Here is a 56,667-nt window from a genome sequence, read left to right as displayed (position 1 = left end):
GTGCTCCTCGACGAGCTGGAGGCCCGGGACCTCTCTCTCGAGGTCGCGGGGATCGTCGAGGCACCAGTCGAGCCGGGCACCGGTCGCGCGGATCATCCGGTTCTGACTGAAGTGCCAGACGCCGAGCCGGCTGAACGCGTCGAACGCGATCTCGCCTCCGCGGAGATGCCCCGTCAGCCGGCCGAGAAGCCGCGGGACCTCGTCCTCTCCGAGATAGGGAAAGAGCCCTTCGGCGACGACGAAGGTCGGTCGGTCCGGCGGAAGGGCGCGAATCCAGTCGGGCTCAGTCACGGAAGCCGGGACGGGCAGGCACCCCTTGCGTCTCGGGAAGAGCTTGCGCCGCAGGGCGATGACCTCGGGCAGGTCGACCTCGCGCCACGCGACGCCTGGGGGAGGATCGACGCGGAAGACGCGGGTGTCGAGGCCGCAGCCGAGATGGACGACCGTCGCGTGCGGCTCCGCCTCGATAAAGGCACGGGTCCAGTCGTCGAGCGTCCGGGCGCGGCCCGCCAACGCGATCGCATCGTCCCGTTCGACGCCGAGCCGCGCGAAATCGTAGTCGAGACGGCCGACGATGCGGGCCGCGAGATCGTCGCGCAGCACCGTGTCAGGCATCGCGCTTTCCAGGGCCTTCGCGTAGAGCGTGATGAGCAGGGTCTCGCTGACGCCGGTGAGGTCGACCTTCAGCGTCTGCCGGGTCCGCCCGGCTGCACGGTGGCGTCGCTGTGACCTTTCATTCGCCATCGGTCCGCCCCGTCGGCTGATCGACCCTCGCGCGTCAGCGCTGGAAGACGTAGGTGCCCGGCGCCTCCCCGAGCGCCGGATAGCCTCTTTCGCCACTGCCGAACGACGGCGGCGGGACGGGTCCCGGCGCCGAGCGCTCCTTCAGCCAGTCGGACCAGGCGCCCCACCAGGAGCCCTCCTGCACCTCCGCCATGGCCGTCCATTCCTCGGGCCCGACGCACGGGTCCTCCGCCCGCTTCAGCGCGAGCCGGAAGTGCCGTCGTGCGTGTCCCGGCTCGCTCACGATGCCGGCATTGTGCCCGCCGCTGGTCAGGACGAACGTGACCTCCGTGTCGCTGAGGTAGTGGATCTTGTAGACGGAGCGCCAGGGCGCCACGTGGTCGCTCTCGGTGCCGAGCGCGAAGATCGGCGCGCGGATGTTCTGGACCGCCGCGGGATGTCCATCGACCATCAGCCGGCCGCCGGCGAGCTCGTTGCCGAGGTAGAGCCGCTCCAGATACTCCGAGTGCATGCGATAGGGCATGCGCGTCGCATCCGCGTTCCACGCGAGGAGGTCGATCATCGGCGCGCGCTCGCCCATCAGGTATTCGCGCACCCGGCGCGACCAGACGAGGTCGGCGGAGCGCAGGAGCTGGAACGCCCCCGCCATCTGGTCGGCGGAGAGATAGCCGCGGTTCCACATCATGCTCTGAAGGAAGTGGACCTGGCTGTGGTCGATGAAGAGCGCGAGCTCGCCCGGCTCCGTGAAGTCGGTCTGGGCGGCCAGCAGCGTCACCGAGGCGAGCCGGTCGTCGTCCGCGCGCGCCATCGCGGCGGCGGCGATCGCCAGCAGCGTGCCGCCGAGGCAGTAGCCCGTGGCGTGCACCCGCCGTCCCGGCACGATCGCCGTCACCGCGTCGACCGCCGCCATGATCCCCATCCGGCGATAGTCGTCGAGGGTCAGGTTCCGGTCGCCTTCGTCGGGATTGCGCCAGGAGATGCAGAAGACCGTGTGGCCCCGGCCGACGAGGTGGCGGATCAGCGAGTTCTGCGGCGACAGGTCGAGGATGTAGTACTTCATGATCCACGCCGGCACGATCAGGACCGGCTCGGCGACGACCGTCTCCGTCGCGGGGGCGTACTGGATCAGCTCGATCAGGTGGTTGCGGTAAACGACCTGCCCCGGCGTCACCGCCACGTCGCGGCCCGGGACGAAGTCCTCCGTCCCCCGCGGCGGCTGCCCCGTCGCCGTCCGCCCCACATCCTCGAGCCAGTTCTGGAAGCCCCGCACGAGGTTCGCGCCGCCCGTCCCGAGCGTACGCTCGACCACTTCGGGGTTCGTGGCCGGCAGGTTCGTCGGGGAGATCACGTCGAGCATCTGCCGCGCCGCGAATGCGACGACCTCCTCGTGGTGGGGCTTCACGCCGGGCACGCCGCGGGTCACGTTGTGCCACCATTGCTGCTGCAGAAGGAACGCCTGCGCGAAGAGGCTGTAGGGCGGCTTCCGCCAGGCCGGCGCGGCGAAGCGGTGGTCGTCGGGCAGCGGCTCGATGCAGGGCGGGGTCGCAGGATCGAGGCTCGAGGCGAAGCAGTGGGCGGCGAAGCGCGTCGTCTTCCGCATGGCCTTCGCGGCGAGCTCGGCGCGTTTGCCGGGCGCGCTCGCAAGATGGATCGACCAGTCGAAGACCGCGAGGGCGAGCGAGGCGGGCGACAGGCCGCCCGTCGCCTGGCCGAGGAGCGCCTCGCTCATGCGGTCGATCGCCGCGAAGGCATGGTCGCCCGCGTCGGCGCGCTCCGAGCGTGGATGCGGGATGGGGGTCTCGGGCGTGACGGGCCTCCGCCCCGCGGCGGCCTCAGCTGCGATGGCCGCTATGTCCATTCCCGTTCCTCCTCGCTCGCGATCCGGACCGGCAGTCTACCCGGGCCGGGCCCGAGGACGCGTTGATCTCCGTCAGTCGGGCCCGCCCATCACGCCGCGCCGTGGCCCGCGCGCGCACCCCAGCGCCCATCGTCGTCGCCGCCCATGAGGCGCGCGTGTCCGCCAGCGGGTCCATCGTCGGTGGGATGAACCCCTGCTAACGCGATAGGATTTGAAATGTGCGATCGTGCAGGAGGCGCACGTCGTGGTTCAGGCGGCTCCGGCCGCATCCTCCACCACGCCGCGCAGCCGGTCCGGGCGTGCAACGGCGTCGGCGATCGTCGTCTGGTCGAGCACCGCTCTCGCCGAGTTCGCCACCTGCGCGAACACCTTGCGCACGCGGCAGGTCGCCTCGTCCTGGCAGTCCTCGCAGCGCCGGTAGGCGATCCGGCTGAGGCAGGGGAGCGGGGCGATCGGCCCGTCGATCAGCCGCAGCACGTGCCCGAAGGTGATCGTGTCGGCGGGCTTCAGGAGCGAATATCCGCCCGCCGCGCCGCGCCGGCTCTGCAGGATCCCGTCGCGCTTGAGGTCGGCCAGGATCTGCTCGAGGAACTTGCGGGGAATCCGCTCGCGCTCCGCGAGCTCGGCCGACGAGATCGAATCCGCCTCGAGCTCCGCCAGCGCGAGCAGCGCCCGGAGCGCGTATTTGGCCTTCTGGGAGATCATGGGCTCGGTCGTTCGAAGAAGATCATATCCTACAATGAAAGTAGGATATAGCATGGTCTTGCGCGAAACCCAACTCGGGCGCCGGCATCCGCAGCACCGTCATGCGCATCGGACGCTCTGCCGCCGCCACGATCCGCCCGTCACATGGACCTGCAGCTCGCCTTCATCCTCGCCCTCACCTTCGTCATCCATCTGATCGGCACGCTCGCCTACGCGTTCCGGATCGCCGGCGTGCGCACCGGCAAGATCGCGACGGCGCTCTCGCTCTTCAACATCCTCGTCCTGATCTCGCGGACGTCGAACTCGTTCCAGGGCCCGTTCATCGCGAAGCGGGTCGAGACCGACATACTGGGCGTCGCCAGTCACCACCTCATGTCAGACTTCAGCCTGATCCTCGCCTCCGCCTCCCTGGCCACCATCGTCGGCGGGCTCCTCATCCCGACGGTGCAGCGCGCCGCCTCGGCGGCCGTCGACAGCTTCAGCGGCGACCGCTCGGTGCCGCGCCTCCTGCGCCGCGCGATGACGCCGCGGGGCATGCACGCGATGGTCCACGCCTTTGCCCTGCCGCACCGCGCGAGCCTGACCGCGCTGCGGTTCGGCAAGGACCTGCCCGTCGGCGTCATCCTGCTCAACGTCTTCGCGAACGCCCTCTGGACCGTCGGCGTGCTCGCGGCGATCTATGCGGGCTCGCTCGACCCGCAGTTCCGCGTCACGGCCTCGACCCTCTCCTCGATCGTCAACGGCGTCGCGACGATCCTCCTCTTCGTCATCGTCGATCCGTATCTGGCCGGCCTGACGGACGATGTCGTTCGCGGCAAGGAAACCGATCAGCGCTTCCGGCGCGTCGTCGTCTGGATGATCGGCAGCCGGCTCGCCGGCACGATCCTCGCCCAACTCCTACTCGTGCCGAGCGCCTACGTCATCGTCTGGGTGGCGCGGGTGATCTGAGGCGCCGGCGGCGGCGTCACGGGCGTCCCGCGGGTGCCCTCGAGGCCCCCCGCTCGCCACATGGGCCGCCGAAGCTATAGCGGGGCACAGCAATCCGATTGGATCGCACGCGGCTTCCCCCGCTAGCTCAAGCCCAGGCCGGCCGGTTTCCGCGACCCTCGGCCGCGCAGACGAGGCGGAGGGAGGACCGGCATGCATCGGATCGTGGACATTCACCCGCACGTGATCTCTCCCGACACGGAGCGCTACAGGCCGGCGCCGCTCGGCGGCAAGCAGTCGAGCTGGTCGCAGAAGCACCCGCTGACCCACGAGGACCTGGTCGCCGAGATGGACAGGGCGGGCGTCGAAAAGGCGGTCGTCGTCCAGGCGTCGACCGTCTACGGCCACGACAACAGCTACGTCGCCGACGCCGTCGCGGCCCATCCCGACAGGCTGACGGGCGTCTTCTCCGTCGACGTCCTCGCCGACGACGCGGTGGAGAAGATCGAGCACTGGCGGTCGCGGGGCCTCACGGGACTGAGGCTCTTCACGGCCGGCAGCACGATGGAGGGGCAGGCCGACTGGCTGAACGATCCCCGCTCGCACGCCGCCTGGGACCACGCGACGAGGACGCGGCTGCCGATCTGCGTGCAGATGCGGCCGCCCGGCATCCCGCTCCTGCGCGACCTGATGGAGCGCTTCCCCAACGCCATCGTCGTGATCGACCACCTCGCCCGGGCCGTCCTCGATGACGGGCCGCGCTTCGAGGCATCGGCGCCGCTCTGGGACCTCGCGCGCTTCCCGGGCGTCCACCTCAAGCTGACCGTCCGCAACATCGACGCGGCCGGCCAGGGCACCTCCACCGTCCCGGATCTCATGGACCACCTGATGAAGACCTACGGCGCGGACCGGGTTGCGTGGGGGTCGAACTTCCCGGCCGCCGAGCGCCCGCTGCCCGAGCTCGTCGCCCGCGCGCGGGAGGCGGTGTCGACGCTGCCGGAGGCCGACCAGGCGGCGATCCTCTCCGGAACCGCCCTGAAGCTCTACCCGGCGCTCGCGACCTCGCCGGCCGGAGCCGAGGCATGAGCCGCGCCTCGATCGTCCTCGGGCAGACGGCCATCGCGAAGGCCTTCCTCGAGCGCTCCGCCGGCCCGCTCGACCTCGACGTCCGCGAGGTGAAGCCCGTGCACCGGGCGTTTCGTCCGATGGTGGAGGAGGCCGCCTACGACGTCTCCGAGGTCGCGATCGTGACGGCGATCCAGGCGGCCGACCACGGCCGGCCGGTGATCGCGCTGCCGATCGCCATCGCCGCCCGCCTCCAGCACCGCTCGCTCGTCCAGAACAGCCTGTTCTCAGCCCTCGGTCCGGCGGACCTGCGGGGCCGGCGGGTCGGCGTGCGGGCCTACAGCCAGACGACCGGTACCTGGGTCCGCACGATCCTCGAGACCGAGTACGGCGTGATGAGCCGCGACATCGAGTGGGTCACGCAGGAGGCGCCCCACGTCTCCGGCGCACCGGAGCCGGCGAACGTCGTCCGAGATCCCGCAGGGGCCTCGCCGCTCGACCTCCTGAGGGAAGGCAAGGTCGACGCGGCGATCTTCGGCAACGACATGCCGAAGGACGACTGGGTCCGCCCGGTCATACCCGACCCCGAGGCGACCGCACGGGCGAGCCTCGAGCGCACGGGGGTGGTGCAGATCAACCACGTCGTCTCCGTCTCCCGCGACCTCGCCGAACGCGATCCCGATCTCGTGCGTGAGCTGTGGCATGGCTTTGCCGAAGCGAAGGCCGCGCTTCCGGGCGACGGGCCCGATCTCCTGCCGCGCGGCGAGGATATGCGGCATTCCGTCGAGACGCTCCTCGGCTCCGTCCACAACCAGGGGCTGACGACGCGGCGGCTGAGCTTCGACGACGTCTTCGGCGAGGGCTGCCGGCTCGTCGGCTGACGGAACGCGGGCGGCTTCAGCTTCCGGCGGCGGCGGTCTCGAGCGAGATCGCGGCCGTCCGCTCGAGCTCGCTCAGGAAGGCACGCTGCAGCGGCGTCGGCTGCCAGCTCGCATGCACGGTGTAGCCGATGTCGCGCGGCGACTGGCCGAGGTCGACGGGCACCACCGCGAGCTGCCCATGCGCCTCCTCGTAGCGGATCTGGTGCCGCGAGATGAGGGCGAGGCAGTCGCTCTCGAGCAGGATCGACCTCACGGCGATGTGGGAGGCGGCTTCGAGCAGGACCGTCGGGTGAGAGGGGGAGGTGGCGACGAGGCTGTCGAACTCGCGGCGTGCCGGCGACCCCGAGCGTGGCGCGATCCACGGATAGGCGAGGAGGTCGTGAAGCCCGCTCACCTCGCGGCGGAGGCATGGATGGTCGCTGCGCGCGACCACGCAGAGCTCCTCGCTGAACAGGACGTGCTGCCGCACGTCCTCCGCCTCGACCGGCTGGCGCAGGGCCCCGACGAGCACGTCGATGTCGCCGTCCCGCACCCCCGCGACGAGCGCCGGGTAGGGCGCCTCCACGAGCTGCAGCCGCACATGCGGGAAGCGCTGGGCGATCTCGACCATCGCCTTCGGCACGATGAACGAGCGGGCGAGCGGCAGGGCCCCGACCACGAGTCGGCCCTCGGACACGCCCCGCTCCGCCGCCATCTCCTCCCGCGCCAGCTCGAGCTCGCGGAAGAAGAGCTTCGCGGCGCGGGAGATGATTTCGCCGAGCTGCGTGAGCCTGAGCACGCTGCCGTCGCGCGCGACGAGCGGACGCCCCACGCGCTCCTCGAGGTTGCGCAGGTTCCGGCCGACCGACTTCTCGGTGATGCCGAGCGTCCTGGCGCAGGCCTCGAGGCTCCCCGACCTGCCGATCTCGATGAGCACGCAGAGCTGGCTCGCGCGGAAGAGAAGCGAGGGGTCCCGCGCCTGGGCGCCGGGCGGGTCGCCGGCGGAGGCGGCGTCGCCGAGCCTCCGGAAGCCGCGTTCGACGCGGGTGCGGAGGATGCCGCCCATCCGCGTCGGCGTCATGCCCGTCGCGCTCCGGGTGAAGAGGTTGGCGCCGAACTCCTCCTCGAGCCGGACGATCGCCTGCGAGATGGCCGGCTGCGACAGATGGATCTCGTCGGCCGCGCGGTTGATGCTGCGCAGCTCCGCGACGCGGCAGAACGCCCGGAGATGGCGCAGGTTCGGCCCCGCCGCCTCGCCGCGCTCGGCGGTGGTCGGCCGCGTGTCCCGAAGCGATGCCGCGTCCGCCGGTCTCATCGGCTCACGCTAGATGAGGCCCCGGACGATGAGAAGCACCGCCGCCATGATCATGAAGACCTGGTAGGCCCTGAAATAGACGGAGTTCGAGAGCGTCTGCGCCAGTCTCGTCCCCACCAGCAAGAACACGGCCGCGAGCGGCAGCATGATCGCCGCCTGCAGGACGAGCGACCAGCCGATCAACCCCGCGCCGACGAACAGGATCGTCCGCCACGTCAGGATGGCCGTCACGATGAGGATGACGGTGCCCCGGAAGCTCATCCGCTCCGAGGCGCGCGTGCGCAGGTAGATCGAGAGGAAGACCATGGCGCCGGCACCCACGACGCCGGCCATGAGGCCGGCGATGATCGCCGAGATGCTGCCGAACAGGCGGTGGCGGCGCGCGAAGACCGGCTCGAGGCGCCGCCAGGCCGGGGAGCCCTCCATCAGGAGGATCGCCAGGAGGACGATGCCCACCACGAGCTGCAGACCGTCCGACGGCAGGTACTTGAAGACGAAGACGCCGAGCACGAGGGCCGGCATGATGTAGATCACCATCCGCCCGGCCAGCGCCCGGTCGCCGTGGCGGATGCCGTCGGGGATGATGAAGGTCTGGGAGGCGAGGTTGACGAGGCCGCCGAGGAGCACCGCCTCGTGCGGCGGCATGAGCAGCGAGCCCATGAGGATCATCGGCGGGACGGCGCCGTATCCGAAGACGCCCTTGATGAGGAAGGCCAGCGCATAGGCGGCGGCGAGGGCGGCGAACTGCCAGAGGGCGAGGCCCTCGAAGACGGGGATACCGGCGACTGTCATGCACCCACTGCAAATGCGACGGCAGGGCGTGGTGCCCTGCCGCCTGGATGTCGGGGGAGTGCCGGCGGGGTCAGTTGCCGGCGATCACGTCCTTATAGCGGGTGAGAAGCTCCGTTTGCGACTCGATCAGCGCCGAAAGCTCGTCTCCCGACATCGCTTCGAAGGCCGAGCCGGTGTCTTCCGCCCATGTCTTCACGGATTCTGCCTCGAGCGCCTTGTCGAACGCGGCCTGCACCGCCGCCCGCGTCTCGGCCGGCACGCCCGGCGGCAGGCCGAAGGCGCGGATGAGGCCGAGATTGGCGAGGTTCGCATATCCCGCGTCCGCCGCCTTCTCGGTGTCCGGGAATTCCGGCGTCTCGCGCTCCGTCATGAGCAGGATCGCCTTGAGGTCGCCCTTCGCGTTGAAGGCGGTCGCCGTCGAGATCGGCGGCACGGAGGCGATCGCGTCGCCGCGCACCACGCCCAGCAGCGCCTCGCTGTTGCTCGGATAGCCTGTGATGATCTCGCATTCGAGCCCCACCTCGGCGCACAGGATCCGGTTCGCCGCGACGCCCGACGAGCCGTAGGCCGTGAAGGTGATCGGCTCGCCGGCGGCCTTCATGTCCTCGATCGTGTCGTAGGGCGAATCCTTGCCGACGACGACGACGTACTGGTTGAAGGCCATCGCGCCGAGCCAGTCGATCTCCGAGACGTCGTAGGCGACGCTCTCGCCGTTGATCACCGGCTCGATGATGCCCGGCACGTTGAAGACCGCGAAGGTCTGCCCGTCGGGCTTCGCCTGGTAGGCGACCGTCGCGCCGCGCAGGCCGCCGCCGCCGGTCACGTTCTGCGGCACGACCTTGACGTCGAGATCCTCCTCCATCGCCCGGGCGAGCACCCGCGCGTAGGTGTCGAACCCGCCGCCGGGACCGGACGGGATGATGAGCTGCACGTCGCCCTTCGGCCAGTCCTGCGCGGCGGCCTGTCCCGCCGCGAGCGCCATCGCCGCGGCCGCGGCGAGGCCCAATGCCCGTTTCATCATCTTCTTCCTCCTGTTGTCGTTGTCGTTCTTCGTGCCCTTAGGGGTGGTGGGTCACATGTAGTCGCCCATGATCAGGCCCTCGAAGACGCTGTAGCCGAGCAGGAGCTCGAACATCGCGTAGAGGAGGCCCGTCACGACGGCCGCCGTCGCCACGGCGGCGACGAGCGGCTTCTTCGCGTAGAACCGGAGATAGGCCACCATGTAGATGGGAATGGCGGGATAGAAGCCGACGAGGATGACGAGCGCGAGGAAGCCGCCGATCCAGGCGAAGGCGCCGAGCTCGCGCAGGGCCGGGTGGCGCTGCCCGGCCTGCCCGTCGAGGCCCGGAACCGGGGCCTTCGCCCCGCTGCCCTGCAGCACGCGCCGCAGGTTGCGTGCGAGCGCCCCTTCGCCGCGGGAGACGAGGTCGAGCACCACGAGAAGGATCGCGATCAGCGCGACGCCGAGCGGCATCGCCCTCGTCTGCGGGTCGTAGGCGGTGGCGGTGTAGGCGTAGAAGGCCGCCACGACGAGGAGCACGATCGAGGGGACGGCGTCCTTCAGTCTCTCGCGCGCCGTCATGTCAGGGCCTCCCGGCTCGCCCGGCGCCGCCGCAGGAGATAGCGGATGAACGGCACGCTCAGGCTCAGGATCACGAGAAGGAACAAGACGAGCGACAGCGGCCGCGTCAGGAAGACGGTCCAGTCGCCGCGGGCGATCATCATCGACTGGCGGAAGTTCACCTCCGCCACCTCGCCGAGGAACATCGCGATGACGAGGGGCAGGCGCGGATAGTCGAAGCGGATCATCAGGTAGCCGATCGCCCCGAAGATCACCGCGACGATCACGTCGTGCATGCTCGACTCGAGCGCGTAGGCGCCGACGAGCGACACCGACAGGATGACCGGCACGAGGTAGTTCACGTCGACGAGCGTGATCAGGGCGAGCTGTCGGGCGACGGCGAGGCACACGATCGAGGCGAGCACGGAGGCGATCGCGATCGACAGCATCAGCGACGTGATGACGTCGAGATGGTTGATGAGGAGCGACGGCCCCGGCTGCAGCCCGTGCAGCACGAGGAGGCCGAGGAACACCGCCATCTCCGCGCTGCCGGGAATCCCGAAGGCGAGGGTGGGGATGAGGGAGCCGCCCTCGCGGGCGTTGTTCGAGGCTTCGGGCGCGATCACCCCCTCGATGTTGCCCTTGCCGAAACTGTCGGGGTCCCGCGACGTCTGGACGGTGACGGAATAGGAGAGGAACGCCGCCACCGTGCCGCCGACGCCCGGAACGGCGCCGATCACCGCGCCGATGACGGAGCCGCGCAGGAGCGTCTTCCAGTAGCGGAACACGGCGAAGATGCCGTCGCTCACCCGGCTCACGCGGACGGCGCTCGGATTGTCGGCGATCGAGCCGCCGGCGAGGTAGAGCGACACGATCTGGGCGATCGCGAAGAGGCCGATCAGGGCGGGGATGAGCGAGATCCCGTCCCAGAGATAGTCGATGCCGTAGTCGAACCTGACCGCGCCACTGACATTGTCGTAGCCGACGAAGGCGATCATCAGCCCGAAGCAGGCGGCGATCAGCCCCTTCAGCATCTTGCCGTCGGTCGAAACCGCGATGGCGCACAGGCCGAGCACGGCGAGCATGAAGAACTCCGGCGGCGAGAACATCAGGATGATCTCGCGGGCCACCGGCAGCACCATGAACAGGATCAGGATGCCGAAAAGGCCACCGAGCGATGAGGCCGCCGCGGCGGCGCCGAGCGCGGCGCCCGCCTGCCCCTTCTTCGTCATGGGATAGCCGTCATAGACGGTCGCGGCGTTCGGGGCGGTGCCGGGCGTGTTCAGGAGGATCGCCGTCACCGACCCGCCGAAGGGAATGGCGCCCATGATGCCGCCGGCGAGGAACATCGCCGCCGTCGTGTCGATCCCGAAGGTGAGCGGTATCAGAAGCGCGAGGGCCGTCGGTCCGCCGAGGCCGGGAATGATCCCGAAGACGAGCCCCACGAGCGTCCCGACGAAGAGGTAGATCGCGCCGCCGGACGCGGTCAGCGCGCCGACCGAGGTGGCGACCGCCTCAAGCATGGCCGTGCACCGGCGTCTTGCCGTCGGGGCCTTTCGCCGCCTGCCGGCACCCCTGGCCGAAACTGGCCATCACGCTTCCTCCCGGCGTGCGCCTCCATTGGTGGCCGCACGTCATTCGTTGTTTGTCCGGATCATAGGCGCGTGGCGGCGGCAAGCGGGAATAGCATCTCGGTCCGGGCTATTCGTTTTGTGTGCCGGCACCTGCTCCACGGGGGCAGAGTCCCGCGGCCCCCGGCGCCTCTTCGGCGGGCGAGGATCGCGCGCTTCCCGGTCAGTCCTTCGGCTCGTCGGCGTCCCATTCGCCCCCATGATGCGCCTTGAAGGGATTGAGAGCGACGAGCGTCACGACCGTGACGAGGGAAACGATGGCGGCGACATCGATCGCGCCGAGGCCGACGGCCGTGCCGATCGCACCGGTCGACCACAGGCTCGCGGCGGTCGCCGTGCCGCGCACGGAATCCTTCAGCCGCAGCACGGCGCCGCCGCCGATGAAGCCCATGCCGGTGATCAGCCCCTCGACCACCCGCGCGGTCGCCTCGGGGTTCTGCCCGATGACCGACTCCGCCGCCTGGATGAAGCCGCAGCTGGCGACGGCCACGAGGGGAAATGTCCGGAGGCCGGCACTGCGCTCCTTCCTCTCGCGGTTCCAGCCGATCGGGATGGCGAGCGCATAGGCGATGGCGAGCGCCACGAGATGGGGAACGATGTTGAACTGATCGGTGCTGATGATGTCGTCGAGCATTGGCCGGCGCTCCGGAAGATCGGGGATCCAACCGAACGCGGCGCTTGCCCCGGCGGATCCTCCGCGAGCGATCGCCATGGTCGCGTCGGCCTCGCCGGGGGAGCGCGCCTCGAGCGGCGGCGTTCATAAGCGATGCTGATGAACAGGATCACGAAGTTTCGTTGGATCGTCGGTGCGCATCCTGACATTGTCCGCGCCTCGGAAGACGGCCGAGGCCCGAAGAGAACGGAGAGCGAGATGAGGAGAGGAGCGACGACGGCGTTCGATGCGGCGCACCTTCCTGCTGCCGCCCTCGCCATGCTGCCGCGCCCCCGCCTCCCGCGGGCCTGACGCGACGGCAACCCCACGCGCCGCGCGGGCCTCTCTCCGCCGGCGCCCGGCAAGATCTCCTTTCGTCGAGGCTCCAGTTGGCTGGAGGATTTCCCGCGATGTCACGTTTCTTCGATTCCGCCTCGCGCGGAGGCGCCGCCGTGGGCGCTGCGCCCGTCCCGCGCCGGCCCGACCCGCTTGACGATGCGCTCGCCGCTCCCGTCGCGTCCGGTGACGTGCCGGGGCTCGCCTGGACGGTCTGGCGCGAGGGCGCCACGCGGTCCGGTGCGGCCGGCGTCCAGGACCTCGCCTCTTGTGCCCCGATGCGGCGGGACACGCTCTTCCGCGTCGCCTCCCTGACGAAGCCCGTCACCGCTGTGGCGGCGATGATCCTCGTCGAGGAGGGCTTCCTCGAATTGGACGCGCCGATCGACCCGTGGCTGCCGGAGCTCCGCGACCGGAGGGTCGTCCGCCGCCTCGACGGGCCGCTCGACGACACGGTGCCGGCCGCGCGGCCGATCACGCCGCGCGACCTCCTGACGATGCGAATTGGGCTCGGCGCGGTGTTCGCCGACCCGGCGGCCTCGCCGCTCCTGACACGAATGGGCGAGCTGGGCCTCGCGCCCGGCCCCGGGCTCTTCGACGGCGATGCGGACGATTATCTCGAACGGCTCGCCTCGCTCCCGCTCGCCTGCCAGCCGGGGCGGCGGTGGCTCTATCACACCGGCATGGACGTTCTGGGCCTGCTCGTCTCGCGGGTGACGGGCATGCGTCTTGGCGACTTCATGCACGAGCGCGTCTTCGAGCCGCTCGGCATGCGCGACACGGGCTTCCACGTGCCGAAGGAGAATCTCGGCCGGCTCGCGACCTGCTACGAGCGCGACGGGAACGGGGCGCTCGTCCCGTGTCCGGAGCTCCTCGGACCCGATCCCTCGGTGCCGCCGCGACTGGAGTTGGGCGGCTCGGGCCTCGTTTCGACGGTCGACGACTTCGCCGCGTTCGGCCGGATGCTGCTCGCCGGCGGCGCCGTCGACGGGCGGCGCATAATCTCGCCCGAGAGCGTGTCGATGATGACCACGGATCAGGTGCCGGCGGAGGTGAAGGCCGTGTCGCCCTTCTATCCGGGCTTCTGGGACACGTATGGCTGGGGCCTCGGGATGGCCGTCGTCACCGCGCCCGACGGCATTCCGCCGGCGCCCGGCCGCTTCGGTTGGTGGGGCGGCACCGGCACGACCTTCTTCTGCGACCCCGCGACCGGCACGGTGGCGGTGCTGATGTTCCAGCGCATGATGACGCGCCCGGACGACACCGAAACCGGCGAAGCCTTCCTGAAGCTCGCCCTGGCCGGACCGGGCGGCCACGCGGCAACGGGGCGCGGCAGGGATTGGAAAGACCGATGAACGAACGTCCATCTCCAGCGGCCTCCCGCCTGGCGGCAGGCGCGACCCCGGCCGTCTCCGCGCGGGGCCTGACGAAGCGCTTCGGCGAGCTCGTCGCCGTCGACGGAATCGACCTCGAGGTGCCGCGCGGCATGATCTTCGCGATCCTCGGTCCGAACGGCGCCGGGAAGACGACGCTCATGCGCATGCTCGCGACCCTCGCCGAGCCCGACACCGGCGAGGCCTCGATCATGGGACACGATCTCGTCGGGGAGCCGGACGAGGTGCGGGGCGCGATCGCCATGACGGGGCAGTTCGCCTCGCTCGACGAGGACCTCACCGGCCGCGAGAACCTCGTGCTGCTCGCAAGGCTCTGGGGATTCCGGGGGAGGGCTGCGAGAGAGCGCGCGGACGCGCTTCTCCACGAGTTCGACCTCGCGGAGGCGGCGACCCGCCAGGTGAAGGCCTATTCCGGCGGCATGCGCAGGCGGCTCGACATCGCGGCCTCGCTCGTCGTCACCCCCTCGGTGCTCTTCCTCGACGAGCCGACGACCGGCCTCGACCCGAAGGCGCGGCAGGGCGTGTGGCGGATGATCCGCGGCCTCGCGGAGGCCGGCGTCACGATCCTCCTGACGACGCAGTATCTCGAGGAGGCCGACCAACTCGCCTCCCGCATCGCCGTCATCGACCACGGGCGCAAAATCGCGGAGGGCACGAGCCGCGAGCTGAAGGCCGCCACCGGCTCGGGCTTCCTGCACGTGACGCTCGGCGATCCAGGGCAGATGCACGAGGTCACCCGGCGGCTCGAGCGCATGCTGCGCTCCCAGGTGCAGCAGAGCCCGGAGGGTGGGATCGTGTCGACGCCCGTCGCGTCGGCCGTCGAGGCGAGCGAGGTCGTCGCCGCGCTCGTCGCCGCAGGTGTCGACGTGTCGGGCTTCTCGATGGGCTCGCCATCCCTCGAGGAGGTGTTCTTCGCGCTGACGGGCGAGATGGGCGAGGCGGACGACACCCAAGGGGGAGACCGGACATGAGCAGAGCCACGAACGGAAGCGGTGTCGCGATCACGCGGGTCGAGCGGCCGGCGCGGCCGTCGGCCGTCTCGAACGCGCTCGTCTTCGGCTGGCGCGCCGTCCTCAAGTTCAAGCACGTGCCCGAGCAGCTCTTCGACCTCGTCATGACGCCGATCATGTTCACGCTGCTCTTCACCTTCGTGTTCGGCGGCGCCCTGGCGGGCTCGGCGACCGACTATCTGCAGTATTTCCTGCCGGGCATCCTCGTGCAGACCGTCGCCTTCAACTCCGTCTATTCCGGGATGGGCCTGTCGACCGACCTCGGCAAGGGCCTGTTCGACCGCTTCCGCTCGCTGCCGATCTGGCCGCTCGCGCCCTTCGCGGGCCTCATGGTCGGCGACGTGCTGCGCCACCTGATCGCCGGCGCGATCATCCTCACGATCGGGCTCCTGCTCGGCTACCGGCCGGAGAACGGCGTCCTCGGCATCGTCGCGGGCTTCGGCCTTCTCGTCGCGATCGGCTTCGGCATGGGCTGGGTGTTCATCGTGCTGGGGCTCCTGATCCGCACCCCGACGACGGTGATGACGGTCGGCTTCACCTTCCTGTTCCCGCTCGTCTTCGCCTCGAACGTCATGGTCGAGCCGGAAACAATGCCGGGCTGGCTGCAGGCCTTCGTGGCGGTGAACCCGATCTCGCTGATGGCGACCGCCATGCGCGGGCTCCTCGGCGGCGGCGCGACCGCGGCGGAGGTGGGCCTCGCTCTCCTGGCCCCCCTCGTGTCGACGGTCGTGCTCGCGCCGACGACGCTCTGGCTCTATCTCAGGCGGTGAGGCGGCGGGCGCTCGTCGCCCGGGCACGTCCCGCCACTCCGGCCGGGCGGCGCTTCAGCCCGCCGCCCAGCCGACGAGCCGGCCGATGAACCGGTCGCAGGCATCGAGCTCGCTTCTCGCGATGAACTCGTCGGGCTTGTGGGCCTGGGCGATCGAGCCCGGCCCGCAGATCACGGTCTCCACGCCGAGCCGCGTCTGGAATAGGCCGCCCTCCGTGCCGTAGGCGACCTTGCCCCAGCCCTCGGCCTCCGCGAAGCCCTGGGCGAGCCGGGTGATCTCCTCGTCCGGTCTCGTCTCGACGCCGGGGAAGGCCGCGAAGACGTCGATCTCGATCCCCGCCTCCGGCGCGATCGCCTTCATTTCCGGCTCGAGCTCGTCCTTGGCGTAGCGGCGTAGCTCCTCCACGAGCGCGTCGGCGTCGTCCGAAGGCAGCGCGCGGAACTCGCAGTCGAAGGTGCAGAAATCGGGCACGATGTTGAGCGCGGTTCCCCCCGCCATGATGCCCGTATGCGCGGTCGTGTAGGGAACGTCGTAGCCCTCGTCGCGCGCGCCCGACTGCGCGAAGCGCCGGCCGATCTCCCGGATCTTCAGGACGAGCATCGCCGCGTAGTCGACCGCGTTCACCCCCTGTGGCGCGAGCGAGGAGTGGCACGCCCTGCCGTGCACGCTCACCCGCATCGAGCGCTTGCCCTTGTGGCCGATCATCACCCGCATCGAGGTCGGCTCGCCGACCACGCAGAAGCGCGGCTTGACCGCCCTCTCCGCAAGCCGGTCGAGGAGCGTGCGCACGCCGACGCAGCCGACCTCCTCGTCGCAGGAGAAGGCGAGGTGGACCGGCCGGGCGAGCCTGCGCTCGCGCATCGCCGGCACGGCGGAGAGGCAGCAGGCGAGAAAGCCCTTCATGTCCGTCGACCCGCGCCCGTAGAGGCGGCCGTTGCGCTCCGTCAGCGTGAAGGGGTCGCTCGTCCAGTCCTGCCCGTCCACCGGAACGACGTCGGTGTGGCCGGAGAGGATGATGCCCGGCACGTCGTCGGGGCCGATCGTCGCCCACAGATTGGCCTTCTCTCCCGTCTCGTCGGGCACGCGCTCGCTCGGTATGCCGAGGTCCTGGAGATAGGCCTCGACGTAGGAGATCAGCTCGAGGTTCGGGTTGCGGCTCGTGGTGTCGAAGGCCACGAGATCGGCGAGGAGCTCGGCGCTCGTACGGGGGGGCATGGTCGGGTTTCTTTCGTCTTCTGGTCGGGATCCGCCTCGGCGGGCGGGTTTCGGGCTTGGTCCGTCGTCAAGGAAGGCTCGCGCGCGTCGCCTCCATGAAGGCGAGGGTGGTGGGCGATGCCGGCTTGCTCGCCGGCAGCAGGAACGAGGTGCGGTAGGGGATCGCCGGCTCGAACGGCTTCACCTCGATGCCGCGCACCAGCTGGTGGGCGATCGGGAACGGGTTGAGGATCGCCACGCCCATCCCCTCCCGCACGAACTCCGCCGCCGACACCGAGGTCGCGGTCTCGATCACGATCCGTCGCCGCACGCCGGCGCGCTCGAACAGCCGGTCCATCGCCGCGCGCGCCGAGTGGCGCCGCGTCAGCGAGATGAAGGGCTCTCCCTCGAGATCCTCGGGCCTTATCACCTCCCAGTCGGCCAGGCGGTGGCGGCTCGGCACGGCGCAGACGGCCTGCGTCGCGAGCAGGAGCTCCGTGCGCACGCCGTCATGCGACGGGCTGTTGTCGGTCAGGGCGAGGTCGTGGGTCGCCTCCGCGACGCTCGTCGCCAGCGCGTCGCTCGACAGGACGTCGAAGACGACCTCGAGCTCGGGGTTGTCCTTCGTGAACTGTGCGATCCGGCTCGGCAGGAAGCGGTGGGCGATCGTCGGCGGCGCGGCGAGCCGCAGCGTTCCCGTGAGCGACCGCCGCTTCGTCGCGGAGCGGTCGGCGATGCGGGCGAGCGCGGCGAAGATCGTCCCGAGCTCCTCGTTCACCGCGAGTGCCTCCCGCGTCGGCACGAGGCGGCCCTTCTCGCGCGCGAAGAGCGTCCGCCCGAGCTCCGCCTCGAGCTGCGCGAGGCTGCGGCTGACGGCCGGCTGCGACAGGCCGAGGCGCTGCGCGGCGGTCGTCGCCTTGCCCGTCTCGACGAGCGCCCTCAGCACCTCGAGCTCCCTGAGCGTGAAGCCGACCCGCCTCTCGTCTGCCCGCACCGGGGGCTCTGCCTCGTCCTGCATCTTGTCTGGGCACACAGCATGAGATTTATGCATAGGATTTTTCTTTTGACATTTGTTTATCGCATAATAGCGTACCGGTTCAACAGGATCGGCAGCGCCACGGGGAACGGCGGCGCCGCTCCTGGACCGGGGGCGACAGCGTCCCCTTCCGCCGAACGGGAGGCACTACATGAAACTCGCAACGACGCGGCTCGCAGCCGCCTTCGTCGCGGCCGGGGCGTTGACGGCGCCGGCCTACGCACAGCAGCTCACGATCGGGCTGAAGTCCGAAGCGACGTCGATGGACCCGCAGTTCCACAACCTGTCGACGAACACGCAGGTTCTCCTCAACGTCTTCGAGGGGCTGACGAAGCAGGATGCCGTGCAGCGGCTCGAGCCGTCGCTCGCGACCGAGTGGGAGGCCGTCGACGACACCACGTGGCGCTTCACCCTGCGCGAGGGCGTGAAGTTCCACAACGGCAGCGACTTCACCGCCCGCGACGTCATCTACACGATGTGCCGCGTGCCGCTGGTCGAGAACTCGCCGTCCTCCTACACGATCTACACCGGCACGATGACGGACGTCGCCGCCGACGGCGACCATGCCGTGATCATCACGACAGACGGTCCGGACCCGCTGCTGCCGACCGAGCTCGCGAGCCTGCCGATCCTGTCGGCGGACGCGCTCGGCGCCGAGGACGAGGTCACCTACGCGCAGGGCGGCTGCGAGGGCATGGGCGAGGTGCCGCAGTCTCCCGCCTTCAACTCTCCCGACGTCGCGGTGGGCACCGGCCCCTACACGCTCGACGAGTTCACCCGCGGCAACCAGCTCGTGATGAGCCGCTTCGAGGGCTACTGGGGCGACGCGCCGAACTGGGAGCGCGTCGTCATGCGGCCGATCTCGAGCGACGGCCCGCGCGTCGCCGCGCTCCTCTCGGGTGACGTCGACATGATCGAATCCCCGCCGATCCAGGACATTCCGCGCATCGAGCAGGGTGGCTTCAAGATCGTCGACGCGCTGTCGAACCGCATCATCTACCTCGCCATGGACCAGGAGGGCGAGGCGCCGAGCCTCGGCGGGACGAACGGCGAGAACCCGCTCCTCGACCAGAAGGTGCGGCAGGCGATCTCCCTCGCCATCAACCGCGAGGCCATCGCCGAGCGCATCATGGGCGGCTTCGCCGTGCCGGCCGGCGAGCTCCTGCCCCCGCCGATGTTCGGCACGTCGGATCGCGATGTCGACCCTTACGATCCCGAGAGGGCGAAGGAGCTTCTGGCGGAGGCCGGCTATCCCGACGGCTTCCAGATCACGCTCGGCACGCCGAACGACCGCTACATCAACGATGAGCAGGTCGCCCAGGCCGTGGCCCAGATGCTCGCCCGCGTCGGCATCCAGACGACCGTCGACGCGATGACGGCGAGCCAGTTCTTCTCGCGCCGCAACGCCCAGGAGTTCCCGATCTACCTCGCGGGCTGGGGCGCGGCGTCGGGCGAGATGTCCTCGCCGCTGAAGTCGCTGCTCGCGACCTACGACAAGGATGCCGGCATGGGCGTCACGAATGCCGGGCGCTACTCGAACGCGGAGTTCGACGAAATCCTGCGCGAGGCGATGACGACGATCGACGACGCGGAGCGCGAGACGCTCCTGCAGCAGGCCGGGACGATCGCGCTCGACGAGTTCGGCATCATCCCGCTCCACTACGAGCAGACCGTCTGGGCGATGAAGCCCGAGCTCTCCTACGAGCCGCGCGTCGACCAGTACACGATCGCCTCGCAGGTGGAGTCCTCGGGCGAAGGCTCGAACTGACGCGGGCCCGCCGGCGCCCTCTTCGGGGCGCCGGCACGCGGCGCGCCTGCGCCCTTCGCCACTCTTGGAGCGCGAGATGATCGTCTATCTCGTCCGTCGCCTGGGGCAGAGCCTGATCGCCGTCGTGGCGATGGCGGTCCTCGTGTTCCTCGGCGTCTACGCCATCGGCAATCCCGTCGACGTCCTCATCAACCCCGAGGCGAACCAGGCGGAGGTCGCGGCCGTCACGCAACGGCTCGGCCTCGACAAGCCGCTCTGGGAGCAGTTCGTCATCTTCATCGGCAACCTGCTGCAGGGCGACCTCGGCAACTCCTTCGTCTACGGGCGGCCGGCCGTCGAGATCATCCTCGAGCGGCTGCCGGCGACGATGGAGCTCGCCTTCGTGGCGCTCGTCCTCGCGGTCGTGATCGGGGTGCCGCTCGGCGTCCTGGCCGGGCTCAAGCCCGACTCGATCGGCGGCCGCTCGATCATGGCGGGGTCGATCCTCGGCTTCTCCCTGCCGAACTTCTGGCAGGGCATGCTCCTCATCCTCGTCTTCGCGGTCATGCTCGGTTGGCTGCCGGCCGGCGGCCGCGGGCAGACGGTCGAGGTGCTCGGAATGCGCTTGAGCCTCTTCACCTGGGACGGGCTGCAGCACCTCATCCTGCCGGCGCTCAATCTCGCGCTCTTCAAGATGTCGCTCGTCATCCGGCTCGCCCGCGCCAACACCCGGGAGGTCGCGCTGCAGGACTACGTGAAGTTCGCCCGCGCCAAGGGCCTCTCGGCGCGGCGCGTCGTGACCGTCCACGTCCTGAAGAACATCATGATCCCCGTCGTCACGATCCTCGGCCTGGAACTGGGCTCGATGGTCGCCTTTGCGGTGGTCACGGAGACGGTTTTCGCCTGGCCCGGCATGGGCAAGCTGCTGATCGACTCGATCAACCTGCTCGACCGGCCGCTGATCGTCGCCTATCTCATGCTGACGGTGCTGATCATCGTCACGATCAACTTCGTCGTCGACATCCTCTACTCCTTCCTCGACCCGCGGGTCCGGCTCTCGGAGGTGAAGGGATGACGGACCGCTCGGTGGCAAGCTCGCTCGAGCCCGTGATCACGACGAAGCCGCTCGAGGTCGAGAGCCCCTTCAGACGCATCGCCCGCGCCTTCGTGGAGGACAGGCTCGCCGTCCTCGGCCTCGTCCTCTTCCTCGTGATCGCGCTCGCCGCGATCCTCGCGCCCTGGATCACGCCGCAGAACCCCTACGACCTCGCCCAGCTCGACATCATGGACGGCGGCCTGCCGCCCGGCGAGACGAGCTTCGCGACGGGGGGCACCTACTGGCTCGGCACCGACCAGCAGGGCCGCGACATGCTGTCGGCGATCGTCTACGGCCTGCGCATCAGCCTGCTCGTCGCCTCCGTCTCGCTCGGCCTCGCCATCACGATCGGCGTCGCGGCGGGCGTCGCGGCCGCCTATTTCGGCGGGCGGCTCGACGCGCTCATCATGCGCGTCGTCGACCTGCAGCTCTCCTTCCCGGCGATCCTCATCGCGCTCATCCTGCTCGCGCTTCTCGGGCGCGGCATCGACAAGGTCATCCTCGCCCTCGTCATCGTGCAGTGGGCCTATTACGCCCGCACCGTGCGATCCTCCGCGATCGTCGAGCGCAACAAGGACTACATCGAGGCCGCCCGCTGCCTCGGCTTCTCCCACCGCCGCATCATGTTCCGGCACCTCCTGCCGAACTGCGTGCCGCCGCTGATCGTCGTCGCGACGGTGCAGATCGCCCAGGCGATCGCGCTCGAGGCGACGCTGTCCTTCCTCGGCGTCGGCGTGCCGATCACCGAGCCATCGCTCGGCCTCCTCATCGCCAACGGCTACGACTACCTCCTGTCGGGCCGCTACTGGGTCAGCCTCTATCCCGGCATCGCGCTCGTCGTCACGATCATCGCGATCAACCTCGTCGGCGACCGGCTGCGCGACGTCCTCAACCCGCGGCTGCAAAAATGAGCCTTCTTCAAGTCCGCGATCTCGCGACGCATTTCTTCACCCGCGACGGCGTCGCGAAGGCCGTCGACGGCGTCAGCTTCACGCTCGACCGGGGCGAGATCCTGGGCCTCGTCGGCGAGTCCGGGTCCGGCAAGTCCGTCACCGGCTTCTCGCTGATCGGCCTCGTCGATCCGCCGGGGCGGGTCGTGTCCGGCAAGATCGTCTTCGACGGCACGGATCTCGTGGCGGCGGGCGAGCCGGCGTGGCGGACACTGCGCGGCAAGCGCATCGCGATGATCTTCCAGGACCCGATGATGACGCTGAACCCGGTCCTCAGGATCGACACGCAGATGGTCGAGACGGTGCTCGCCCACGCCGACGTGTCGCGCGCCGAGGCGCTGGAGCGGGCGCGACAGGCGCTCGTCCGGGTCGGCATCTCGGCGCCGGACGACCGCCTGAAGAGCTATCCCCACCAGTTCTCCGGCGGCATGCGCCAGCGCGTCGCGATCGCCATCGCGCTCCTGCACGAGCCGGACCTCATCATCGCCGACGAGCCGACGACGGCGCTCGACGTGACGATCCAGGCGCAGATCCTGTCTGAGGTGCAGCGGCTCTGCGCCGAGACCGGCATGGCACTCATCTGGATCACCCACGACCTCGCCGTCGTCTCGGGCCTCGCCGACAGGCTCGCCGTCATGTATGCCGGCCGCATCATCGAGGAGGGCGAGACGGCCCGCGTCATCGAGCGCCCGCTCCACCCCTACACGAAGGGGCTCATCGAATCGGTGCCGCACGGCAAGAAGCACCGCGAGATGCTCGCGCAGATCAAGGGCATGACGCCGTCGCTCCTCAACCTGCCGCAGGGCTGCAAGTTCAGGCCGCGCTGTCCGCGCGCCGATGACGCCTGCCTGGAGGAGCCGGCGCTCGCCGAGCTCGCTCCCGGCCGCCGGGCGCGCTGCGTCCACCCGCATGTCGAGGCGCTACAGGAGACTCTCGTCTCGTGACCGAAACGATCCTCGATATCGACGCCGTCTCGAAGCGTTTCGTGAAGGAGCTCGACATCGCCGAGCGCACGGCGCGGCTCCTCGGCTCCTCGGTGAAGGAGCAGACGGTCCATGCCGTCGACGAGGTGAGCCTCTCCGTCGCGAAGGGCGAAGTCCTCGGCCTCGTCGGCGAGTCCGGCTGCGGCAAGTCCACGCTCGGCCGCATGGTCGCCGGGCTGATGCGGCCGAGCGACGGCGAGATCCGCTTTCGCGGCCGGAACATCGGCACGCTGAAGGGCGCCGAGGCGCGCGACGCGGCGCTGAAGATCCAGATGGTCTTCCAGGATCCGATGTCCTCGCTCAACCCGCGCCTCCGGGTCGACGAGATCGTCGGCGAGGCGCCGCGGGTTCACGGCATCGTCCCGCGCCGCGAGGTGACCGCCTATGTCGACGACCTTCTCGAGCGCGTCGGCCTCGACCCCTCGACGCGCCGGCGCTATCCCCACCAGTTCTCCGGCGGCCAGCGCGCGAGGATCGGCATCGCCCGGGCGCTCGCGGTGAAGCCCGACTTCATCGTCTGCGACGAGTCGGTCGCGGCCCTCGACGTGTCTATCCAGGCGCAGATCCTCAATCTTTTCATGAGGCTGCGGGAGCAGTTCGACCTCACCTACCTCTTCATCAGCCACGATCTCGGCGTCGTCGAGCACATCTCCGACCGCATCGCCGTCATGTATCTCGGCCGCCTCGTGGAGCTCGGCGACGCGGAGGTGGTGTTCTCGCGGCCGAACCACCCCTACACTCAGGCGCTCGTCGAGGAGATCCCGACCTTCGAGACGAAGAAGAAGGTCTACGGCGCGATCAAGGGCGAGATCCCCTCTCCCCTCGACCCGCCGCCGGGCTGCCACTTCCACCCGCGCTGCCCGCACGCCTTCGAGCGCTGCCGCATCGAGCGCCCGCTCCTGAAGGAGGTGGCGCCCGGCCGGCTTTCGGCCTGCCACCTCAACGACGAGGCGAGCCGGCGCGGGGCCGCCTGACGATCTCGGCGGGCGGCGCCGCCCGCGTCCTTCCTGCCAAGCGACATCTCGAGCTGGAGACGAAATTGAGCAATTCCGAACGCATCTGGGACCTGGTCGACGCGCGGCGCGAGGCCTACGAGGCGCTGAGCGACCGTATCTGGGGCATGCCGGAGATCGCCTATACCGAGTACCGCTCCTCGGCGGAGCACAAGGCGATGCTCGAGGAGGAGGGCTTCCGCGTCACCGACGCTCCGGCCGGCATCCCGACGGCGGTGATGGGCGAGGCGGGCGAGGGCGGCCCGATCATCGCCTTCCTCGGCGAGTACGACGCGCTGCCGGGCTTGAGCCAGGAGGCGAACGTCGCGGAGCCGAGGCCGCTGCCCGGCAACGGCCACGGCCATGGCTGCGGTCACAACATGCTGGGCTCGGCCGCGCTCCTCGCCGCGACCGCCTTCAAGAACTACCTCGCCGAGACCGGCAGGCCCGGCCGCATGCGCTATTACGGCTGCCCGGCGGAGGAGGGCGGCGCGGCCAAGGCCTTCATGGTGCGCGACGGCGCCTTCGAGGGCGTCGACTGCGCGATCACCTGGCATCCGGCCTCGCTCACCCGGGTCGACGAGGCGCTGTCGCTCGCCAACACCCGCATCGACTTCACCTTCAAGGGCCGCGCCTCCCACGCCGCAGCCGCGCCCCATCTCGGGCGCTCCGCGCTCGACGCGGTGGAGCTGATGAATGTCGGCGTCAACTACATGCGCGAGCACATGCCCTCCTCGGCGCGCATCCACTACGCGATGATCGACGCCGGCGGCATCGCGCCGAACGTCGTGCAGGGCAGGGCGACGGTGCGCTATGCCGTCCGCGCGCTCGACATCCATGCCATGAAGGCCTTGAACGAGCGCGTCATGAAGGTCGCGCGCGGCGCGGCGCTGATGACGGAGACCGAGGTCGAGTGGCGGATTCTGAGCGCGGTGTCTAACCTCCTCGGCAACACGCCGATGGAGGAGACGATGCAGCTCAACATGGATCGCCTCGGCCCCGTCGTCTTCGACGACAGCGACCGCGAATTCGCGGCCGCGATCCAGGCGACGCTGACCGAGGAGGACATCGTGAGCGACTACCGCCGCTGCGGGGTCGAGCCGCAGGAGAACCAGCCGCTCTGCGACTTCATCGTGCCGCTCGGCCAGATCGGCGAGCCGATGATCGGCTCGACCGATGTCGGCGACGTCAGCTGGGCCGTGCCGACCGTGCAGGCCCGCGTCGCGACGCACGCGATCGGCACGCCCGGCCATTCCTGGCAGATCACGGCGCAGGGCAAGGGCGGCCCCGCCTACAAGGGGCTCGTCTATGCCGCGAAGGTCATGGCCGGCACGGCCGTCGACCTTCTGAACGAGCCGGACCGGCTTGAGGCCGCCAAGGCCGATCACGCCGCCCGCACGACGAAGACGCCCTATGTCTGCCCGATCCCGCCCGAGGTGAACGCGCCGATCCAGCCGAAGCCGGCCGACCTCTGATGGCGAGGATCGACGATGGCCGCCTCTGGCGGCGCCTCGAGCGTCTGGCCGGGATCACCGAGCCCGACCGGCCTTGGACCAGGCGCTCCTTCACGCCGCGCTACCTCGAGGGGCGCGAGTGGCTGGCGCAGGAGTTCCGGGAGGCCGGGCTCGACGTCCGGCTCGACGCGGCCGGGAACCTGTTTGGCACGCTTCGTGGCACCGAGCCCGGCCTCCCGCCGATCCTGATAGGCTCGCACACCGACAGCGTCCCCTCGGGTGGGCGCTTCGATGGTCCGCTCGGCGTGCTCGCGGCGCTCGAGGTGGCGCAGTCGCTCGTCGAGCGGGGCGAGCAGCTTCGCCACACGCTCGAGGTCTGCGACTTCCTCGCCGAGGAGCCGAGCGAGTTCGGCCTGTCCTGCGTCGGCAGCCGGGCGCTCGCGGGCAAGCTGACGGACGACATGCTGGCGATGACGCGGCCCGACGGGATGACGCTGCGCGAGGCCATCGCCTATGTCGGCGGCGACCCGGCGCGGCTCGCCGAGGCCGCCCGGGCGCCGGGCTCGGTCGCGGCCTATGTCGAGGTGCATATCGAGCAGGGCCGGGTGCTCGAGAGCGAGGGGACCGACATCGGCGTCGTCACCGACCTCGCCTCGATCCGGCGCGAGAAGATCCTCGTCACCGGCCGGGCCGACCATGCCGGCGCGACGCCGATGAAATTGAGGGCCGACGCGCTCGTCGGCGCCGCGGCGATCGTGACCGCCGTGCACGAGCGGGCGGCAGAGCTCGCGGCCGAAAGGCCCTTCGTCGCGACCGTCGGGCGCATCGTGAACTGGCCGAACGCGGCGAACGCCGTGCCGGGCTCGAGCGAGCTCACGCTGGAGGTGCGCTCCGCCGACGAGGCCGCCGTCGAGCGGTTCGCCGCCGATGTCCTGGCTGGCCTTGCCGGAACCCTCGAAGCCCACTCCCTGAAGGTCGAGCGCGGCCTGATCAGCCACGTCCCTCCGAGCCCCTGCGACCCCTTCGTCCAGGAGACGATCGCGAAGGCGGCGGAGAAGGCGGGCCTCACCTCGCGGCCGCTCTTCAGCGGCGCCGGACATGATGGCATGTGGGTGTCGCATGTCGGCCCGTTCGGCATGATCTTCGTGCCCTGCCGCGACGGCCGCAGCCACACGCCGGAGGAATGGACCGAGCCGCACCAGGCGGCGGCGGGCGCGAAGGCGCTCGCGGAGACGGTGGAGCTCCTCGACGCGGAGCTGGCGCCGCCAGCCTGAGGGGGCGCCGCGATTTCTGCAAGGCCGGTGTCGGACGGTGCCGGCGCCGTTCGTCCTCCGGGTGCCGCGAACGCCGTGGCGCCCGGAGACGCGGCTTTCGTGTAGTCTTCGGGTATATCGGCCTCGCTCCGGGGACCCAAACGATGCTCTACGCGATCCTCTGCTACGATTCCGAAGACGCCGTCTCGTCCTGGCCGAAGGAGAAGGACGACGAGGTCATGGCGCGGCTCGGCGCGATCCTCGACCGGGTGGAGGCGGAGGGGCGGCTCGGACCGGTCGCGCGCCTCCTGCCCACGACCGCCGCGACGACCGTGCGCAAGGGCGGCGAGCAGCTCGTGCTCGACGGCCCCTTCGCCGAGACGAAGGAGCAGCTTCTCGGCTTCTACGTCGTCGACGTCGAGAGCCTCGACGAGGCGATCGCGCTCGCCCGCGAGCTCGGCCAGGCGGTCGGTTCGGGCGGCGCCCACGAGGTGAGGCCCATCGGCCATTTCCGCGCGCCCCGGTCCGCCGGATGAGCGACCTCGCCTGGATCGACGGGGCGCTCGCCGCCGCGCGGCCGAAGGCGGTCGCGGCGCTCCTGCGCTATTTCCGCGACCTCGACACGGCCGAGGAGGCCTTCCAGGAAGCCTGCCTCAGGGCGCTGCGGAAATGGCCGGAGCAGGGGCCGCCGCGCGATCCGGCCGCCTGGCTGATCCTCGTCGGCCGCAACAGCGGCGTCGACGCGGCGCGCCGGGCGAAGCGCCTCACGCCGATCGAGGACGAGGCGGCGCTGTCGGATCTCGGCGACGCCGAGGCTGAGGCGGCCGAGCGGCTCGACGGCGAGCGATACCGCGACGACATCCTCCGCCTGATGTTCGTCTGCTGCCATCCCGACCTTCCGGCGACGCAGCAGATCGCGCTCGCCCTGCGCATCGTCTCGGGCCTCACCGTGCAGCAGATCGCCCGCGCCTTCCTCGTCGGCGACAGGGCGATGGAGCAGCGCATCACCCGGGCGAAGGCGCGGGTCGCGCAGGCTGGTGTTCCCTTCGAGACGCCGGGCGCGGTCGAGCGGGCCGAGCGGCTCGGCGTCGTCATGAAGATGGTCTATCTCGTCTTCAACGAGGGCTATTCCGCGAGCGGCGCGGAGGCCCGGCAGCGCGAGATCCTGTGCGGCGAGGCGATCAGGCTCGCACGCCTTCTCCTGCGCCTCTTCCCCGTCGAGCCGGAGGTCATGGGGCTCCTCGCGCTCCTCCTCCTGCAGCACGCCCGCTCGGCCGCGCGGCTCGACGCGGACGGGCAGGTCGTCCTCCTCGAGGATCAGGACCGGGGCCTGTGGAACGGCAAGGCGATCACCGAGGGCCTCGCCCTCATCGACAAGGCGATGCGCCATCGCCGGCCGGGCCCTTACCAGATACAGGCGGCCATCGCCGCGCTCCATGCCCGCGCTGCGACGCCGGAGGCGACGGACTGGGCGCAGATCGCGCTCCTCTACCGCCGGCTCGAGGAGATCGAGCCGTCTCCCGTGATCACCCTGAACCGCGCGGTCGCCGTGTTGAAGGTCGACGGCGTCGAGGCCGCGCTCGCCCTCGTCGAGCCGCTGCGGGAGCGGCTCGGCGGCTACTTCTATCTCCACGGCCTGCGCGGCGCGCTCCTCGAGCGCCTGGGCCGGCGGGAGGAGGCGAGGGAGGCCTTCCAGCGCGCGATCGCGCTCGCGGGCTCTGCCGCCGAGGTGGCCCATATCCGCCGGCATCTCGACCGGCTCGCCCAGGCCGAGGAGGCGTGATCGGCCGGGCGCTTTTTTCGTCGCCCGGTGTCGGCACGGCCGACCGTGGATCGTCTTCGAAAGAGACGTCCGAGACAGGAGAACGAGAGATGACCGAGAGCCTATTTCCCGACGCGAAGGCGCCGGACAGCGACACCCGCGAGCTGAAGCTCGTCCGGCTTATGGATGCGCCGCGCGAGAAGATCTTCCGCGCCTGGACGACGCCGGAGCTCCTGAAGCCCTGGTTCTGCCCGGCGCCCTGGCGCGTCAGCCACGCCGAGCTCGACGTGCGGCCTGGCGGCTCGAACCTGATCGTGATGAACGGGCCGGACGGCGAGGAATTCCCGAACCGCGGCGTCTATCTCGAGGTCGTGCCGAACGAGAAGCTCGTCTTCACCGACGCCTACACGGAGGCCTGGGTGCCGTCGGGCAAGCCGTTCTTCACCGGCATCATCCTGCTCGAGGACGAGGGGGGCAAGACCCGCTACACCGCGATCGCCCGCCACTGGAGCGAGGAGGACCGCAAGGCGCACGAGGAGATGGGCTTCCACGAGGGCTGGGGGAAGGTCGCCGAGCAGCTCGAGGACTTCGTCCGGCAGATGCCGGACTGACGCGCCCGGCGCAGTGGCGCAGGGCCGCCTGCGGCGAGCGCCGGCCCCGGGGCGTCACGCCATCTGGCTGATCGTCTTCCTGAAGCGCCTCAGGGAGACGGCGAAGAGGCCGGCGCCGATCACCGCGAGGGCGAGGAACTGCGGCCACACGACGTCGAAGCCCGCGCCGCGATAGAGGATCGCCTGCGCCATCGACACGAAATGCGTCGTCGGCGCGACCGACATCACGACCTGCACGGCCTGCGGCATGCTCTCGTGCGGCGTGGTGCCACCGGAGAGCATCTCGAGCGGCAGGAGCGTGAGGATGATCAGCAGGCCGAACTGCGGCATGGAGCGCGCCAGCGTCGCCAGGAAGATGCCCATCGAGGTCGTGGCGAAGAGGTGCATCGCCGCCCCCGCGAGGAAGAGCGCGATCGAGCCCTCGATGGGGACGGCGAGGAGCCCGCGCACGATGCCGAACAGCGAGATGGCGGCCGCGACGAGCACCACGAGCCCCATCGCCCACACCTTCGAGGCCATGATCTGGAACGGCGTCAGCGGCATCACCAGGAGATGCTCGATCGTGCCGTGCTCACGCTCGCGGATGAGCGCCGCACCGGTCAGGACGATCGAGAGCATCGTCACGTTGTTGATGATCTCCATGATCGCGCCGAACCAGGCCGCGTTCAGCGTCGGGTTGAAGCGGGCGCGCAGGTTGAGGCCGACCGGCAGGCCCTCTTCCGAGCGGTGGCGCTCCGCGAAGGCCGACACCTCCTCCGAGAGGATCGTCTGGATGTAGCCGGCGCCGGTGAAGGCCTGCGAGATGCGGGTCGCGTCGACGTTCAGCTGCACGGTCGGCTGCCGGCCCGCCAGGACGTCGCGCTGGAAATCCGGCGGGATCGAGAGCGCGAAGGTGTCGAGCCCCTCGTCCATCCGCCGGTCCATCAGCGCCTCCGAGATGAACTCGGGCGGCGTGAAGTGGGGCGGATAGAACGCGTCGGCGATGCGCGAGGAGAGCTGGGAGCGGTCGTGGTCGACGATGGCGATCGGCGCGCGGCTCAGCGTCTCCGGCATCGCCGTCGCCCCGGCATAGATCGCCAGGGTGAAGGCGTAGACGACGAGCACGAGCATGATCGGGTCGCGTCCTAGGCTGCGCAGCTCCTTCACGCCGAGATGGGCGACGTTCGCGAGGCTCCGCATCACCGCTCCTGCTTCCTCAGCGCCAGCGCTGCGGCTGCGAGCACGATCGGAACCGTCAGAACGAGCGGCACGAACTGCAGGTAGAGGTCGCCGAAGCCGAGGGCCTTCGAGAAGGTGCCGCGCGAGATGGTCAGGAAATAGGTCGTCGGGTAGATCTCCCCGATCGCGCGGCCGAAGCCCTGCAGCGAGGAAACCGGGTCGATCATGCCGGAGAAGCTGACGGCCGGCAGCATCGACAGGATGGCGGTGCCGAAGATCGCCGCGATCTGGCTGCGCATGAAGCTCGAGATCAGGAGCCCGATCGACGTCGCGGCGGTCACGTAGAGGATCGCGGCGAGGAGGAGAACCGCGAAGCTGCCGCGCAAAGGCACGCCGAAGACGAGGACGGCCAGCGCCACGAGGATCAGGAAGCTCGCCGTCGACAGCAGCACGTATGGGAGCTGCTTGCCGATCAGGAACTCGAGCCTCGTCGTGGGCGTGACGTAGAAGTTGACGATCGAGCCGAGCTCCTTCTCCCGGACGACGCTGAGGGCGGCGAGCATCGCGGGAATGAGCATCAGGAGCACCGGGATGACGGCCGGCACGATCGCCGGAAGGCTCTTCACGTCCGGGTTGTAGCGGAAGCGCGTCTCGACGTTCACGCGGCCGGCCAGCGCGGCGGAGAGCCCGGCCTCGCGTGCCTTCGCCTGCAGCCAGTTCGCGTGCATGCCCTGCACGTAGCCCGACACGGTCTCGCCGCGCGAGGGCATCGCGCCGTCGATCCATGCCGCTATCTCCGCGTCGTCGCCCCGCGCCACGCTGCGGGCGAAGCCGGGGGGTATCTCGATCGCGAGGCTGATCTCGCCCGCGCGCATGCGCCGGTCGAGATCCTGGTAGCCAGACAGCGGCTCCCGCTCGTTGAAGTAGCGCGACCCGGCGATCGACATCGTGTAGTCGCGGCTCGCCGTCGTCTGGTCGCGGTCGAGAACCGCGAAGTTCAGCCCCTCCACGTCGAAGCTCAGGCCGTAGCCCATGACGAGCATGAGGATCACGCTGCCGAGCAGCGCGAGCGTCAGGCGGATCGGGTCGCGCCGGAGCTCCAGCGCCTCCCGGTTCGAGTAGCTGAACGTTCGCCTGAGGTCGAACCTCCGCTGCCGGGCCGGCGGTCTCGGTGCGGCGCTCGCGGTCGCGGCCGCAGCCTCTCCCGGGGCGCCGCTGCCCAGCGTCGCGTCGCCGGACGCCTCCTCGAGCCAGCCGATGAAGGCGTCTTCGAGCGTCGCCGTCCCGCGTTCGGCGTCGAGCTCGTCCGGAGCCCCCGTCACCAGCACCTTGCCCGCATGCATGAGCGAGATGCGGTCGCAGCGCTCCGCCTCGTTCATGAAGTGCGTCGAGATGAAGATCGTCACCCCGTCGCGGCGCGACAGCTCGGCGAGGATGCGCCAGAACCCGTCGCGCGCGACCGGATCGACCCCCGTCGTCGGCTCGTCGAGGATCAGGAGGCTCGGGTCGTGAACGAGCGCGCAGCAAAGGCCGAGCTTCTGCTTCATGCCGCCGGACAGCTTGCCCGCCGGCCGGTCGAGGAAACCCGAAAGCCCCGTCGCCTCGGTCAGTTCGGCGATGCGGCGCCGGCGCTCGCCCCGGTCGTGCCCGAACAGGCGGGCGAAGAAGTCGATGTTCTCGGCGACCGAGAGCGTCGGATAGAGGTTCTTGCCGAGCCCCTGCGGCATGTAGGCGATCAGGGGGCATGCGGCGCGGCGGTGGCCGGCATCCGCCATGTCCCCGCCCAGCACCTCGACCGTGCCGGCCTGCAGCTTGCGCGCGCCGGAGACGAGGGAGAAGAGGCTCGACTTGCCCACGCCGTCGGGGCCGATGAAGCCGACCGTGCGTCCGGCGGGAATTTCGAGGGTGATGTCGGCGAGCGCGGCCGTCTTGCCGTAGTTCAGGCTCACCCCGGAGAGGCGCGCGGCGGAGCCTGTCCCGTCGGCCGCTGCGACGCTCACTGCGGCAGCCTCACTTGGTAGGCCTCCGGCCACTCCGCGCGGGGATCGAGCCGCACGGTCACGGTGCCGGGAAGCCCGGTCTTCACGTACTGGATGTACTCCTTGAGGACGCCCGGATCGACGCGCGCCTTGATCCGGAACATGAGCTTCTCCCGCTCCTCCGCCGTCTCGACCGTCTTCGGCGTGAACTGCGCGACGCTCGCGACGAACGAGACGGTCGCCGGGATCACGTAGTCGGGCGCCGCGTCGAGGATGATCCGCGCCTCCGTTCCGAGCGCGACCCGGCCCGCCTGCGCGGTCGGCAGGAAGAAGGTCATGTAGACGTCGGACAGGTCGACGAGGTTGAGGATCGTCGCGCCGCCGGCGACGACCTCGCCCGGCTGGGCGACGAGATACTGCACGCGGCCGGCACGCGGAGAGGTCAGCACGGCGTCGTCGAGATCGGCCCTGATGCTCTCGATCGTCGCCTTCGCGGCGTCGACCCTCGCCCCGGCCGCGACGACGTTCGACTTCGCCGAGCCGATCGCGGCCTCGGCGGCGGCGAGCTGTGCCTCGGCCGCGGCGACCGCCGCCTCGGCCCCGAGCAGGGCCGCCTCCGCCTCGTCGAGCTGCGACACAGGCACGGCCGAGCGGTCGACGAGCTGCTGCGCCCGGTCGAATGTCTTGCCCGCCATGTCGCGCTGGGCGTTGCGCTGCGCGACCACGGCTTCCGCGGCGCGCTTCTCCGCCTCCGCCTGCGTGACCTGGCTCTCCGCCGTGTCGACGGCGATCTCCGCCTGCGCGAGATTGGCCTGCGCCTCCCGCAGCCGCGCCTCGAGCACGGCCGTGTCCATAAGGACGAGCTTCTGCCCCGCCTCGACGAAGGCCCCTTCCTCGGCCGGCATCTCCTTCACCCGCCCGCCCGACTTGGCGGCGACGTCGATCTCGACGGCCTCGATCCGCCCGTTCGCGGCCGCGAAGCCCTCGGGCAGGCCCTCAGGCCGGAGCGAGAGCCAGGCGGCGGCGGCGATGACCGCCAGGACCACGACCGCGGCGATCGGGAGCAGGTGTGTCCGGGTGATCTGCATGGGTTGACTGCCTCTCGGGCTCCGCTCGCGCGTCGGGCCCACGGGGCTCGAGCGCAACGGCATCTTGAGCTAACCCATCCGGTCGGGTGGGAGAATCCGCACAACTCCCTATTCGATGGTCGCAATCTTCCGGAAATGCCGGCTATTCGACGAAAAACGTGACGCTCGCCTGCCGGCCTTCCGCGTCGACCGCCGTCAGCGTCGAGAAGCCGAGGCCGTCGGGCCGGAAGCTCTGCTCGCGGCGGCGGTCGACGGCGAGCGGCGTGCCGTTCGCGAACCAGCGGAAGGGCGGCCGGCCCCCGTCGAGCTTCGCGACGAGGGGGCGCAGCTCGCCGGCCCGGTCGCGCGGCGCGGCCACGCGGGCCGCCTCGGGCGGAAACAGGATGACGGGCGGCGGCTCGGCGATCCTCTGCGGCCCGCCGTCTCCGGCATAACGCCGCAGCGCGGGCGGCAGGGCGCCGTCGTCGGCGAGGAGCGTGCCGCGCGGCGGAGCGGCGAGCGGCTGGCGCGGGCCCGGCAGCCTCGCGAAGACGCCGAAGAGGAGCGGCGCTGCGGTGCGCCTGCCGCTCATCCCCGGCACGGGCGCGCCGTCCGGCCGGCCGATCCAGACGCCGACGACGTGGCGGCCGTCGAAGCCGACGGACCAGGCGTCGCGATAGCCGTAGGAGGTGCCGGTCTTGAAGGCGATCCTCTGCCTTGCATGGCCGGCAGGGGGCGGCGTCCCTGACAGCGCGTCCGCGACGAGCCAGGCGGCCTTCCGGTCCATGAACTCGGCCTCCTCCTCCTCCTCGCGCGGCTGGTCGGCGAAGCGGCGCAGGGGGACCCGCCGCCCGCCTTCGGCGAGGCCCGCAAAGCCCGTCACCAGCTCGTCGAGCGTCAGGCCGACACCGCCGAGCGCGATCGGCAGGCCCGGCTTGGCGTCCCCCGGCAGGCGCGGCGTCACGCCGGCCCGCCCGAGGCGCGAGACGAGCCGCGCCGGGCCGATCGCGTCTAGCAACCGCACCGCCGGAATGTTCAGCGACTGCTGCAACGCCTCCCGCACCGTCACCGTGCCCTGGAAGTCGAGCTCGAAATTCGTCGGGCGGTAGCCCGCGAAATCGACCGGCCGGTCCTCGATGAGCGTCTCCGGGTGGACGATGCCCGCCTCGAAGGCGAGGCCGTAGATGAAGGGCTTCAGCGCCGATCCGGGCGAGCGCACCGCGCGCACCATGTCGACTTGGCCCGAGCGCGTCTCGGCCGAAAAGCCGGCCGATCCCACCTCCGCCAGCACCTCGCCCGTCACGTGGTCGGCGACGAGGATCGCCAGCGACTGCGACGGCGGCATCAGCGCCCGCCGGCCGGCGACGAGCTCCTCGATCCGGCCCTGCAGGTCGCGGTCGAGCGTCAGCCCGACCACGGCGTCGTCCGGCCGGCCGCCGGCGGCGATCAGGGCGAGGTGCGGGCTGAAATTCGGCAGCTCCCGCCGTGCCGAGGGGACGGGGGCGAGGAGCGCGCGCGACAGCTCCGCCCCGTCGATCGCGCCGGCGCGTTCGAGCCGGACGAGCACCCGGTCGCGTGCGGCCCGCGCGGCGGCGGGGTCGCGGTCGGGGCGGCGTGCCTCCGGCGCCTGCGGCAGCGCGATCAGGAGGGCGGCCTCCGCCACCGAGAGCTTGCGCGCGGAGTGGCCGAACCAGACGAGCGAGGCCGCCTCCAGACCCTCCAGATTGCCGCCATAGGGGGCGAGCGTCAGATAGGCCGTCAGGATCTCACGCTTCGTCAGGCGGCGCTCGAGCGCGATCGCCTCCTTCATCTGCGTGAACTTCGTCGCGAAGCTGCGCGGCCGGCCGGGCGTCAGGAGCCGCGCCAGCTGCATCGTGATCGTCGAGCCGCCGGAGACGACGCCGCCCGTCGCCGCGAGCTGCATCGCCGCGCGGCCGAGCGCCACCGGATCGACCCCCGGATGCGAGAAGAAGCGCCCGTCCTCGTAGGCGACGAGCAGGTCGGTGAAGCGCGGATCGATGGCGTCGAGCGACACCGGCAGGCGCCAGCGGCCTTGCGAGATCGGGAAGGGCTTCAGGAGGTCGCCCCTGCGGTCGACGACGACGCGCGAGGTCTCGATGCCGGCGAGCGGGCTCGGGCCCGCGTCCTCCGGCCCCGGCGCCAGCAGGTTGAGCGGCACCGCGGCCGCCGCCACGAGGCAGACGGCGAGCGCGGCACCCGCTATCGGGCGGAGGAGCGCCATCGCCTCACGGCGCCGGCGCCAGCACCTCGACCGTCGAGGGCTGGGTCCGGCCGAAGAGGTAGGGCCGGTACATGTCCTCCACATGGGCGCCGGGCCTGGCGTAGCGGCCGGGCGCCACGGCGCGGACCATATAGGCGACGGTGAAGCTCTCGCCGCGCTCGGCACCGGTGTCGAAGGCTGCGACGAAGCGGTCGTCGCGGAACTCCGTGTGCACGGGCGAGGTCTCCGGCAGCCACGAGAACGAGGCGAGGTCGGCGCCGGAGACGAGGCTCGGATTGTCGATCTCTAAGCCGCCCGGCAGCCGGTCCTCCACGAGGACATGCGCCGGCCACTCCGCGTTCTTCGTCACCCGGATCACGACGACGAAGCGCTCGTTCTGCGCCACCGTGCCGGCATCCGTCTCGGTTCCGTCGAAGGCGTAGGTCGTGCGCTCGATCGAGAAGCCCTCGCTCGCGGCGTCGGGCGGCGAGGCGGGAACGCCCGACGCCGTCATCGCGAGGGTGACCGGGCGATCCGACAGGTTGCGAACGGCGACCGGGGAGGCCTGGAGATCCGCCGGCGCATAGCTGCGGGCGACGACGCCCTCCATCGTCTCGCCGCCGATTTCGAGCCTGATGCCGGCTCCGGCGCCCTCGATCAGCGCATCCGCCGCGCGGAGCAGCCAAGCCTGCTCCTGCGTCGACAGCCGGTCGCGGCGCGCCCGCTCCTCCTCGAGGAGGCGGCTCGCGCGGCCGATCTCGCCCGACATGCCAGGGCTCGCCGCCGCCAGCGTCAGAAGCCCCGCCGCGTCCCGCAAGGGGGAGCCGTAATCGTTGCGCGATATCCCCTCCGGCGCCGGCGCGGAGGCCTGCGCGGCGAGGTCGTCATAGGCCGCGCCGAACGCGCGGCCGGCCCGCTCGCTCTCGCCGTAGAGGGAGAGCGCGGCGCCGAGCTGCGCCTTCGCGAGCGGCGTCTCGAAATTCTCGAGCTGCGCGTCGACGAAGTAGCGCAGGTCGGAGATCGCCGCCCGCTGGTTCAGCGCGAGCACGTAGAGCGCGTAGGCCGTCGCCGCGCCACCGTCGGAGGCGTCGTTCACGTAGGCGAGCGTGTTCGACAGGTTGTCGAGCGCCTGGGAGAGCGCGAGATCCGGCACGGCGAAGCCCTCCTCGCGGGCCCGCGTCAGGAACTCACTGACATAGGAATCTAGCCACAGGTCGCCGCTCGACGGTCCCCACAGGCCGAAGCCGCCGGTCGAGGACTGGTTCGAGACGAGGCCGGCGATCGCCGTGCGGATCGCCTCGTCGCGGCTCATCGACATGCCGGGCGCCGTCTCGCGGTACCCGACGCCCAGCCGCTCGGCCAGGGAACCCAGATAGAGCGCCGGGAACATCTGGCTCGCGATCTGCTCCGAGCAGCCATAGGGGAAGGTCTGCAGGTCGCGCATCAGGCCCGCGACGTCGAGGCTGCCGGCGCCGGTCGCCGAGAGGCTCAGGCTCGCCGTGCCCGGGTCGAGGCCCGCCAGCAGCGTTCCGTCGAGGCGGAACGTCTCGACCGGTTGCAGCTCCACCAGGCTGCGCTCCGAGACGCGGCCCGTCGCCGGCCGCACGGGCAGCCGCAGCGTCTGCTCGATCTGGAGGCCCTCCGGGTTGGTCAGACGCACCGAGATCTCGCCGACGCCGCTCGAGACGCCGGCGATCTCGACGCTCGTCGCCGTGCGCTGCCCCTCGGCGAGCTCGATCTGCCCGCCGGAGCCGAGCGGCCGCGCGGAAAGCTCCTCGCTCGTCGACACGTCGAGGAGATAGGGGCCGGCCGGCCCGTCGCGGTTGTCGATCTCGAGATAGAGGCGCGAAGCGTCGCCCGGCGCGAGCACGCGCGGCGCCGTGGCCGTCACGACGACCGGATCGCGCACGACGACGTCCGCGGCCGCTTCGCCGACGCTGTCCGCCGTCCAGGCGACCGCCATCAGCCGCAGCGTGCCGTTGAACTGCGGCACGTCGAAGGTCACGGTCGCCCGACCATCCTCGCCGACGGTGACGAGGCCCGAGAAGAGCGCGACCGGATCCTGCGCCGGCGGGCTCGCGAGCAGGCCACCGCCCGGCTCGCCGCCGCCGACCCGCAGCCGGCCGCTCTCGCCGACGAGGCCGTCGATGAGCGAGCCGTAGAGGTCGCGGATCTCGGTGCCGAGCGCGCGCTGGCCGTAATAGTGGTCCACCGGCGCCGGCGGCTCGAACGCCGTCAGGTTCAGGATGCCGACATCGACGGCGGCGAGCGTGAGATACGCCTCCTCCCCGGCGTCGATCCCGTCGATCGTCACGCCGATCTCGAGCGCGCCGCGCGGGTGCGCCATGTCCGGCGCGTCGAGCGTCACGCCGAGCGTGCGGGCCGACATGTCGAGCGAAACCCAGGAGAGGCCGATGGCGCGCGCCGGCATGCGGGCCGCCTGCTCGTCGGCCGTGCTCATCGGGCGGAACAGCATCGCCGTCACGTAGGCGCCCGGCGCCCAGGCCTCCGTCACGGGAAGCGAGATCTCCGCGCGGCCGCCGCTGACGGCCACCTCGCGCGTCTCGATCACCCGGTCGGCGATCACGCTCACCACCGCCCGGCCGTCGAAGGGCGCCTCGATCGTCACCCGGGCCTCGTCGCCCTGGCCGTAGGTCGCGCGGTCGAGCGAGACGTCGAGCGAATCCGGGCTCTCGTCGTCGGGCGATGCCTGGTACCAGCCCGCCGTGAAGTCGAGCGACGTGATCGGCCCCGCCGGATCGGCCGTCCTGACCTCGAGCCGGTAGCGCCCGCTCTCGACGGGCGCCTCGATCGGGGCCGGCCGTCCCTCGGCCGTGATGTCGGTCGTGCCGCCGGCGACGCGCTCGGTATAGGTCACGGGCTCGACGAGCCACTGGCCGTTCGCGCGGTAGTGCTGGAAGCTGCGCTCGACCTTCAGGAGCTGCCATTCGGCCCCCGGGAGCGCCGTGCGGTCGCCGCCCGTGCCGATGGCGATCGCGTCGAAGCGCGCCGTCGCGCCCGCGCCGACCGCGTCGCCGGAGAATTGCGGGCGGACGCCGATCAGCGTGCCGCGCGGCGCGACCGGCAGGGTCAGCGTGCGCTCGACGCCGCGGCCGCCGCCCTCGCGCATGCGGATCACGAACCGCGCCTCGAGGGGGCGCGTCGCGGCCGGCAGGTCGGGCAGCGCGACCTCGAACCCGGCCGTGCCGTCCTCGTCCGTGCGCGGCAGGTCGGACAGCGTCTCGCGCACCGGCTGCGCCTCCTCCTCGGCGAGCCCGAAGACGAAGCCCGGCTGCGAGGGCATCCCGCGCACCGGCGAGACGATCACGTCGCCCTGGAGCGGCAGGTCGGCCGCCGGCGCGCCGTAGAGGAACTGGCCCTCGACGTGAAGCGGCACGGTCTCGCCCGGAGCCGCCATCGTCGCCCGGCTCGACAGCTCGAACTCGAGCCGGTCGGGCACGAAGTCCTCGACGAGGAAGCCGATCTCGGCGATCGCCGGGCCGTCGGGCTCGGCGTGCGCCGTCACCCGCCACGCGCCGCGCATCGCCGAGGCGACGAGGGGCAGGTCGACGACCCGGCCGCCCGCCTCGCCCTCGCGGCTCGTGACGCGCCGGTTCTCCATCCCGTCGGGACGGCTGAGCACGAGGGTCAGCGGCAGATCGGGGACGGCCTGCGCCTGGTCGTCGCGCAACAGCGCGCCGAGATGCACCGTCTCGCCCGGGCGGTATACGCCGCGGTCGGTGTAGAGGAAGGCGTCGAGCGTGCCCGGCGCCGCGCGGCCGTCGACGCCGCGGTCACTCAGGTCGAAGCCCGAGCGCGTCAGGTCGAGGAACACGAAGTCGCCGGCCTCGCCGCGCGCCGTCAGATGGCCCGGCGCCATGCCGCCCCGGCCGGCCACGAGGCCGCGGTCGAAGCGCGCCCGGCCCGTCTCGTCCGTCGTCGCGCTCCCGAGCACCTCGTTGTTCCGGGCGATCAGCGTCAACTCGACGCCGGCCAGCGGCTCGGCCGTGTCGAGCGAGCGGGCGAAGACGGTCAGCCCCTCGGTGCCCGTCAGCGTCGCGAGGCCCGTGTCGGTCACCACGAACCACTGCGTCGCCCGGTCCGACCACTCGTCCTCGGCGGCGCCCACGGCGGTCGCGGTGAGCACGTAGACGCCCGGCTCGCGCTCCGGCAGCGCCTCGTCGAGCGGGATCGCGGTGACGACCTCCCGGTTCAGCTCGCGGCGCACGTCGAGCCGTCCGTCCCACAGCTTCTCGCCCGTCTGGTCGGCGACCGTCTCGGCGCTGTAGCCCGCGAGCGGGTTCAGGAAGCTGCCCTGGCCGAAGACCTGCGACAGGCTGCGCGCCGGCACCCGGTAGAGCGACAGCCTCACCTCCTCGGTGTTGACGGAGGTGACGGGGATCCCCTTCGAGCCGACGCGCGGCAGCACGAAGTCGGAGGCGGAGAAGCGCACGGCCGGCGAGCGGTCGCGGATATAGACGTCGAGGTCGGAAGCCTGCTTCAGCGTCTCGCCGATCTCCGCGGGCAGCCCCGCGCGGATCGTCAGCCTGTACCGCTCGCCATGCTCGACGCCCGTCACGCAGAGCTCCTGCCCGCTCGCGTCGAGGCCCTGCGCCGGCTGGCCGTCGAGCGTCACGTAGGGCTGGAAGTTCGTGCGGCCCTTCCGCAGCTCCTCGGAGAACTGCACGCAGACCCGCGGATCGGCGGCGTCGGAGTTGATCGTGTAGTCGACGATGCGGAAGCCGTGCTGCTGGTCGAGCTCGAGATAGGCCTGCCGCACGTCGGCGTCCTCGTTCGCAGCCAGGCTCTCTTTGTACGCCTCGAGCGCGGGGCGGAAGTTCGACCGGCTCTCGAGCGCCCGGGCGAGCACGGCATATCCCCGCGCGCGGGTCGCCATGTCGCCGGCCGTCTCGATGGTCTTCACCGCCGCGCCGAGCGCGCCGTTCTGGAACGCGATCTGCGTCCCGTAGTCGTTCGACTGGACCGTCCGGGCGGCGACGGCGTAGTCGAGCCAGAGGCCCGCGTCCCGCGGCGCCTTGGCGATCGCCTGGGCGTAGGCCGCGGCGGCGGCCTGCGGATTGCCGGCGGCCATCCGGTCGGAGGCGTCCCCGCGCAGGGCCGCCACCGTCCCCGGCACCATCGGCGTCGCCTCGATCTCGGCCGCTGCGCGCCGCGCCTCCTGGGCGATCCAGTCCTCGAGGAAGCCGAGCTCGGGCTTCGGCAGCTCCGCCGCCGCCTGCTCCTCGACCACCCGGCCGGCGACGGCGCCAGCGAAGCTCTGCAGCTCGCCCGCTTCGCTCTTCAGGAAGCACCACTTCGCGCGCGTGTTGTAGGTGAAGGCCCCGCAGGTCTGGTCGGCGAGGCAGGCCTGCTCGCAGTCGGCGAGCTCCACGTCCCTCAGCGTGCCGATGTCGAAGCCGAAATAGTCGCCGTTCTCGACCGTCACGATCCGGCGCTCGACCTGCGCCGCGCCTCCGGCCGTGCCTTGCGCCAGTGCCGGCGCGGCGAACGCCAGAGCCGCGCCCAGAAGGCCCGCCACACGCATCAACGACATCGTTTCGTCCTCTCCCGCCGCGGCCGCTCCGGCCCCCTCGGCGACCGGGGCGATTGTGAGGGCAAAGCTTGAGCGGGTAAACGTGGTGGACGAGGCAGGAGGAAGATAATTCTGATGATGCTGATCGATGCGAAGACGGTCGACGAGGTGCTCGACTGGAAATCGGTGGTCGAGGCCCTGCGGGAGGGGCATCGGGGCGCCCGGCCGCAGATCGACGACCTCCTGATGCGCGAGGGGCAGGAGGCGCTTCTCGTGCGCGCCGCCTGGCAGGGCGGCGTCGGCATCGGCCTGAAGGCCGTCAGCGTCTTCCCGCGAAATCCCGAGAGCACGCCGCCGCTGCCGGCGGTGCAGGGCCAGTTCCTCCTGTTCGACGGTCGCACGGGCGAGGTTGCGGCCGTCATCGACGGCGCGGCCATCACCCGCTGGAAGACCGCCGGCGATTCCGCGCTCGGCTCCGCCCTGTTGTCCCGCGAGGACGCGCGGGCGCTCACGATGGTCGGCGCCGGTGCGCAGGCCGAGCCCCTGATCCGCGCGCACCTCGCGGTCCGCCCGTCGATCGGGCACGTCCGCATCTGGAACCGCTCGGCGCCCCGCGCGGAGGCGCTCGCGGCGCGGCTCGGCGACGCCGGGAGGCAGGTAGAGGTGGCGGGCGATCTCGCGGCGGCGGTCGGCGCCGCCGACATCGTCTGCGTCGCGACCATGGCGACCGAGCCGATCGTGAAAGGCGCGTGGCTGAAGCCCGGCACCCATCTCGACCTCGTCGGCGCCTACCGGCCCGACATGCGCGAAGCCGACGACGAGGCGCTGCGGAAGGGCCGCCTCTACGTCGACGCGCGCGAGACGACCGTCCACGAGATCGGCGAACTGATGATCCCGCTCGCCTCCGGCGCGATCCGGGAGGACGACGTCATTGCCGATTTCTTCGACCTCGTCGGTGGCGCCGAAGGCCGGCGGAGCGACGAGGAGATCACGGTCTTCAAGAACGGCGGCGGCGCCCATCTCGACCTGATGACCGCCCAGGCGATCCACCGGGCGGCGCAAGCGCGGGTGTGATGGGTCGGAGCGGCGGCGTCCTCAGAACGCCGAAGGATGCCACAGCGGCCGGTACCCGTCCCGCAGCGCCTCGACCGCGAGCGATGGGGTGACAAGCAGGGCCGGCCCCGACACCGGTCCTGCCGGCGGGCCCCAGCCCTCGGGGTGCCACGGCAGGAGGCCGCCGCCTCGCACCGCGTGCGGCACGCCGCCGACGAGCCCGACGCTGCCCTCCGGCAGGGTCTTCATGTCGACCTCCGGCCGAGGCCCGAGCCGCTGGCGGTGGAGCGCGTCGTCCATCTCCGAGGCACCCATCTTCCGCGCGCCAGCCGCCGCGGCCGAGGCGAAGGCCTCGGCCTCGCCCCGCCGGCACTCGAAGCACGGCCGGTGTCCGGCCGCGAGCGCCGTCACCTCGTCGAGGAAGAAGAGCTCGGTGTAGCCCTCGCCCCACACCGTCCTGTGTCGACCGCCGAACTCCAGCGCGCAGGCGATCCAGCGCTTCGAGACGTGCCGCCGGCGCGACAGCTCCCGCGTCGCCGGATCGTGCAGCCGTCCGCCACGATTGCCCATCAGTAGCCCACGCGCCGGCACGGCCAGAAAGTCTCCAGTGGGGCTGACCCGGTTCGGCAGGGGCATGCTGCTCAGCCGAGGAGCCGCCGGAAGAGGCCGGGATAGTCGAGCACCAGCCCGTCCTCGTCGACCTCGATTTCCGCCGAAAAGCTGCCGTCCATCGCCTCGTAGAGGTAGCGGTGGCCGGATTCGAGGCATGTATAGCGCTGTTCGTCGATGATCGGCGCGAGGTCCGGCATGGGGATGTAGACCATCCGCAGCTCCGCGGTCTCGTTTTCCCGGAGGTTCAGCCTGCGTATTGGAAGCGTGTTCGTGAAGGGCGTCGCGGCGATGTCGACGTCGACCGCACCGTCGAGATGGGGCAGCGCCTTGCCCTCGCCGTCGCGCCAGTGACCGTCGCCCTCGCTCTCGATCACGACCTGCCCCGCGCCGGCGGAGCGGATGTCGAGCCGGCGCGTCCGCCACTGCTCGTCCATCGCGAGGCCGTACACCAGCCCGTACCCCGTGCCGTCGGCCTCGCCGACGACGATGCCTTCCGCGATCGTTCCCCAGTCCATCGGCGTCAGCGCCAGGTGCTCGAGGCCCGGCGCGCCGAGCGGCGCCCAGCGGACGGCCCGCGGGGTGAGCTTTCCGAAGCTCATGGCGTGTCCACGACGATCAGGTGCAGCCGCCGGGGCCCGTGGGCGCCGAGCAGCAGCGTCTGCTCGATGTCGGCCGAGCGCGAGGGCCCGGTGACCATGTTGACGGTGCGCGGCATCGTTCCTCTGCCGAAACGGTCCCGCAGCCGCGACCACATCGCCTCGTAGTCGCCGACGATGTCGCGGGCCTCGACGACGATCACGTGCGTTTCCGGCAGGAAATTCACGGTCGTCGGGTTCTCCGGCCCCGAGAGGAGCACGGCGGTGCCGGATTCCGCGACGCCCGCGAAGGCGTGCGACAGGCCGACCTCCTCGCTGCCGTCGGCGATGCCGGTCTTCGTCCGGAGGTGCGGCACGCTCTCCCAGTCGAGGCCGGCGAGATACGGGTCGGTCCCCCGCACGACCGCCTGCGGCAGGTTGCGCTCCCGCAGGAAGCGGGACAGCGCCTGCGTCACCTGGCCGGGCCCCGCCACGCGCTCGACCGTCGCGTCGACCGCGGTCGCCATCTCGGCGAAGAGCGCCACCTGCTCCTCGTGCGGCAGCTGCCCGCGCTTCGGCACGATGCCCGAGGGGGGCGCGGCGAGCCGCGCCTCGACCGCCTGCCGCCGTCCGGCCTCGTCGCCCTCCGCCTTGAGCGAGCGGCGGATCGTGGCGAGGATCGTGTCGCGCGCGCTCATCGCTTCCGCTCCGCCCATTGCTGCTGGAACGTCTTGCCCTGCGGGCTCGGGAAGTCGCGGTGCGAGGTCCATCCGCCGGCCAGCGGCAGCGAGGCGAAGCGGCCGCGTTTGCGACCCATCGCGCCCAGAAGCCGCATCGCGATCCCGCTCGCGGCCCGGTAGAGCGCCGGGCGCCGGGCGAAGAAGGCCCATCCTTTGATGCCCCAGCGCTGCGTCGCCGGCTGCAAATGGCGCTCGAACTCGCGCTCCCGCCAGTGCCGCATCATCTTCGGCAGCGGTATCCGCATCGGGCACACCTCCTCGCACCGGCCGCAGAAGGTCGAGGCGTTCGGCAGGTGGCCGGCCTTGTCGACCCCGATCAGCGAGGGCGTCAGCACCGCGCCCATCGGGCCGGGATAGACCCAGCCGTAAGCGTGGCCGCCGACCGTGTGGTAGACCGGGCAGTGGTTCATGCAGGCGCCACAGCGAATGCAGCGCAGCATCTCCTCGAACTCCGAGCCGAGCATCGAGGAGCGGCCGTTGTCGAGCAGCACGACGTGGTATTCGCCCGGCCCGTCCGGGTCGTCCGCCCGGCGCGGGCCGGTCGAGAAGGTCGTGTAGACCGACATGTCCTGGCCCGTCGCCGAGCGGGCGAGCACGCGCAGGTTCTGGCTCACGTCTTGAAGCGTCGGCGTGATCTTCTCGATCGAGGCGAGCACGACATGCGCCTTCGGCAGGGTCTGCGTCAGGTCGCCGTTGCCCTCGTTCGTCACGATGATCGAGGTGCCCGTCTCCGCCACGAGGAAGTTCGCGCCGGTGATGCCGACATCGGCCTTGAGGAAGCGGTCCCGCAGGATGCCTCGCGCCTCGCCGAGCAGCGTCTCCGGCGCGGTCAGGTCGCGGTCCTGCGGCAGGTGGCCGTGAACCCGGCGGAAATCGGCCTCCACCTGGTCGCGGTTCACGTGGATCGCCGGCGCGATGATGTGGCTCGGGTGCTCCTTCCGAAGCTGGATGATGTACTCGCCGAGATCCGTCTCGACCGGCTCGATTCCCTGCTCCTCGAGGTAGTCGTTGAGGCCGATCTCCTCGGAGATCATCGTCTTGCCCTTGGTGACGGTCCTCGCGTCGAGGTCGCGGCAGATCTTCAGCACGATCTCGCGGGCCTCGGCCGCGTCGGCGGCCCAGTGCACGTGGCCGCCATTCTCCTTCACCTTCGCCTCGAAGCGCTCGAGATAGAGGTCGAGATGGGCGAGCGTGTGGTTCTTGATGTCACGCGCCCGGTCCCGCAGGGCGTCGAACTCGGGCAGCTTCTCGCGCGCCTTCGCGCGCTTGGCGATGAAGCCGCTCGGCACCTTCGTCAGGGCGCGCTGCAGGTCCTTGTCGGCCAGCGCCTCGCGGGCGTTCGCCTTGAAGCGAGGGGAGGTGATCTCGACCATGTGTCCCTACCGCTCCGCCTCGCCGATCGCCGGCTCGTCGGTCATGCCGGCGAGCACCTCCGCGACGTGGCGAGCCTCCGTCCGCCGGCCCTCGCGCTTCAGCTTGCCCGCGATGTTCATGAGGCAGCCGAGGTCGCCGGCGAGCACCATGTCGGCCTCCGTCGCGGCGATGTCGTCGGTCTTGCGGCCGACCATGACGTTCGAGATGTCGGGATACTTCACGCAGAACGTGCCGCCGAAGCCGCAGCAGACTTCCGGGTGCGCCATCTCCCGCAGCTCGAGACCCGCGACGCCGCCGAGCAGGTTCCGCGGCTGCGCGTGGACCTTGAGCTCGCGCAGGCCGGAGCAGGAATCGTGGTAGGTGGCGCTGCCCTCCCATTGTGCCGAAACCGCCGTCACGCTCAGAACGTCGACGAGGAAGCTGACGAGCTCGTGCGTTTTCGCCGCGTGCGCCCGCGCCCGTCCCTCCCACGCGGGATCGCCCGCGAAGAGCTCCGGATAGTGCTTCGACATCGTCGCCGAGCAGGAGCCCGAGGGCGCGACGACGTGGTCGTAGGGCTCGAACGCCTCGATCGTGCGCCGGGCGATGGCCTTCGCGTCGGCGCGGTCGCCGGAATTGTAGGCGGGCTGCCCGCAGCAGGTCTGCGGCGGCACCTCGACCGTGCAGCCGGCATCCTCGAGGAGCTTCGCCGCGGCGAAGCCGATCGAGGGCCGGATCAGGTCGACGAGGCAGGTCGCGAAGAGGCCGATGCGGGGGCCTCCGGAACGGGTCGTGGTCATGGGGCGTCGATGTCTCCTCGCGCGACACTATGAACCACCCTCGCGACGGTCAACGCGGCAGTCATGCGGCAAAACTCCTTGCGTCGGAGACGCCCCTCCGGTTGATCTCTTGCGGCAGTGTCAGGGGGCTTCTTTGCGATGACGTCAGCCGATCAGGGACAGGCGCGCGAGCCGCGCGCACCGTTCGCACCGCATGCGGACCGGGAAACCATCATCTCGGAGGTGCACACGCGCCCCTTCCGTCCCCTGCGGACGCCGCGCGTGCTGCATCACATGGCGTTCCTCCGCGACGTCCACCCGGACGAAGACCGCGACAACATCGCCCGCTTCGCGACCGCTCACGGCGCCCTCCCGCCGGCGGAGGGCGCGCGCCATCATGTCGTCGTCCTCGGCTCCGCCGACCTCGCCTGGGAGCAGCACACGGAGTTCACGACGCTCACCCTCGGCGTCGAGCCGCCCCCCGGCTACGTCTTCGCGGCGCCGAAGCTCTCGTCTCTCTCCGCCTTCCTGCCGAAGCCTTCGGGGCCGCTCCTCGTCGCGGCCCGGCTGGCGATCGTCGAGCTCGCCGACCACGAGTTCCCCGACATAGACGGCTTCGACCCCTCGAGCGTCTGCGTCTCGCTCGTCGAGGACGGTGGCGCGGTCGTCGTCACGGACTTCCGGCCGGACGAGAGTGGCTTCACCCGCATCCTCGTCGGCAATCGGCGCCTCTCGCCGGCGCGGGCGGGTGCGCTGGCGCAGCGGCTGCTCGAGATCGAGACCTACCGCGTGCTCGCGCTTCTGGGTCTGCCGGAGGCGCGGCGCCTGGGGCCGCTGATCGACCAGATCGAGATCGAGCTCGCCGAGGTCATGCGCACGATGCGTCGCGACGTGGGCCTCGAATCGAGTTCGAGCATGCTGCACCGGCTCGTGGCGCTGGCGGCGGAGGTGGAATCGGAGTCGGCGATCGGCTCCTACCGCTTCGGCGCGACGCGCGCCTACGACGACATCGTCACGCAGCGGCTGCGCGTGATCGGCGAGACGCGCGTCGAAGGCTACAGTCCGATCGAGGAGTTCCTCGCCCGCCGCATGCGCCCGGCGATGGCGACGTGCCGCAGCGTCGAGCACCGTATGGCGGACCTCACGAGCAAGCTGTCACGGGCGGCCGACCTTCTCCGCACGAGGGTCGACATCGCCGTGGAGAGCCAGAACCGCGACCTCCTCGCCTCGATGAACCGGCGCGCGCGCATGCAGCTGCGCCTGCAGCAGACGGTCGAGGGCCTCTCGGTCGCCGCCGTCAGCTACTACGTCATCGGCCTGATCGGCTATCTCGTGAAGGGCCTGGCAGAGGAAATCCCGCTGCCGGTCGAGCCGGGGCTCATCGTGGCGGCCGCGGTGCCCGTCGTGATCCTCCTCGTCTGGGGCTTGGTGCGCCGCATCAGGCGCCATCACGCCGATCCCGGAGCCGACGCGGAAGCTGAGGCTCCGCCCCGTCCCGGGCGGGCCGCCCGCGATCACGGCGAACGCCGCGAGCCGGCGCTCTGAGGCGAGGGCGGGTTGGCCGACTTCTTCTCGGCCGCGAGCTTCTCCATGAGGTCGGCGATCCGGCGAAACGCCGCCACGGTCTCGACCCGCTGTTCCTCCGGCATGGCCTCGAAGGCCTCCGCGAAGTCGTCGTGCATGTGGGGGAGCGCCGCCGCCAGCACGTCATGGCCGGCGTCGGTCAGCCGCGGGTGGACGACGCGGCGGTCGGACTGGCTGCGCTCGCGCGACACGAACCCTCGCGCCTGGAGGTTGTCGAGGATCGTCGTCACCGTCGCGGGGCTCAGCGACACGTAGGCGGACAGCGACGAGCTCGTCACGTTCGTCAGGTCGCGGATGCCCTGCAGCACCACGATCTGCGGTGTCGTCAGCCCGACCGCCCGGGCGACGTATTTCGAGCGGATGTCCACCGACCTGATGATCCGCCGCAAGGCGCGCAGCAGGTCCGCCGGCGCCTGCGGCTCCTTGCCCCCCGACGAGCGGGAATGATCCAATCCGTCCACCGAACCACTCAGATGTTTTGATCTCGAATGTTTTGGACTATAACAAGGAACGGGGCGGCGTCCAGCGCGTTCCCGATCATCATCATTCAAGGAGCTGCCGCCCCTGGCGGTTCCCGGTCAGCGGAGGTCCGACGAGAGCGACATGTGCGGTCTATGTGGAGAGGTCACCTTTGACGGTTCACCGGTCGACACGGCCGCGATCACGCGCATGGCGGACAAGCTCGCGCCGCGCGGTCCCGACGGCAGCGGCATGCTTCTGCGGGGCCGGGCGGGCCTCGCGCATCGCCGCCTGACGATCATCGACCTCAGCCTCAGGGCCGAGCAGCCGATGGTCGACTCGGACCTCGGCCTGTCGATCGCCTTCAATGGCTGCATCTACAACTACCCGCAGCTCCGCCAGGAGCTCGCGGGGCTCGGCTACCGCTTCTTCTCCTCAGGCGACACCGAGGTGCTGATCAAGGGCTACCACGCCTGGGGCCTCGACTTCGTCAACCGTCTGAACGGCATGTTCGCCTTCGCGATCCTCGAGCGCGATTCGGGCAGGCTCGTCCTCGGCCGGGACCGTTTCGGCATCAAGCCGCTCTACTACAGCGAGACCGGCAAGAGGCTGCGCTTCGCCTCCTCGCTGCCGGCGATCCTGGCGAGCGGCGACATCGACACGGCGATCGATCCGGTGGCGCTGCACCACTACATGAGCTTCCACGCGGTCGTGCCGCCGCCGCACACGATGATCCGCGGGATCAGGAAGCTGCCGCCGGCCACGATCCGCGTCGTCGAGGCGGACGGGCGGACGGAGGACAAGGTCTACTGGCGGCCGGAGTTCGCCCGCACCTCCGACGAGATCGCCATGCCCGAGGAGGTCTGGCGCGAGCGCGTCGAGGCGGCCCTGCGCCGGGCCGTCGACCGCCGGATGGTCGCCGACGTGCCGGTGGGCGTGCTCCTGTCGGGCGGGGTCGATTCGAGCCTCATCGTCGCGCTGCTCGCGGAGGCCGGCCAGAAGGACCTCATGACCTTCTCGATCGGCTTCGAGAGCGCCAACAACGAGGAGGGCGACGAGTTCAAGTATTCCGACCTCGTGGCGCAGCACTACGGCACGAAGCACCACAAGATCTTCGTCGAATCCGACCGGCTGATCGGCGCGCTGCCTGGCGCCATACAGGCGATGTCTGAGCCGATGGTGTCCTACGACAACGTCGCCTTCTACATGCTGAGCCAGGAGGTGTCGAAGCACATCAAGGTCGTCCAGAGCGGGCAGGGGGCCGACGAGGTCTTCGCCGGCTATCACTGGTACCCGCCGCTGATGTCCTCGAACGACCTGACGAACGACTACGCGAAGGTCTTCTTCGACCGCGACGACGCGACGCTGCGGACGCAGGTCTCCGGCGACTACCTGCCGGACCACGACGCGAGCCGCGAGTTCGTCGCGAGCCACTTCGCGATGCCTGGCGCCGAGACGCCGGTCGACAAGGCGCTGCGGCTCGACACGCAGGTCATGCTCGTCGACGATCCGGTGAAGCGCGTCGACAACATGACGATGTCCTGCGCGCTCGAGGCGCGGGTGCCCTTCCTCGACCACGAGCTCGTCGAGCTCGCCGCGCGCGTGCCGACCGAGCTCAAGCTGAAGGACGGCGGCAAGGGCATCCTGAAGGACGTCGCCCGCAAGGTCCTGCCGCGCGAGGTGATCGACCGGCCGAAGGGTTATTTCCCGGTGCCGGTGCTCAAGTACCTGCAGGGACCCTATCTCGACTACGTGCAGGACACGCTGAACTCGAGAGCCGCGCGCGAGCGCGGGATCTTCAACCGCGACTACGTCGACGAGCTCCTGGCGAACCCGTCCGAGCACATCACGCCGCTGCGCGGCTCCGAGCTGTGGCAGGTCGCGGTGCTGGAGATGTGGCTGCAGTCGCATCTCCAGTGAGCGCTCGGCGCCACGCGAACGTCTTGAGTCCATTAGGTGGAGGCTATCCCATGGCAGCAAGCCCTGGGTCCGAGCGCGGCGAGGATGCCGCGAACCAGAACGCTCCCGACGCCGTGTCGCTGGGCCTGAACCCGATGGAGGACGGTCCCGACATTCCCGCGACGGAGTCGGCGGTCGATTGCGGCTGGGGTCGGCTGATCTTCGGCCATACCTTCGACGACGCGGAGCATCTCGTGGCGATGATGCGCTCCGAGAAGCCGGAGCGGCGGGACATCGCCTTCTACGTGCGCGACCCTCACGTCCTTCTGGCGGCGGCGCCGCAGGAGCTGTTCCTCGACCCCTCGCACACCTACCGGCTGAACCTGCGCACCTACGAGCCCGCCGACGAGGGGTTCCGCGGCTTCACCGTGCGCAGGCTGACCTCCGAGGCGGACGCGGAGGCGGTCAACCGCATCTACGTGTCGCGCAACATGGTGCCGGTCGACCCGGAGTTCTTCTGGCGCAACCGCGACAGCCGCGCCCTGACCTATTTCGTGGCGGAGGACGACGTCTCGGGCGAGATCCTCGGGACCGTCACCGGCGTCGAGCACGGCAGGGTGTTCGACGACCCGCACAGCGGCTCCTCCCTCTGGTGCCTGGCGGTCGACCCGCAGGCCGCGCTCCCGGGCATCGGCGAGGCGCTGGTGCGGCGGCTTTCAGAGCACTTCCGGTCGCGCGGCTGCAGCTACATGGACCTCTCGGTCCTGCACGACAACGACATGGCGATCGCGCTCTACGAGAAGCTCGGCTTCTACCGCGTCCCCTATTTCGCGGTGAAGCGGAAGAACCCGATCAACGAGAAGCTCTTCGTCGGCGAGCCGCCGGAGGAGGGGCTCAACCCCTATGCCAGGCTGATCGTCGACGAGGCGCGGCGGCGCGGCATCGACGTCGAGGTGCTGGACCCGGAAGGCGGGTTCTTCCGCCTCAGCTACGGCGGCCGGTCGATCCGGTGCCGGGAATCGCTGAGCGAGCTGACGACAGGGGTCGCCGTCCAGATCTGCGACGACAAGGCCGTCACCCGCCGCACCGTTGAGCGGGCGGGCGTGCGGGTGCCCGAGCAGGTCGAGGCGGACGACGAGGAGGCGGTCAAGGCATTTCTCGAGAAGCACGGCGCGGTCGTCGTCAAGCCGGCCCGCGGAGAGCAGGGGCGGGGGGTCTTCGTCGGGCTCGACGACTGGGAGAGCGTCTCGTCCGCGATCGGGCGGGCGCACGAGCTCTGCGACCGCGTCATCGTCGAGGAGATGGTGAAGGGCGAGGATCTGCGCCTCATCGTCATCGGCTACCGGCTCGTCGCCGCTGCGGTGAGGCGTCCGGCCCGGATCGTCGGCGACGGCAGCTCCACGATCAGGAAGCTGATCGAGCGCCAGTCGCGGCGCCGCGAGGCGGCGACGGGCGGGGAATCGAGCATCCCGTTCGACAGCGAGACCGAGCGCTGCCTCAAGGAGGCGGGGTACGACTACGAGACGGTTCTCGACCAGGGCGTCGAGGCCGACGTTCGCAAGACGGCGAACCTGCACACGGGCGGCACGATCCACGACGTGACGGACCACGTCCACCCGCAGGTGGTCGAGGCTGCGATCAAGGTGGCGCGCGCCATCGAGATCCCCGTCGTCGGCATCGACTTCCTCGTTCCCTCCCCTTCGTCCCCGGATTACGCCTTCGTCGAGGCGAACGAGCGGCCGGGCCTCGCCAACCACGAGCCGCAGCCGACCGCCGAGCGCTTCGTCGACCTGCTCTTCCCGCAGTCGATCCCCGCGTCGGCCCGGGCCCTGCGTGCCATGAGAGGATAGACCTTGCGACTGCCGATCGATGCCGACTACCTCGCCGAGAAGCTCCAGGAGCTTCTGTCGATCCCGAGCCCCACGAGCTACACGGACAGCGTCGTCAGGGCCTGCTCCGAGGAGCTGAGGCGGCTCGGCGTCGAGGTCGAGCTGACGCGGCGCGGCGCGATCCGCGCCATCACGCGCGGTTCGAAGCGCCAGCCCGCGCGCGCCATCATCTCGCATCTCGACACGCTCGGCGCGCAGGTGAAGTACCTGAAGGCGAACGGCCGGCTCGAGCTCGCCCCGATCGGCCACTGGTCCGCCCGCTTCGCGGAAGGCGCGCGGTGCACGATCTTCTCCGAGCGCGGCGCCTATCGCGGCTCGATCCTGCCGCTGAAGGCGTCGGGCCACACCTTCAACGAAGAGATCGACACCCAGCCGTCCGGTTGGCCGCACGTTGAGCTGCGGGTCGACGCGCTATGCCGTGACGCGGTCGACATGGAGCGGCTCGGTATCGCCGTCGGCGACATCGTGGCGGTCGATCCCGGCACCGAGTTCACCGACTCGGGCTTCATCGTCTCGCGGCATCTCGACGACAAGGCCGGCGCCGCGATCATGCTCGCGGCGATCGAGGCGATCCAGCGCGAGGACGTGACGCTTCCGGTCGACATCTTCTGGCTGTTCTCCATCGCCGAGGAGGTGGGCGTCGGCGCCTCCGCGCTCCTGACGCACGACGTCGCCTCGCTCGTCGCGATCGACAACGGCACGACCGCCCCGGGCCAGAACTCGTCCGAGCTCGGCGTCACGATCGCCATGGCCGACATGGCGGGGCCCTTCGACTGGCACCTCACGCGCAAGCTCGTCGAGCTGTGCCGCGAGAACGACATCAGGTTCCAGAACGACATCTTCCGCTTCTACCGCTCGGACTCCGCGTCGGCGATCGAGGCGGGGCACGACGTGCGGACTGCCCTCATCACGTTCGGCGTCGACGCGAGCCACGGCTGGGAGCGCATCCACATGCACGCCTTGCGGTCGTGTGCCGAGCTCGTCACAGCCTATGTGACGAGCGAGATCCAGATCCGCCGCGATGCGATGGAGATGGGGCCCCTCCAGGGTTTCACCACCCAGCCGATGGGGGAAGCGGAGCAGCACGACGTCAGCGAGGAGGAGGTCGCGCGCGTCGCCGCCGAGGAGGCGGCGGCACAGGCGCGCCGCGAGTAGCCCTCCCGAGCAGGACAGGATCCCTTAACGCGCTCCACTCTATGATCGCTGCCGTACCGACGGTCAGCCGTCGCGGATGGGACGAGGAGCACGCGTGCACATCCTGACGAGGGAGGGGACGGATGTCTGAGGCGTCCCCCGGCGCCCCCGCTGCGGGAGCGGGAGCCTCGCATCTTGGTCCGGGCGGTATCGGCATCCGGCTCGGCCGCTTCGTACCCCTTCTCGGCCGCCTTCTGCTCCAGCCCCGAGATGCCGCGCTCCTCCGGCGCCTGCAGGCGGTCTTCCGCGGTGGAGAGGCGGGGGGCGGCCCCCGCACCGATCTCGCCGCCGAGCGCCTGCGCCTCTTCGAGCGCGCGTCCGCTGCGGCCCGCATCGGCTTCTGGGAGTGCCGCCTGCCGGACGAGCGCCTCGACTGGTCGGGGGGGACCTACGACATATTCGATCTCCCGCACGGCCACCGGGTCGAGCGGCGCGACGCGCTCGAGTTCTACACGCGCGGGTCGCTGCAGACCTTGCAGGCGCGGCGGTCGGACGCGATCGCGAACGGGAGCGGCTTCGTCCTCGACACCGAGCTGACGACGGCGCGGGGCGCCCGCCGCGTCATGCGCATCACCGCGACGGTCGACTGCGAAGGTGGACGGCCCATCCGCATCTTCGGCCTGAAGCAGGAGATCACCGAGGAGAGGCTCCTTCTCGAACGCACGCGTCGTCTGGCGGAGCGTGATGCGATGACGGGCCTCTCGAACCGGGTCCGGTTCGAAGCCGAGCTCGCGGCGCTCTGCGACGCGTGCGCGGTGTCTTCCTCTCCGGGTGCTCTCCTCCTCGTCGATCTCGACGGCTTCAAGGAGATCAACGACACGTATGGACACGCCGCAGGCGACGACTGCCTCGTCGAGGCGGCGCGCCGGCTCGAGCGCGTCTCGCGCGGCATGGGTTCGGTCGCGCGGATCGGTGGCGACGAGTTCGCAGTGATCGTGCCTCCGGAAGGCGCCGTCGGCGCGGAGGAGCTTGCCGCGCGGATCGTTGTGGCGATGGCCGAACCGGTCCGGCGGGGCCAGTCGGAGCTCGCCTTCGGCGCATCCGTCGGCGTCGCGCTGGCCGAGGCCTGCACGTCGGAGGAGCTCTTCGCCCGCGCCGACGCCGCCCTCTACGCCGCCAAGGGCGCGGGCCGCGGAACTTTCAGGACGTCCCGCGCCTCGCCGCCTTGGCCGCCTCAGTAGCCTCGCTCGAGGTCGACGAGGTTCTGAAGGGGCTCGCCCGCCTGGTGCCGCCTGATCTGGCGGACGACATAGGCGGCGATGTCTTCCGGGTCGCTCTCGGCCGCGACGTGGGGCGTGATGACGAGCCTCGGATCGCTCCACAGCGGGCTGTCGCCCGGCAGCGGCTCCGTCTCGAACACGTCGAGCGAGGCGCCGGCGATGGTGCCGTCCCGCAGCGCCTGCATGATGTCGGCCTCGACCTGCACCCTGCCGCGCCCGGCATTCACGAAATAGGCGCCGCCGAGCCGGTTGTCGCGCCGCAGGCCCTTGAGGAGCTCGAGGTCGACGAGGCCCTCGGTGTCGGGCGTGAGCGGGAGGAGCGAGACCAGTATGTCTGTCCGCGCGAGAAACGCCCCGAGGCCGCCTTCGCCGTGATGGCACTCCACGCCCTGAAGGCTCTTGGGGCTACGGCTCCAGCCGGCGACGTCGTAGCCGATTCCCTGAAGCGCCTGCGCCGCGCGGGTGCCGAGCTCGCCCAGGCCCATGATGCCGACACTGACGTCGCGGGCCATCGGGTGGCTGTGCTCGCGCCACAGCCGCGCGCGCTGCTGCTGCAGGTAGTCGAGCTGCCGGCGGTGGTGGAGAAGCACCTGCAGCACGACCCATTCCGCCATGCGCTCGGTCAGGCTCGGGTCGACGACGCGGACGATCGGCACGTCCGGCAGGTTCGCCTGGCGCAGCAGGTGGTCGACCCCCGCGCCCAGCGAGAACAGGATCTCGAGATTCTCGAGACGGCCGAGGAGCCCCTGCGGCGCGTTCCACGCGCAGGCATAGCGGATCCGGCCGGGATCGTAGTCCTCCGTCTGGACGACGGCGGCGAGGTCGGGCGCGACGCGGCGGAAGCGGTCGCGCCACTCCTGAAGGTCCCAGCCTTCGATGGCGAGAAGAAGCGACATGCCTCTTCCCCTAGCGTTTCGACCCCGCGCCGTCTACTGCGCGACGACGTCGCCCTCGACCGCCTCGATCGAGAAGGCCGCCGCCATCAGCGCTTTCGTGTAGGGCGTTTCCGGTGCGCGGAAGATCTTCTCCGCCGGTCCGCTCTCGACGACCTCGCCATGCCGGAGCACGATCACGTCGTTCGCGAGCGCCCGCACGACCTTGAGGTCGTGGCTGATGAAGAGATAGGCGAGGTCGTGCTTCCTCTGCAGGTCGCGCAGCAGGTCGACGATCTGCGCCTGCACGCTCATGTCGAGGGCGCTCGTCGGCTCGTCGAGCATGAGGAACTTCGGCTCGAGCACGATGGCGCGCGCGATCGCGATGCGCTGGCGCTGCCCGCCCGAGAACTCGTGCGGGTAGCGGTCCATCGTCGCGGGGTCGAGCCCGACCTCCCGCAGCGCCCGCACGACCCGCTCGCGCCGGCCGTCATAGTCGAGGCCGGAGCCGTGGATCTTCAGCCCCTCGCCGATGATCTCGCCGATCGACATGCGAGGGCTCAGCGAGCCGAAGGGATCCTGGAAGACGATCTGCAGGTCGCGCCGCAGCGGGCGCATCTGCCGGAAGCCGTAGGCGTCGATCCGGTCGCCCAGATAGACGATCGGCCCTTCGCTCGAGATGAGGCGGAGGAGGGCGAGGCCGAGCGTCGTCTTGCCCGAGCCCGATTCGCCGACGACGCCGAGCGTCTGCCCCTCGCGCACCGTCACGTCGATGCCATCGACGGCCTTGATGTGGCCGACGGTGCGCTTGAAGAGGCCGCGGCGGACCGGGAACCAGACCTTCAGGTCGTCCGCCTTCATGATGACCGGTGCGGAGGGGTCCGACGCCGGCGGCTCGCCCTTCGGCTCGGCGGCGAGCAGGTGCTTCGTGTAGGCGTGCCGCGGCCGCTCGAAGATGTCCCGCGTCGGGCCGGCCTCGACGATCTCTCCCTCCGTCATCACGCAGACGCGGTCGGCGATCTTCCTGACGATGCCGAGATCGTGGGTGATCATCAGCACGCCCATGTCGTGCCGCTTCTGGAGGTCCTTCAGGAGCTTCAGGATCTGCGCCTGCACCGTCACGTCGAGCGCGGTCGTCGGCTCGTCGGCGATCAGGAGGTCGGGCGCGTTCGCGAGCGCCATGGCGATCATCACGCGCTGGCGCTGCCCGCCGGACATCTGGTGCGGGAAGCTCGCGAGACGGCTCTCCGGGTCGCGGATGCCCACCTGGTCGAGAAGCTCGACCGTGCGGTCGCGCGTCTTCCGGCCGCGATAGCCGCCGTGGAGCTCGAGGATCTCGCCGATCTGCTGCTCGACCGTGTGCAGCGGGTTGAGCGAGCTCATCGGCTCCTGGAACACCATCGTGATGTCGTTGCCGCGCACCCGCTGGAGTTCCCGCGGAGGGGCGGAGAGGAGGTCCTGCCCCTTGAACAGGATCCGTCCCGAGGGGTGCTCGGCCGGCGGGTAGGGCAGGAGCTTCAGGATCGACAGCGCCGTCACCGACTTGCCGGACCCGGACTCGCCGACGAGCGCCAGCGTCTCCCCCTTCCGGATGTCGAAGGAGACGCCCCGCACGGCCTGGGTCGTCCGCGCCCCCTGGCGGAAGTCGACGCGCAGATCCTGGACGGAGAGGAGGGGGCTTGTGGTCTGGTCGCTCATGCGGCCTCCTGCGGGCTCGCCGGCCTGTCGGCGCAGCAGCCGTACTCGATCTCCACCGTCGCGTGCTCGAGGCCGAAGCTCTCC

At 70.6% G+C, this 56,667-nt stretch carries 47 protein-coding genes (2 of these 47 only partly in view); 22 read left to right on the top strand and 25 right to left on the bottom strand.

What is annotated here, in order from left to right; genetic code table 11:
• The 3 genes from N177_RS08270 to N177_RS08260 all read right to left on the bottom strand — a co-directional run.
• Positions 1-744 carry the 5' portion of a class I SAM-dependent methyltransferase gene (locus tag N177_RS08270; protein WP_023431846.1) on the bottom strand. Its footprint begins 132 nt before the window's first position, so only the first 744 of its 876 coding nucleotides appear in the window; the start codon lies at positions 742-744; its stop codon lies beyond the left edge, outside the window.
• A gap of 34 nt (positions 745-778) precedes the next feature.
• Entirely contained in the window at positions 779-2,602 is a 1,824-nt protein-coding gene (locus N177_RS08265; protein ID WP_023431845.1) for a PHA/PHB synthase family protein, read from the bottom strand.
• 249 nt (positions 2,603-2,851) lie between these two features.
• Entirely contained in the window at positions 2,852-3,307 is a 456-nt protein-coding gene (locus tag N177_RS08260) for an RrF2 family transcriptional regulator (RefSeq protein WP_023431844.1), read from the bottom strand.
• Positions 3,308-3,451: 144 nt separating this feature from the next.
• Here N177_RS08260 and N177_RS08255 point away from each other — a divergent pair, with 144 nt between their 5' ends.
• The 3 genes from N177_RS08255 (at position 3,452) to N177_RS08245 (ending at position 6,180) form a co-directional block, all read left to right on the top strand.
• A complete protein-coding gene (locus tag N177_RS08255) occupies positions 3,452-4,255 on the top strand; it encodes a lipid II flippase Amj family protein (protein ID WP_023431843.1) in 804 nt (267 codons plus the stop codon).
• Positions 4,256-4,447: 192 nt separating this feature from the next.
• On the top strand, positions 4,448-5,320 hold the full coding sequence (locus N177_RS08250) for an amidohydrolase family protein (protein WP_023431842.1): 873 nt from the start codon (positions 4,448-4,450) through the stop codon (positions 5,318-5,320).
• Entirely contained in the window at positions 5,317-6,180 is an 864-nt protein-coding gene (locus tag N177_RS08245; RefSeq protein WP_023431841.1) for a type 2 periplasmic-binding domain-containing protein, read from the top strand. The genes N177_RS08250 and N177_RS08245 overlap by 4 nt, the downstream gene beginning before the upstream one ends.
• A gap of 16 nt (positions 6,181-6,196) precedes the next feature.
• Here the strand turns inward: N177_RS08245 and N177_RS08240 are convergent, their stop codons facing one another.
• From N177_RS08240 to N177_RS08215, 6 genes are all read right to left on the bottom strand, one after another.
• A complete protein-coding gene (locus N177_RS08240; RefSeq protein ID WP_023431840.1) occupies positions 6,197-7,474 on the bottom strand; it encodes a LysR family transcriptional regulator in 1,278 nt (425 codons plus the stop codon).
• Between the two features lie 9 nt (positions 7,475-7,483).
• Entirely contained in the window at positions 7,484-8,266 is a 783-nt protein-coding gene (locus N177_RS08235; RefSeq protein ID WP_023431839.1) for a sulfite exporter TauE/SafE family protein, read from the bottom strand.
• Positions 8,267-8,336: 70 nt separating this feature from the next.
• Positions 8,337-9,284, bottom strand: a complete 948-nt coding sequence (locus N177_RS08230) for a Bug family tripartite tricarboxylate transporter substrate binding protein (RefSeq protein WP_210163428.1) — start codon at positions 9,282-9,284, stop codon at positions 8,337-8,339.
• Positions 9,285-9,338: 54 nt separating this feature from the next.
• Positions 9,339-9,848 carry a tripartite tricarboxylate transporter TctB family protein gene (locus N177_RS08225; protein WP_023431837.1) on the bottom strand — a complete coding sequence of 170 codons (510 nt, stop codon included), beginning with the start codon at positions 9,846-9,848 and terminating at the stop codon, positions 9,339-9,341.
• Positions 9,845-11,350 carry a tripartite tricarboxylate transporter permease gene (locus N177_RS08220; RefSeq protein ID WP_023431836.1) on the bottom strand — a complete coding sequence of 502 codons (1,506 nt, stop codon included), beginning with the start codon at positions 11,348-11,350 and terminating at the stop codon, positions 9,845-9,847. Before N177_RS08220 ends, N177_RS08225 begins: the two co-directional genes overlap by 4 nt.
• 271 nt (positions 11,351-11,621) lie before the next feature.
• Positions 11,622-12,092 (bottom strand): MgtC/SapB family protein, encoded by a 471-nt coding sequence (locus N177_RS08215; RefSeq protein WP_023431835.1) that lies wholly within the window; start codon positions 12,090-12,092, stop codon positions 11,622-11,624.
• A 428-nt stretch (positions 12,093-12,520) separates the two neighbouring features.
• On the opposite strand from N177_RS08215, the gene N177_RS08205 reads away from it, so the two are divergent.
• The 3 genes from N177_RS08205 to N177_RS08195 are packed head-to-tail and all read left to right on the top strand — an operon-like array spanning position 12,521 to position 15,620.
• A complete protein-coding gene (locus tag N177_RS08205) occupies positions 12,521-13,801 on the top strand; it encodes a serine hydrolase domain-containing protein (RefSeq protein WP_023431833.1) in 1,281 nt (426 codons plus the stop codon).
• The gene (locus N177_RS08200; RefSeq protein ID WP_023431832.1) at positions 13,798-14,811 is read left to right on the top strand and encodes a daunorubicin resistance protein DrrA family ABC transporter ATP-binding protein; all 1,014 of its coding nucleotides are present in this window, start codon (positions 13,798-13,800) and stop codon (positions 14,809-14,811) included. The genes N177_RS08205 and N177_RS08200 overlap by 4 nt, the downstream gene beginning before the upstream one ends.
• Positions 14,808-15,620, top strand: coding sequence for an ABC transporter permease (locus N177_RS08195; RefSeq protein ID WP_023431831.1), 813 nt, complete (start codon positions 14,808-14,810; stop codon positions 15,618-15,620). Before N177_RS08200 ends, N177_RS08195 begins: the two co-directional genes overlap by 4 nt.
• A 54-nt stretch (positions 15,621-15,674) precedes the next feature.
• Here N177_RS08195 and argE read toward each other — a convergent pair whose 3' ends face one another.
• Together argE and N177_RS08185 are read right to left on the bottom strand one after the other, a co-directional pair.
• Positions 15,675-16,835, bottom strand: coding sequence for an acetylornithine deacetylase (argE, locus tag N177_RS08190; protein WP_023431830.1), 1,161 nt, complete (start codon positions 16,833-16,835; stop codon positions 15,675-15,677).
• Between the two features lie 67 nt (positions 16,836-16,902).
• A complete protein-coding gene (locus tag N177_RS08185) occupies positions 16,903-17,808 on the bottom strand; it encodes a LysR substrate-binding domain-containing protein (protein ID WP_040485403.1) in 906 nt (301 codons plus the stop codon).
• Between the two features lie 193 nt (positions 17,809-18,001).
• On the opposite strand from N177_RS08185, the gene N177_RS08180 reads away from it, so the two are divergent.
• The 10 genes from N177_RS08180 (at position 18,002) to N177_RS08135 (ending at position 28,698) form a co-directional block, all read left to right on the top strand.
• The gene (locus tag N177_RS08180; protein WP_023431828.1) at positions 18,002-19,618 is read left to right on the top strand and encodes an ABC transporter substrate-binding protein; all 1,617 of its coding nucleotides are present in this window, start codon (positions 18,002-18,004) and stop codon (positions 19,616-19,618) included.
• Between the two features lie 76 nt (positions 19,619-19,694).
• Entirely contained in the window at positions 19,695-20,672 is a 978-nt protein-coding gene (locus tag N177_RS08175) for an ABC transporter permease (RefSeq protein ID WP_023431827.1), read from the top strand.
• The gene (locus tag N177_RS08170) at positions 20,669-21,604 is read left to right on the top strand and encodes an ABC transporter permease (RefSeq protein ID WP_023431826.1); all 936 of its coding nucleotides are present in this window, start codon (positions 20,669-20,671) and stop codon (positions 21,602-21,604) included. Before N177_RS08175 ends, N177_RS08170 begins: the two co-directional genes overlap by 4 nt.
• Positions 21,601-22,587 carry an ABC transporter ATP-binding protein gene (locus N177_RS08165; RefSeq protein ID WP_023431825.1) on the top strand — a complete coding sequence of 329 codons (987 nt, stop codon included), beginning with the start codon at positions 21,601-21,603 and terminating at the stop codon, positions 22,585-22,587. The genes N177_RS08170 and N177_RS08165 overlap by 4 nt, the downstream gene beginning before the upstream one ends.
• Entirely contained in the window at positions 22,584-23,600 is a 1,017-nt protein-coding gene (locus N177_RS08160; RefSeq protein WP_023431824.1) for an ABC transporter ATP-binding protein, read from the top strand. Before N177_RS08165 ends, N177_RS08160 begins: the two co-directional genes overlap by 4 nt.
• Before the next feature lie 65 nt (positions 23,601-23,665).
• The gene (locus tag N177_RS08155; RefSeq protein WP_023431823.1) at positions 23,666-25,093 is read left to right on the top strand and encodes a M20 family metallopeptidase; all 1,428 of its coding nucleotides are present in this window, start codon (positions 23,666-23,668) and stop codon (positions 25,091-25,093) included.
• Positions 25,093-26,346, top strand: a complete 1,254-nt coding sequence (locus N177_RS08150) for a Zn-dependent hydrolase (protein ID WP_023431822.1) — start codon at positions 25,093-25,095, stop codon at positions 26,344-26,346. Before N177_RS08155 ends, N177_RS08150 begins: the two co-directional genes overlap by 1 nt.
• 143 nt (positions 26,347-26,489) lie before the next feature.
• On the top strand, positions 26,490-26,861 hold the full coding sequence (locus tag N177_RS08145; RefSeq protein WP_023431821.1) for a YciI family protein: 372 nt from the start codon (positions 26,490-26,492) through the stop codon (positions 26,859-26,861).
• On the top strand, positions 26,858-28,108 hold the full coding sequence (locus tag N177_RS08140; protein ID WP_023431820.1) for an RNA polymerase sigma factor: 1,251 nt from the start codon (positions 26,858-26,860) through the stop codon (positions 28,106-28,108). The genes N177_RS08145 and N177_RS08140 overlap by 4 nt, the downstream gene beginning before the upstream one ends.
• 89 nt (positions 28,109-28,197) lie before the next feature.
• Positions 28,198-28,698, top strand: a complete 501-nt coding sequence (locus tag N177_RS08135; RefSeq protein WP_040485402.1) for an SRPBCC family protein — start codon at positions 28,198-28,200, stop codon at positions 28,696-28,698.
• Between the two features lie 54 nt (positions 28,699-28,752).
• Here the strand turns inward: N177_RS08135 and N177_RS08130 are convergent, their stop codons facing one another.
• The 5 genes from N177_RS08130 to N177_RS08110 all read right to left on the bottom strand — a co-directional run bounded on the left by N177_RS08130 (position 28,753) and on the right by N177_RS08110 (position 40,677).
• Positions 28,753-29,877 carry an ABC transporter permease gene (locus N177_RS08130; RefSeq protein ID WP_023431818.1) on the bottom strand — a complete coding sequence of 375 codons (1,125 nt, stop codon included), beginning with the start codon at positions 29,875-29,877 and terminating at the stop codon, positions 28,753-28,755.
• Positions 29,877-31,856, bottom strand: a complete 1,980-nt coding sequence (locus tag N177_RS08125; protein ID WP_023431817.1) for an ABC transporter permease — start codon at positions 31,854-31,856, stop codon at positions 29,877-29,879. The genes N177_RS08130 and N177_RS08125 overlap by 1 nt, the downstream gene beginning before the upstream one ends.
• Entirely contained in the window at positions 31,853-32,923 is a 1,071-nt protein-coding gene (locus N177_RS08120; protein ID WP_023431816.1) for an HlyD family secretion protein, read from the bottom strand. The genes N177_RS08125 and N177_RS08120 overlap by 4 nt, the downstream gene beginning before the upstream one ends.
• 142 nt (positions 32,924-33,065) lie before the next feature.
• Complete coding sequence (gene pbpC, locus N177_RS08115; protein ID WP_023431815.1) at positions 33,066-35,144, bottom strand: penicillin-binding protein 1C; 2,079 nt, start codon at positions 35,142-35,144, stop codon at positions 33,066-33,068.
• Between the two features lie 4 nt (positions 35,145-35,148).
• Positions 35,149-40,677, bottom strand: coding sequence for an alpha-2-macroglobulin family protein (locus tag N177_RS08110; RefSeq protein ID WP_023431814.1), 5,529 nt, complete (start codon positions 40,675-40,677; stop codon positions 35,149-35,151).
• 114 nt (positions 40,678-40,791) lie between these two features.
• Between N177_RS08110 and N177_RS08105 the strand changes: the two genes are divergently transcribed.
• The gene (locus N177_RS08105) at positions 40,792-41,730 is read left to right on the top strand and encodes an ornithine cyclodeaminase family protein (protein ID WP_023431813.1); all 939 of its coding nucleotides are present in this window, start codon (positions 40,792-40,794) and stop codon (positions 41,728-41,730) included.
• 21 nt (positions 41,731-41,751) lie between these two features.
• Here the strand turns inward: N177_RS08105 and N177_RS08100 are convergent, their stop codons facing one another.
• The 5 genes from N177_RS08100 to N177_RS08080 are packed head-to-tail and all read right to left on the bottom strand — an operon-like array spanning position 41,752 to position 45,789.
• Positions 41,752-42,345 carry a hypothetical protein gene (locus tag N177_RS08100; RefSeq protein ID WP_040485401.1) on the bottom strand — a complete coding sequence of 198 codons (594 nt, stop codon included), beginning with the start codon at positions 42,343-42,345 and terminating at the stop codon, positions 41,752-41,754.
• 5 nt (positions 42,346-42,350) lie between these two features.
• Complete coding sequence (locus tag N177_RS08095; RefSeq protein ID WP_023431811.1) at positions 42,351-42,920, bottom strand: putative glycolipid-binding domain-containing protein; 570 nt, start codon at positions 42,918-42,920, stop codon at positions 42,351-42,353.
• Entirely contained in the window at positions 42,917-43,594 is a 678-nt protein-coding gene (locus tag N177_RS08090) for a LutC/YkgG family protein (RefSeq protein WP_023431810.1), read from the bottom strand. The genes N177_RS08095 and N177_RS08090 overlap by 4 nt, the downstream gene beginning before the upstream one ends.
• A complete protein-coding gene (locus N177_RS08085; protein ID WP_023431809.1) occupies positions 43,591-45,009 on the bottom strand; it encodes a LutB/LldF family L-lactate oxidation iron-sulfur protein in 1,419 nt (472 codons plus the stop codon). The genes N177_RS08090 and N177_RS08085 overlap by 4 nt, the downstream gene beginning before the upstream one ends.
• Positions 45,010-45,015: 6 nt before the next feature.
• On the bottom strand, positions 45,016-45,789 hold the full coding sequence (locus N177_RS08080; protein ID WP_023431808.1) for a (Fe-S)-binding protein: 774 nt from the start codon (positions 45,787-45,789) through the stop codon (positions 45,016-45,018).
• Positions 45,790-45,927: 138 nt separating this feature from the next.
• On the opposite strand from N177_RS08080, the gene N177_RS08075 reads away from it, so the two are divergent.
• Positions 45,928-47,313 carry a DUF3422 family protein gene (locus N177_RS08075; protein ID WP_023431807.1) on the top strand — a complete coding sequence of 462 codons (1,386 nt, stop codon included), beginning with the start codon at positions 45,928-45,930 and terminating at the stop codon, positions 47,311-47,313.
• Here N177_RS08075 and N177_RS08070 read toward each other — a convergent pair.
• Positions 47,283-47,804, bottom strand: coding sequence for a MarR family winged helix-turn-helix transcriptional regulator (locus tag N177_RS08070; protein WP_023431806.1), 522 nt, complete (start codon positions 47,802-47,804; stop codon positions 47,283-47,285). The genes N177_RS08075 and N177_RS08070 overlap by 31 nt on opposite strands.
• A 151-nt stretch (positions 47,805-47,955) precedes the next feature.
• On the opposite strand from N177_RS08070, the gene N177_RS08065 reads away from it, so the two are divergent.
• The 4 genes from N177_RS08065 (at position 47,956) to N177_RS08050 (ending at position 53,974) form a co-directional block, all read left to right on the top strand.
• The gene (locus N177_RS08065; RefSeq protein WP_023431805.1) at positions 47,956-49,731 is read left to right on the top strand and encodes an N-acetylglutaminylglutamine amidotransferase; all 1,776 of its coding nucleotides are present in this window, start codon (positions 47,956-47,958) and stop codon (positions 49,729-49,731) included.
• Positions 49,732-49,781: 50 nt separating this feature from the next.
• The gene (gene ngg, locus N177_RS08060) at positions 49,782-51,560 is read left to right on the top strand and encodes an N-acetylglutaminylglutamine synthetase (protein ID WP_023431804.1); all 1,779 of its coding nucleotides are present in this window, start codon (positions 49,782-49,784) and stop codon (positions 51,558-51,560) included.
• Positions 51,561-51,563: 3 nt separating this feature from the next.
• Complete coding sequence (locus N177_RS08055; RefSeq protein WP_023431803.1) at positions 51,564-52,754, top strand: osmoprotectant NAGGN system M42 family peptidase; 1,191 nt, start codon at positions 51,564-51,566, stop codon at positions 52,752-52,754.
• A 122-nt stretch (positions 52,755-52,876) separates the two neighbouring features.
• Positions 52,877-53,974 carry a GGDEF domain-containing protein gene (locus N177_RS08050; RefSeq protein WP_023431802.1) on the top strand — a complete coding sequence of 366 codons (1,098 nt, stop codon included), beginning with the start codon at positions 52,877-52,879 and terminating at the stop codon, positions 53,972-53,974.
• On the opposite strand, the gene N177_RS08045 is transcribed toward N177_RS08050, so the two are convergent.
• The 3 genes in view from N177_RS08045 to N177_RS08035 are tightly spaced (at most 33 nt apart) and all read right to left on the bottom strand, a layout consistent with a single transcriptional unit that may run on beyond the window.
• Entirely contained in the window at positions 53,968-54,909 is a 942-nt protein-coding gene (locus tag N177_RS08045) for a 2-hydroxyacid dehydrogenase (RefSeq protein ID WP_023431801.1), read from the bottom strand. The two genes, N177_RS08050 and N177_RS08045, sit on opposite strands and share 7 nt — an antisense overlap.
• Before the next feature lie 33 nt (positions 54,910-54,942).
• The gene (locus N177_RS08040) at positions 54,943-56,583 is read right to left on the bottom strand and encodes an ABC transporter ATP-binding protein (RefSeq protein WP_023431800.1); all 1,641 of its coding nucleotides are present in this window, start codon (positions 56,581-56,583) and stop codon (positions 54,943-54,945) included.
• A protein-coding gene (locus N177_RS08035; protein ID WP_023431799.1) for a cation diffusion facilitator family transporter crosses the window boundary here: on the bottom strand, positions 56,580-56,667 show its 3' portion. It continues 851 nt past the right edge of the window; only the last 88 of its 939 coding nucleotides appear in the window; the start codon falls outside the window, past its right edge — the gene reads right to left on this strand; it ends in the stop codon at positions 56,580-56,582. The genes N177_RS08040 and N177_RS08035 overlap by 4 nt, the downstream gene beginning before the upstream one ends.

It is taken from the genome of Lutibaculum baratangense AMV1 (genome assembly GCF_000496075.1).
Taxonomy (GTDB): domain Bacteria; phylum Pseudomonadota; class Alphaproteobacteria; order Rhizobiales; family Tepidamorphaceae; genus Lutibaculum; species Lutibaculum baratangense.
The sequence above is the reverse complement of the archived record's forward strand: the minus strand, read 5'-3'. Positions and strand labels throughout refer to the sequence as shown.

Excerpts from the sequence above, each read along its gene's own strand:
- N177_RS08265 (WP_023431845.1), bottom strand. The coding sequence starts at position 2,602 with ATGGACATAGCGGCCATCGCAGCTGAGGCCGCCGCGGGGCGGAGGCCC.
- N177_RS08260 (WP_023431844.1), bottom strand. The coding sequence starts at position 3,307 with ATGATCTCCCAGAAGGCCAAATACGCGCTCCGGGCGCTGCTCGCGCTG.
- N177_RS08255 (WP_023431843.1), top strand. The coding sequence starts at position 3,452 with ATGGACCTGCAGCTCGCCTTCATCCTCGCCCTCACCTTCGTCATCCAT.
- N177_RS08250 (WP_023431842.1), top strand. The coding sequence starts at position 4,448 with ATGCATCGGATCGTGGACATTCACCCGCACGTGATCTCTCCCGACACG.
- N177_RS08245 (WP_023431841.1), top strand. The coding sequence starts at position 5,317 with ATGAGCCGCGCCTCGATCGTCCTCGGGCAGACGGCCATCGCGAAGGCC.
- N177_RS08240 (WP_023431840.1), bottom strand. The coding sequence starts at position 7,474 with ATGAGACCGGCGGACGCGGCATCGCTTCGGGACACGCGGCCGACCACC.
- N177_RS08235 (WP_023431839.1), bottom strand. The coding sequence starts at position 8,266 with ATGACAGTCGCCGGTATCCCCGTCTTCGAGGGCCTCGCCCTCTGGCAG.
- N177_RS08230 (WP_210163428.1), bottom strand. The coding sequence starts at position 9,284 with ATGAAACGGGCATTGGGCCTCGCCGCGGCCGCGGCGATGGCGCTCGCG.
- N177_RS08225 (WP_023431837.1), bottom strand. The coding sequence starts at position 9,848 with ATGACGGCGCGCGAGAGACTGAAGGACGCCGTCCCCTCGATCGTGCTC.
- N177_RS08220 (WP_023431836.1), bottom strand. The coding sequence starts at position 11,350 with ATGCTTGAGGCGGTCGCCACCTCGGTCGGCGCGCTGACCGCGTCCGGC.
- N177_RS08215 (WP_023431835.1), bottom strand. The coding sequence starts at position 12,092 with ATGCTCGACGACATCATCAGCACCGATCAGTTCAACATCGTTCCCCAT.
- N177_RS08205 (WP_023431833.1), top strand. The coding sequence starts at position 12,521 with ATGTCACGTTTCTTCGATTCCGCCTCGCGCGGAGGCGCCGCCGTGGGC.
- N177_RS08200 (WP_023431832.1), top strand. The coding sequence starts at position 13,798 with ATGAACGAACGTCCATCTCCAGCGGCCTCCCGCCTGGCGGCAGGCGCG.
- N177_RS08195 (WP_023431831.1), top strand. The coding sequence starts at position 14,808 with ATGAGCAGAGCCACGAACGGAAGCGGTGTCGCGATCACGCGGGTCGAG.
- argE (WP_023431830.1), bottom strand. The coding sequence starts at position 16,835 with ATGCCCCCCCGTACGAGCGCCGAGCTCCTCGCCGATCTCGTGGCCTTC.
- N177_RS08180 (WP_023431828.1), top strand. The coding sequence starts at position 18,002 with ATGAAACTCGCAACGACGCGGCTCGCAGCCGCCTTCGTCGCGGCCGGG.
- N177_RS08175 (WP_023431827.1), top strand. The coding sequence starts at position 19,695 with ATGATCGTCTATCTCGTCCGTCGCCTGGGGCAGAGCCTGATCGCCGTC.
- N177_RS08170 (WP_023431826.1), top strand. The coding sequence starts at position 20,669 with ATGACGGACCGCTCGGTGGCAAGCTCGCTCGAGCCCGTGATCACGACG.
- N177_RS08165 (WP_023431825.1), top strand. The coding sequence starts at position 21,601 with ATGAGCCTTCTTCAAGTCCGCGATCTCGCGACGCATTTCTTCACCCGC.
- N177_RS08150 (WP_023431822.1), top strand. The coding sequence starts at position 25,093 with ATGGCGAGGATCGACGATGGCCGCCTCTGGCGGCGCCTCGAGCGTCTG.
- N177_RS08145 (WP_023431821.1), top strand. The coding sequence starts at position 26,490 with ATGCTCTACGCGATCCTCTGCTACGATTCCGAAGACGCCGTCTCGTCC.
- N177_RS08140 (WP_023431820.1), top strand. The coding sequence starts at position 26,858 with ATGAGCGACCTCGCCTGGATCGACGGGGCGCTCGCCGCCGCGCGGCCG.
- N177_RS08135 (WP_040485402.1), top strand. The coding sequence starts at position 28,198 with ATGACCGAGAGCCTATTTCCCGACGCGAAGGCGCCGGACAGCGACACC.
- N177_RS08130 (WP_023431818.1), bottom strand. The coding sequence starts at position 29,877 with ATGCGGAGCCTCGCGAACGTCGCCCATCTCGGCGTGAAGGAGCTGCGC.
- N177_RS08120 (WP_023431816.1), bottom strand. The coding sequence starts at position 32,923 with ATGCAGATCACCCGGACACACCTGCTCCCGATCGCCGCGGTCGTGGTC.
- pbpC (WP_023431815.1), bottom strand. The coding sequence starts at position 35,144 with ATGGCGCTCCTCCGCCCGATAGCGGGTGCCGCGCTCGCCGTCTGCCTC.
- N177_RS08110 (WP_023431814.1), bottom strand. The coding sequence starts at position 40,677 with ATGTCGTTGATGCGTGTGGCGGGCCTTCTGGGCGCGGCTCTGGCGTTC.
- N177_RS08105 (WP_023431813.1), top strand. The coding sequence starts at position 40,792 with ATGATGCTGATCGATGCGAAGACGGTCGACGAGGTGCTCGACTGGAAA.
- N177_RS08100 (WP_040485401.1), bottom strand. The coding sequence starts at position 42,345 with ATGCCCCTGCCGAACCGGGTCAGCCCCACTGGAGACTTTCTGGCCGTG.
- N177_RS08095 (WP_023431811.1), bottom strand. The coding sequence starts at position 42,920 with ATGAGCTTCGGAAAGCTCACCCCGCGGGCCGTCCGCTGGGCGCCGCTC.
- N177_RS08090 (WP_023431810.1), bottom strand. The coding sequence starts at position 43,594 with ATGAGCGCGCGCGACACGATCCTCGCCACGATCCGCCGCTCGCTCAAG.
- N177_RS08085 (WP_023431809.1), bottom strand. The coding sequence starts at position 45,009 with ATGGTCGAGATCACCTCCCCTCGCTTCAAGGCGAACGCCCGCGAGGCG.
- N177_RS08080 (WP_023431808.1), bottom strand. The coding sequence starts at position 45,789 with ATGACCACGACCCGTTCCGGAGGCCCCCGCATCGGCCTCTTCGCGACC.
- N177_RS08075 (WP_023431807.1), top strand. The coding sequence starts at position 45,928 with ATGACGTCAGCCGATCAGGGACAGGCGCGCGAGCCGCGCGCACCGTTC.
- N177_RS08065 (WP_023431805.1), top strand. The coding sequence starts at position 47,956 with ATGTGCGGTCTATGTGGAGAGGTCACCTTTGACGGTTCACCGGTCGAC.
- ngg (WP_023431804.1), top strand. The coding sequence starts at position 49,782 with ATGGCAGCAAGCCCTGGGTCCGAGCGCGGCGAGGATGCCGCGAACCAG.
- N177_RS08050 (WP_023431802.1), top strand. The coding sequence starts at position 52,877 with ATGTCTGAGGCGTCCCCCGGCGCCCCCGCTGCGGGAGCGGGAGCCTCG.
- N177_RS08045 (WP_023431801.1), bottom strand. The coding sequence starts at position 54,909 with ATGTCGCTTCTTCTCGCCATCGAAGGCTGGGACCTTCAGGAGTGGCGC.
- N177_RS08040 (WP_023431800.1), bottom strand. The coding sequence starts at position 56,583 with ATGAGCGACCAGACCACAAGCCCCCTCCTCTCCGTCCAGGATCTGCGC.